Genomic DNA, 57,259 nt, shown 5'->3' on the forward strand with positions numbered 1-57,259 from the left:
TATCAATTGAATACTACGATCAAGATGCAAGCTTGCTTCGGGGTGAAAGCTAATCATGCTGGCCCCAGCTTTAGCAAAGGCCTCTATCATGCTATCTACTGGTTGCACCATCAAGTGCACATCAATGTCTGCGCTTATTCCATGGTTTCGTAATGCTTGGCAAATCATCGGGCCGAAACTGAGGTTGGGCACGTAATGGTTATCCATAACATCGAAATGTATAACGTCTGCACCAGCTAAAAGCACATTTTCAACTTCCTCGCCGAGGCGAGCAAAATCAGCGGATAGTATAGATGGCGCGATGAGTGGTGCGTGCATTGAGTGAGTTCCCTGTAAAATACGTAGTTTACCTAACTTTTCGAGTGGACAAAAGCCAAGTTACTGCCCATTAATGGTGAGCTTGCATCAAATTGGGGCAAAATTCCTCACCTTTCCTTTTTTGCCGCCGATATTATTTTTGAATACATATTATTAAATCTACTAAAGTGTAATTAAATCATGTTCTTATGAGTTTTTAGGCTGGTTTTTTTATTTCGGCATCAGTTTTGCTGTTAAATGAGTAATGGCAGCTACTTCACCTATTCATAATAAGACGATTATAAAATCGCGAAAAAATATAAAAACTTTATGGAGAACTCACATGAGAACATTTAAACGCACTGCTTTGGCAGCAACACTTTTAGCAAGCACCTTAGCGAGTCATTCTGCAATGGCGGAATGGTCGGCAAATATTGGTGTTGTGTCTGATTATCACTTCCGTGGTATTCAACAAACAGAATCAGCATCAACAAGTGCTGGTATTGATTATGCTGGTTCAACTGGTTTTTACGCTGGTGCGTGGACTGCGGAAGTTGAAGACGGTTTGGAAGTCGACCTTTATGCAGGTTACGGTGTTGAGCTTGAAAGCGGCATTACTTTAGATGCCAACTTTACCACTTATCAGTACACAGGCGACTTCGATAGCGCATACAACGAAATTGGTCTAGGAGCTGGTTTTGGTTTGTTCTCTGTTGGTTACGTTCAAGGTAAATGGGACGGTGTCGTTGGTAATGAAGACGCAACAGAAGGTGATTACTCTCTAATTACACTTGGCCTTGAAAGCGGTGGTTGGTCTGCGACTATCGGATCTTACGGTCAAGATGCTGAAGGTGAGTATGGCGAAATCGCATATGGCACTGAAATTGGTGGATTCGATGTTGGTGTTGGTCTTGTGATCAGCGGATCAGACTTAGATGACAGCGAGTCACTATACTTTTCTATCAGCAAGTCATTCGAGCTATAAGCTAAAGACTGACTTAGCTGAATAAAAGCTCTCGTGTGTTAATTTGCATACGGGAGTTTTTTTATGACAAAATTTTAATATTGTAGAGTCAAATTTTTGCGCTATACTTAGTGCAAATATTAACCGATAGCATCGGTCTATTACTCTCATCATTAACTTCAATGATGGTTTTACGCCGGTCAGCTAGGGAAGAGCATGAGTCAACCTCGTCAATTTGACAAAATAGCAAAAGTAAAAAGCATTGCTGCCGTGCTCGGTATCGTGTTTTGCTTTTATTTGTCAATGACTCACGCCCACTCAGCCAAAGTGCCATGTTTAATGCATGAATACACGGCACAAGAGCTTCCGAACGGTAATACTTCTGAAATCTCCACAAGCGCGATTACAAGTAATTTCATTGAGTGTACTACAATTGAAAAACAACTCAGTTGGGTCGCTTGGCTAATGAATCGATCGGATTCGACTCAACTTCATTACCTTGATTTACTTGAGCTGCTTTCACGCTCTTAATTTCTGCGCTACTCTTAAGACAGTCACTATGTTTTGCACACATTGCTTGGCAAACCGCTGTCGCTTGGGTTTAGGAGATGGATATTGAAAAAGATGTTTGGTGTTATTAAGAGCGTATTGGCTAGTATGTTAGGCGTACAGTCGCAACAAAATTATGAAAATGATTTTGCTGAACGTTCAGCCTTGCCCTATATCATCACAGGTATTGTGATAGTTGTTTTGTTTGTGGTCTCATTAATTGTACTAGTGAACTTTTTAACGTAAACATAATTTATGCCTACCCAATTTTAGGCCCTATCGGATTCATTCTGTAAAAAAATCACTAAGTCGTCGTGTTTAATGGGTTTAGAGATAAGATAGCCTTGAATATAGTCGCAACCCAATTTACGCAATTCTTCAAATTGTGCTTCTGTTTCAGCGCCCTCAGCAACAATCGGTACAGACAAACTATGTATCATTTGTGTTAGCGATCCTACAATCCTTTGTTGACGTTCATCGACATCTATTTTGTCTAACAAAGAGCGGTCTAACTTCACCGTGTTGTAATTAAACGCTGTAAGATAGGATAAGGATGAATAGCCTGCACCAAAATCGTCGATGGCTACTCTAAAGCCAAGGTCAGTAGCGTACTCAATCCAAAACTTTGCTTGTTGAAAATTGGTGATTAAAGTGGTCTCGGTTATTTCCAGCTCAATACGATTTGGATTGATTCGGCATCTTTCTAACTCTTCTTTCAAAAATTCAATTGCGCGGTCATTCACCAGTTGAGATGAGCTTAAATTTACAGAAATAATAATATCATCTCGTTGTATCTCATCTAAGAAAGCAACTTCTCTAATAACTGATTGCACGATCCATTCAAACAGCCTGTTCATGTTTTCGCTTTCTTCTAATACATCTATGAAGGTAGGTGGAGGAATGAATCCTAGTTCTGGGTGTTGCCATCGACAGAGAGCCTCAAGCTTCGTCACTTTGCGAGAGCTGCTATCAACTATTGGTTGATAGACTAAAAATAATTGATTTTCGGCAAGAGAGTTAGCGAAGTCATTTTTGATCGTAAAGCGTAATTGTGCTTTTTCTTCCATCGATTCATCGAAGAACTTAAAGCGATTTTTACCTTCTTCTTTTGCTTGATACATCGCGATATCACCATAGCGAAGCAACTTATCAGCATCAATTGAGCTTGCGTCTTGAGTAGCAATACCAATACTCGCGCTAATAGTGATATTGGTCTCATAAATATGAAATGGTGCGGCGAATAGTTGGACAACCGATTCAGCCATTTCAAGCAATGCATCCTTAGCATCATAATTAGTGTAGCAGATAACAAACTCATCACCCCCAATCCGGTAGACCTTAATGAATTTATTCGATACTCCTTTCAAACGATAACCAATCTTTTTCAGCATGATGTCGCCAGCTTCATGGCCTAAGTTATCATTTACTGGTTTGAAGCCATCAAGATCTAAGAAGAAAATAGCCACATTGTGAGCTGTATTTTTCTTGCCGATAACTTGTAAGTCGTCAACCAACACATTACGCGTGTATAAGCCTGTGGTGCTGTCGATAGTGGCTTGTCTAACCAAGCGTTTCTGGGACACATCTAATTCATGCTCATAGCTCTCTAGCATATCAATAGCATTGCGAAACTCATCTTCCAGATCATATAGCTCATCGTTGAAGCGGCGGTCCTTTCTTTGACCTAAACGATATCTAGCGGTGTTGTACTCTTTGCTTGCGATCAAGGAAATTGCACGTCGAAGTTTATTGATCTGAGAAATAGGAATAATAGAAAAGGTTATTAGCGTTAATAGTATCCCCAAGGTCACGGTGACAAAAATCAATATGACTTGTTGCTTTTGAGCTGTTTGTTGATTTATAAGGTCGCTAATTTCACGGATAAACATGACATTAAATGGATAGGCGATACTATCTATTTGCTCAAACCAGACAAAGTATTCGCTATTATTAACGCTTAGCCTTAAACCACTATTTTCTAATTGTTCAAACTGTGACTCGCTGAGGTCTGTATTTAACAGAGGCTCCAGCTCACCTGCGCCGGTGATTATTTCGGTAATATAACGTTTCAAAGAAGTTTCACTAGTAACTGGCGCTTCAGACGGAGCTAAGATCCCTACGTTACTACCAGTTATCAAATTGAGAAACTCGACCGATTGTGCCAAATCAGCAATTAATGTGAGTGTCCAAGTACTGTGATTAAATGTGATGGGTACTGATGTAGATAATTCACACTCAAGATGACAAATAATAGCTGATTGCGCGTTTCCTGTGCGTATCGTTTCCTTTTGCATGCTTTCAATGTATTTGCTTGGAAAACTGCCAAATTGATATCGTGTATCACCATCGCTGAGGGACAAAGAAGAAAGCGAGTAGCTCGTTTGCAGGCGACTCCAAATTTCTTGGAAATAGAGTTTACCTTCTTCAGGTGTTTTACGACTGAGCGTACTCAGACTTATCAGCTCTTCAGCATGCAGTCTGAGTTCTTCTAACTGTTGATCAAAGAGCAGGTGAGAAACTCTAAGATGTCCGTACTGCACTTCCTCAATTTGCGCTTCAAATCGCTTACTTTGTTGGGCAGTTACGAAGCCATAAGAGGCAGCTAAAGAAACGATCGCGACAATGGTTACGAGTAAAAGTGTTTTCGACAGTAGGCCGCGAATTCGTATCATGTTGGTCTTGTCTGGTGATTTTATATACTGAGTGAGCGCTAAGTGTACGGCAAAAGTGAAAAGGGTTGAAGCCGAAACTACAATTTGATGAGCTATGCCTTTTATTTGGGTGCAAATATGGCAATGAGCTCTTTTACAGGCTTTCTCGTTAGTGCATTTTGACTGATAAAGCGCTTAGCTTGAAAACTCTTAATTTTAGCGCCTTGATAGAATTCACGAGAGAGTGAGGTATCGTGGTTACTGATAACCACGGTAAGTTGTTTTTCCTGAACGTACTTCTGAGCAGTTAAGGCGAGCTCTCTTTGATCTTCCAAACTAAACCCTGCACTAGCATATTGCGTGAATGACGCCGTTTTGCTGATTGGGATATACGGCGGATCACAATAGACGACCGCATGCTTTGGCGCCTCGCTGATCACTTTGCGATAGTCATGATTAGTAAATTCTGCGTTTTCGAATCGTTTAGCGAAATGTTGTATCTCTTTAACCGGAAGTTTGGGTTTTACGTATCGTCCGAAAGGCACGTTAAAGCCACCGCTACTATTATAGCGACATAAACCATTGTATCCATGTCGATTCAAATAGACGAAGAGGATGGCGCGGCTGAACAAATCGCGCTCGAGGTTAAACTCTTTACGTTTTTGATAATAAAAGTCAGCATTATTAGTTTCAGGTGTGAAAAGGGGAGTTAGAGCAAGTAAGAAGCGCTCTGGCTCGGTTTGCACTATGCGGTAAAGATTAACCAAATCGGTGTTAATGTCGTTCAGTTGATACTTATCATAATCGGCATTAAGCGCAACTGAGCCCGCACCAAAGAATGGCTCGATGTACATCGATGAAGATGGAAGATGTGGCAGTATTTTATCAAGGAGAGTGTACTTTCCGCCGGCCCATTTTAAAAAGGCTCTATTTTTTATATTTTTCTGCACAGCGACTATTCAGCATATTTTATCTAAGCAACATTGGTCGCTACATTATCAGAATTCAAGGCTTACCGTTGAATTATTTCTAGTTTGATTTGGCTGAGGTCCTTTGCAAACGGCTCAGTATCCTGGATGTTTTGTGATAAACCCGAAACCGCGGCACGAGCGTCATTTAAGGAATCAAATCGTTGATTCAATACAACCACATGCCATGCTCCGCCATAGCGTGTTGTTTGGTAGACCCAAACTTTATTTTCCAAGTTATTGTCAGTGATAAATTCATTTAAAACACTGCGGTTTTGGATGCCCGATAATTGCAACAGAACGCCGGGTTCTTCTAACGACAATAACATTGACTCATCAAACTCGTAGTTTGGTCCTTGTTCTGGTGTATCGGTGTCGTCTATTTTGTCTTCAGCATCGAGCAAAGAGTCACCAAGTTGTTGATCGAGTTGCTCTACGCTGATGATATCAGGCACCGCAAAATCGCCTTCTTCAGCAACGGATTGATCTGGCTGCTGCGATTCAGTTGCCTTAGCTTGTTCTGCCTGTTGGCGGTTTTCTTCGTCAATTTTTTGTTTTAAATCAGCGACTTTCTCTTCACTCGCTTCTTTCGCGTCTTGCCAAGAGGTCACCAACTCAATCGGGGTTTCCGTATCAATTGGGTCCTCGGGTATTAGCGCCTCGGTTTCAACTTTCGTCTGCGGCATTGCTGGTTCGGCCTCAGTCTCATCAAGCCGAAGCTTTTGATCTAATACTTGGTTTATTTCTGCGAGTTCATCAGCGACAATTGACTCTTCTCTTGGTAGCTCTCCGGTTTTTAGGAGATGTTTGATCTGTTGTGGATATTGCCAGGCCATAATACCAATAAATACAAGCAGCAATAACGCTAAGACGGAACTGATAAACCATTTCTTTGTTACCAAGGGAACAGGGTCTTCATCATCCATAAATCGTAATGATAGTGGCCGCTTACTTTCAGCCATTAAGCCTTCCAATGCGTTTGTATCAAACGTGGTGGTATCTATAGACTCTGAACTGAGTAGCACTGGGCGAGAGCTGTTTTTCTTAGGAAGCCACTTTTTCGCTTTCTCTGCCCATGCAGTTTCGCCAAATAAAATGACGTTTACATGATGGTCTGATGATACAGCCTTACTTTCTATGACCCATTCCCATAACTCTTGTAAAAAGTCATTTGGTAGCATTTGGGATTGTTTGATACACAAAAGAAAAGGACCAGGTTGGTCGACAAGTCCTTTGAGTAACTCTTTAAGCGGACGAACAAAACTCCCTACTTTTTGGCCTAATAATTGTCTGCAAATAATACGGCGCAGGTCGGCAGATTCCATCGAAAGTTCTGCAGTAAAGTAGGAAATTTCTGTGTTTTCTTGCTGTAGGGAAAGGAAATCCTCCAGTGAACGCTGTTGCTGAGCAATAGTATCCCCGCTCACAAAAATGAGCTGCGATGAATAATTCACCAGGTGTTTCAACCTATCTTGAAGCTCAGACAACTATCTTCATCTCCTTGTTGGGTGCAAGTGCTTATCCGAGTAAGGCTTGTAGCTCTTCGCTGCTAACATCATCAACCACTAAAGCGTGACCAATCGCATTGGGTACAATAAACCGCATAGTACCAGATAACACTTTTTTGTCGTGCTTCATGTGCTTAATGTAGGTTTCGGCAGTCATTTCAAGCGGACCGCTAACGGGTAAGTCGAATCGAGAAATCAATGTACTAATACGTGTCAGATCTTCATGCGATATCCACTGACGCATTCGAGCTAATTGTGCTGCTTGAACCATACCAGCAGCGACCGCTTCACCATGTAACCAATTCCCATAGCCTTTTTCTGCTTCTATGGCGTGACCAAAAGTATGCCCTAAGTTTAGCAAAGCTCGCACGCCATGCTCTTTTTCATCTAGATTCACAACTTCAGCTTTAATTTTGCAGCAGCAGGTAATAGCGTGTCTCAAGGCATCTGCATCGCGATTTCTGAGCAAAGCGACATTCTGTTCCAACCAAACAAAAAACGCGGCATCGTACATAATGCCGTATTTGATGACTTCCGCCATACCAGCAGAAAACTCCCTCTCAGGTAAAGTAACCAAGGAGTTAGTATCGATAAACACCGCTTTAGGCTGGTAGAACGCCCCTATCATATTTTTACCAAGGGGATGGTTGACCGCTGTTTTGCCGCCTACAGATGAGTCTACCTGTGAAAGTAGTGTTGTAGGTACTTGCACGAATGGGATACCGCGTTGATAGCATGCTGCAGCAAATCCACCCATGTCGCCGATCACACCGCCACCTAATGCAATTAGGGTGGTGTCCCGTGCTGCACCATTTTCAAGTAAAGCACTGAGCACTTTTTCGAAATACGCGAGTGTTTTGTATTGCTCACCATCAGGCAGAATAATATCGATACATTTGATATCGGCATCAAGAAGCGGTTTTTTCACGGTATCAAGGTACAGCGAAGCGACGGTTTCGTTAGTGACGACAGCGCAATGCTTTCCACTGATCGCAGACAGCAAAAAACCGGGCTGCGTAAACAGTCCGGTTTCAATGTAGATAGGGTAGCTACGCTCTCCCAGATCAAGGTTTAATGTGGGCATAACGAGGCTTCCTTCCTTATTTTTAATTGCGTGAGAGGGTTTACAAACCAATTTTGCCAATTATCTGGTTGGCCACTGCGCGTGCGCTCTGATCATCGGTTTCAACAACGTAATCAGCGACTTCAGTGTAAAGCGGATTTCTTTCGTCTGCTAGATCTCTTAAAACCTGTTCTGGATCGTTGTTTTGAAGCAGTGGGCGACGCTTATCACGCTGCGTTCTGGCGACTTGTTTATCTATCGTAGTTTGTAGGTACACTACGATCCCTCGGGCAGATAAACGATTTCTGACTGTTTTTGAAACGATAGAGCCGCCACCTGTTGCAAGCACAATACCCTGCTTGTCGGTGAGGTCATTAATAATATCTTCTTCTCGTTTCCTAAAACCGTCTTCACCTTCTAAATCAAAAATCCACGCAATGTCTGCGCCGGTGCGTCGTTCAATTTCTTGGTCTGAATCGAAAAAGTCGAGGTGAAGTTCGTCTGCGAGATGTCTACCAATAGTACTCTTGCCGGCACCCATTGGGCCCACAAGAAATATGTTACGTTTTTCAGCCATGTCTGATTAATTCACATTCTTAGTATATGATTGAAGTTGGCAATGGTGAAACTGAATGTGCCAACTTGAACTACCACACTGACGAGAGTATCTATTTTTTTCGTCAATGCGAACGGATAATTTCCTCACTGGAAAATCTATAAATCGATTATCTCAATGTTACCACCTGTTATGCAAGCTTTCTTATGAATAAGAAATGTAAAATAGTGTGGATTAAAAAACGAAAAGAGCGACCACAGTATGGTCACTCTTTTCTCACAATATTTCAGCGCTTAATTTACACCTGCAAATTAGAATGATTCTTCAATAATTTTAGGTGTTACGAAGATGAGCAATTCACGCTTTTGTTCAATCGCAGTGGTCGACTTAAACAAGTTACCTACGAATGGTAAGTCACCAAGTAGAGGTACTTTTGATACGTCGTTAGTACTCACTTGTTGGAAAATACCACCTAATACAATCGTTGCACCATTTTCTACTAGCACTTGCGTACTAATTTCTTGCGTGTCGATTGCAACGGCAGGACCCGTTGATGTCGATACAGTATCACCTCGAGTATCTTGCGTCACAACTAAATTAAGAATAATTCGGTTGTCTGGAGTGATATGTGGCGTTACTTTCAAGCTAAGCACTGCTTTTTTGAAGGTTACCGACGTTGCACCACTTGATGTTGCTTGGACGAACGGAATTTCTGTACCCTGCTCGATGTAGGCTTCTTGCTGGTTAGCCACTGTTATACGTGGGCTAGCAATAATTTCACCTTTATTTTCAGATTCAAGTGCACTCAATTCTAAGTCCAAGATGTTGCCATCAATAAGGTCAGCGATCTGGAAGCCAATAGCACCCGCAGCACTTGATACCGGAAGGTTCACGTTCAAACGGTCACCGATATCAGGAACAATACCCTGGCCAGCAGTATCAGCACCAACAATTGAACCTGATGTAGACGTGTTGCTGCCACCCGCACCAGTGAATCCCCAGCGCACACCTAGCTGTTCATCAACATTGTCACGAACAGTCACCATACGAGACTCTATTAACACTTGCTTCACTGGAATATCTAGCGCTTCTATAACGCGACGGGCTTCATCTATGCTTTCTTGTGTATCACGAATCAGCAAGGTATTTGTTCTTGTATCTACAGTAACGTTGCCGCGTTGTGACAGAATACCACCGTCAGTCGACTTCAAAATAACTGCGATTTCATCCGCTTTTGCATAGTTGATTTCTACATTTGCAGACTTGAGTTCCGCCAAGTTCTGAACTTGTTGCTTTGATTGAAGCTGCTGCGTCTCTCTCGCTGTTAACTCTTCAGTTGGCGCGATTAACAAGATGTTACCTTCTAATCGTTTATCCAAACCGCGAATCTTTAAGATCATATCAAGTGCTTGGTCCCACGGAACGCCAGACAAGCTGATGGTGACATTGCCGTTGACAGTATCTGTCGTTACCAAGTTAAAGCCATTTACTTGAGCGATGATTTGTAGCACTTGACGTACTGGAACATCTTGGAAGTCTAAAGAAATCGGCTTACCTTCGTATACGGTTTCTTTAGCCTGAGCAACTTCTTCTTTGCTAAGTGGGGTGATAGCAATAACAACATCGTTGCCATCTTCCATTTTCTTCACTTTTACAACACCAGAGTACTTGATTTCAACTTTCGCTGTATCTTCTTCTTGGAAAGTTTCAATGCTACTCACTGCTGTGCCGAATTGGCTTACATCAACTTCAACATATTGGTCTTCAGCAAGCGCTGTACCTTTCATAGTCAAAGTGACTTTTCCTTTTGCTTCAACCACGTTCACTGAAGGTGAGTTGCCATCAAACCCGATAATCACATTACCTGTGGTAGCTGAACGATTGAAATCAATCTTGGATAAAGTCGCAGTGTTCGCTACCTGCGTTTCTCCGTCAGGGTCAACTAAATCGACTAATTTAGCAGGCTCTTGAGCTACAGCACCCAAGCTGACAATGGCTAAAACAAGCGCTAGAACCAATAACCAACTTGGTTTGTTGCTGTTTAGTCTCTTGTTGAAAATATATTTATCAGACATTATCATTTTCCCCAGTTATTGATGACATGGTTAATGTTGCTGTTTTCGTTTTCCAACAACCAGCACCGTCAGGTAACATTTCTTCAATAACCACTTCTTTATCCGTTATGTTAATAATTTTGCCGAAAAACAAACCAAGGTATTGGCCTTTTTTCGCCTTATGTAAACTGCCATCATTGGCTTTGATTAGAACCCACTTTTGACCGTTAATCGTAAAGACACCAGTCATTTGAAGTGCATCAATACCGTAAGCTTCTAGCTTCTGCTTAGGGCGTTGACGATTCGGCTGGGCACAGTTTGCGGTTTGCACTTCAACTGTTTGTGCCGATTCGTTTCTTTGCAGTAGGCGTTGAAAAGGGCTTCGTAAATCAACTGCGCCGTAATCAACCGGCTCCAGCTGAACAAACTCTGGGTACTCTTCAATGCTCACGTTTGTATTAGCTTTCACACTATCGGTGTAAGCCACTAAATCTTCGATTTGTGCACTACACGCAGCTAAGCTTGCAGACAATAAAAGCACGAGTGATTTTTTCATTTGTCACCCCCTTTTTTCTTGCCAGAATCGGCTTGCGAAGCTTGTGCTCGGTAAGTTCTGGCTTGCATTTTCAGACTTAATTGACCGTTTTTGGACGTAATGTCGAAGTCATGCAAAGTCACTATACGAGGTAGATTTGCAACATTCGATGTAAACATACCAAACTCATGATAGGTGCCTGCTACTTCTAACTGTATCGGCAATTCAGTGTAAAACTCTTTAGGATTTTCTTTTTGCCAATTCAGTACTTTAAAAGAAAGTCCCGCATCAGTACCTACGTAAGTAATGTCGTCAAGAAGCCCTGGTGTTTCGTTGCTAGTTGGTAAGGTTTTCAACATTGAAGAAAAGTCTTCTTGAATTCTCACTAACTGTTCTTCATATGCAGATAGATTGACCGCAATACGATATTTAGATTCGAAGGTGCCACGCAACTCTTCCTCTTTCATCTTTGCTGCATCCAACATAGGCAACTTGCTGCTGATGATTGCGTAGTAGCAAATAGCACCGACAACAATGACACAGAAGATAGCTACAACAGTCTTGATTTCTTTTGGCCAAATAGCCACTTGTTCGAAATCTAACTCGTTGATTTCCTTTAGTTTAGAAAAATCAAAAGCCATTATCGATTCCCCTTCTTCTTCGACTTCTCATCCGTTTCAACCACCTCAACCGGAGCGACCTTAGGAGTAATAGAAAATGTGAGTTTAAAATCGCTGACTGCATTTGTGGTGCTTACGTCAGCTGTGATTGAAGATAAGACACCGCTGGTGAATACTTCTGATTGTTCTAGGTTTCTCATAAATGAAGACAAACGGTTGTTTGACTCACTGATACCAATGATTTCAATGACATTGCCGTTGCGTGATAGCTTCTCAAAAGAAACGCCAGCAGGAACGATGCGCGCTAACTCGTCGAACACGATAGGTGATACATTTTTGCTCACCTGAAGTTGCTCAATAAGCGCCATGCGCTGTGCAATCTCACTTTTGGTATCTCGAATATCTTTGATGCGCTCAATTTGGCGATCTAACACTTCGATTTGTTGTGTTAAATAGTTGTTTCTTGAGTTTTGGTTTCTGATTTGTTGCTGAATTACTTCACTCAACATCCAAAAAATAGCCAATACAATGATAGAGATCACGACTAAAGAGCCAATGTATTGTTTTTTGTGGCGCTGACGTTGAGCTTCACGCCAAGGTAATAAGTTTACATGTGCCATTGCGAATAACTCCTACTTGCTAAACCCATCGCAATCGCTAACTGAGGTGCATATTTGTTGAGCCTTTCTGCATCAACACTGTCACCCATCGTTAAGTTGGAAAACGGATTAAAGGCTTCTACTTCAATACCAAGGTCTTTTGTCAATTCCTCAACTACAGAAGGCAAGACACCTGCACCCCCTGCTAATAATACTTTTTCAGGTTGTGCTTTGTGAGTAGTTGATGCATACATTTGTAATGCGCGCTGAATTTGTTGCTGAAGCGCAGATAAAAACATCGGTAAAGTGTCACGGAACCAAGACTCTGGTGCAGTTCCATCGGATATTTGGCTCTCAACTTCTTGAATATCCAAGGAATGAATCACAGCCAAATCTTGAACAAATTTATTCATGCCGAAGTTATGCTCTTTGCTATATATAACTTCGCCATCTTCCACAAAACAAACCTGCAACAAACTTGCACCAACATTAATGCAGCAAGTAGGGCGATCTTTGCGATGTGTAGCGAAGTTAACTAAAGAGTTACCAAGGGCGTAACCTTCGATATCCATCACGACTGGCTCATAAGGTGCTTCGCGAACTAAGGTGATACGACTATCGACCATGTCTTTGTGAGCAGCGCTTAGCAACACTTCTACTTTGCCGCTGTGCAACTTACTTTCACCTAACTCTTCGAAATCAAGGTATACTTCTTCCAACGGGTATGGAATTAAGCTATCTGCTTCAATTTCAATTTGACTCTCTAATTCGAAGTCAGTTTGGTTTGGATCCATAAAGACAACCTTACTTAAGACTGATGCGCCAGCAACGGCTATCGCGACATTCTTGTTTTTTGTCTTCAAATTAAGCTTGATTTTCTTAAGTGCTTTGCTTACTGCATCGAAATCCTTGATTTCTCGCTCATTAAAGGCGGACCCTACGATTGGTTCGCAAGCGAAAGCATTTACTTTAGTTACAGAACCGTTAACATCTAGGCATACCGCCTTGATATATTTTGTTCCGATGTCTAACCCGATAATACTTTGGGCTTTTTTCTTAAAAAGCGATTTCATTCAATAGTAGCTCTGTCGTAGTTCTAGTATCATAGGTACAAATAATACTGAAATTTTTAAACTGTATGGTTCTGTTAACGACACCTAGGTATAAAAATTGAGTGTTTTGGCCCAATTAATAAATGTGAAAACAATACCGTGAAGTTAATCAAGAGACTTATATTACTGACCATTATCTGCGCTTTTCTAGGTGTCATTAGCATCATAGGTATGTATTTTTATCTCAAACCGGAACTTCCTAGTGTCGAAGTTTTGCGTGAGGTAAAGCTACAAACACCTATGCGAATCTTCACAGCTGATGGCAAGTTAATCTCCCAATATGGTGTGAAAAGAAGAATACCTGTTTCCCTTGATGATGTCCCCGAGACCTTGGTACAGGCCTTGATCGCAACGGAAGATAGCCGTTTTTATGATCATATCGGCGTGGATCCAATCGGGGTTGTGAGGGCCTTTATCAACTTGGTTGTAACGGGGGAGAGAGGGCAGGGAGCGAGTACCTTAACCATGCAAATGGCTCGAGGATTCTTCTTGACACGCGAGAAAAAGTTTAGCCGAAAAATACGTGAATTATTTATTGCCTTACACATGGAACAAGAGTTAAGCAAAGAGCAAATTCTTGAATTATATCTAAATAAGGTTGAACTAGGTCATCGGGCATTTGGCTTTGGTGCAGCTGCGCAAGTCTATTATGGTAAAAACCTAAACGAGCTGAATCTTGCACAAATTGCAACTCTTGCGGGTCTGCCACAAGCGCCGTCAACCTTAAATCCTATCAGTCGTCCTGAGCGTTCGAAGGAGCGTCGTCGCATTGTGTTGTTGCGCATGCTAGATGAAGGCTATATTACACGTCAACAGTTTGATGAAGCTGCGCAAGCCCCTGTAAGTGCAAAGAAACATGGTGCTGAATTGGCTTTAGATGCACCTTATCTTGCTGATCTCATCTACAATGAAATGGTTGAAATTTACGGTAAGGAAATTGCTGAAACTAGCGGTTTTAATGTGTACGCGACAGCGCCATATGCAATTCAGAAGGCAGCGCAAGAAGCGGTAATACAAAATCTGCATGACTATGACGAAAGGCACGGTTACCGCGGTCCTTTAGCTCAGTTATGGCCTGCCTTACCGCCACTTGAAGTCGAACCGGTAAGTACTGAAACCCCACCTCTGGCGAACACAGAGAGCAGCCAAGATGCCTTGCTCGAGGACACGCCACGATTTAATCCAGACGCGTGGTCAGAAGAAAAAATCACAGCGTATCTTGATAGCGTGGAAGAAATTGCACCTCTCGTGCCAGCGGTTGTGCTAGCCGTGCAAGAACGCTCAGCAAGCGTCATTATAGCTGAGGGTGAACGTATTGAATTGACGTGGGACGGTTTAGATTGGGCTCGACCGTATATTAATGATCAAGCGCAAGGAGAAGACCCCGAACTGGCTTCAGATATCCTGCAAGAAGGTATGCTGATATATATCCGAAAGCGAGCTGAAGATGACGTGTGGCAACTCGGACAATTCCCAGATGCAAGTGGTGCCTTAGTCGCGTTGAATCCAGAAAATGGCGCTGTACAGGCCGTAGTTGGGGGTTATAGCTTCTATCACAGTCAGTTCAACCGCGCGACACAAGCGAAGCGTCAGGTGGGTTCAAACATCAAGCCTTTTGTTTACTCAGCCGCTATCGATAATGGCTACAATATTGCCAGTATTATTAACGATGCTCCTATAAATCAATGGGATGCGAGTTCGGGGGTTGCTTGGCGTCCACAAAATTCGCCAGCCATATATGATGGACCGATTCGTATGCGTGTCGCGTTAGGCATGTCTAAAAACGTTGTCTCTGTGCGTTTGTTACGAGGTGTCGGCTTAGACCAAACAGTAGACTATTTAACCCGATTTGGTTTCGACAAAGACGACATCCCTCGAGACGAAACGCTGTCACTCGGCTCGGGTTCACACACACCGCTAGAGGTTGTCACAGGCATTGCGACGCTAGCAAACGGCGGATTTGCGGTTCGTCCTTATTTTATTGATCGCATTGAAAATGATTTAGATGAAGTGATATGGCAGGCTAACCCGGTTCATGCCTGCGAACCGTGCATAAGCGATGAAAGCATACAAGAGAACGTCGAGCTCAGTGAAGAAGATATTGAAGCGCAATTGGCCGCTGAGTTTAACCAGTTTGGCGATACAAAGGGTGATCCAACGCAAGAAAAACGCTCAGCGGAGCGAGTGATTAGCGCACAAACGGCTTTTTTGGTCACCGAAATGATGCGCAGTGCGGTGCGTGCAAATGGTAACTGGAATAATAAAACCTATTGGTTGGGAACCGGTTGGCGTGCTAGAAACTTGCTACAACGAGAGGACATTGGCGGTAAAACAGGTACAACGAATGACTCGAAAGATACCTGGTTTAGTGGTTTTGCGGGTAATTTAGTAGCCACTTCCTGGGTTGGCTTTGATGATGCTTCGCGTCAATTAGGTAGAACTTCTCGCAACCAAAATCTGATCAATAAGAATCCTGAAAAATTTAACTGGATTGGTAACGCCATGATAGGGGTTGAAGACGGAGCAAAAGGCGCACAGCCTGCATGGATACGTTTTATGCAAGCAGTCTTGGAAGATAAGGACGAAGTCATTAAACAGATCCCAGATGGTATTGTGCGTGTTAGGATCGATCGCAAAACAGGCAAGCTTACCCGTCGTAATGACCATACTTCGATGTTCGAGTATTTCAGGGCGGGAACTGAGCCTACCACTTATGTGGTGGATGATGAGTTATCATTACCAATAGACGAAGAGAAGAAGAAACAACCTGAAATTGAAGAGATATTTTAAGTCATCGACGGTTGTTTTTTGACTTCGTACAACAATTACTATTAAACACACGGCAGATAAGAGAATTAACGAATGAGCGACAATCAAAGTCAGCACAATCATCTATATATCCCGCATGCGGGTCCCTCTCTATTAGAAACGCCACTTCTAAACAAAGGGAGTGCGTTTACTGAAAAAGAACGTAAAAGCTTTAATTTATTGGGTTTGCTTCCTCCACGCTACGAAACGATAGAAGAACAAGTATCACGGGCGTACAAGCAATACAAAGGCTTCGAAAACCCACTGAATAAGCACATTTACTTACGTGCTATCCAAGATAACAACGAAACCTTGTTCTATCGTCTGTTGCAGGCCCACATCGACGAAATGATGCCGATCATCTATACCCCAACGGTAGGCGATGCATGTGAAAGTTTCTCTGATATTTATCGTTCGTCGCGCGGCTTATTCATTAGTTATGAAGAGCGTCACTTAATGGACGACATTTTGCGCAATGCTACAAAGCGCAAAGTTAAAGTCATCGTCGTGACCGATGGCGAGCGCATTCTGGGCTTGGGTGACCAAGGAATTGGCGGAATGGGTATTCCTATCGGGAAGCTATCTTTGTATACCGCTTGCGGCGGTATCAGCCCAGCCTATACCTTACCTGTCATGCTAGACGTCGGAACGAACAATCAGAAACTACTGAATGACCCAATGTATATGGGGGCTAGGCACGAGCGTATCAGCCAAGAACAGTACGATGAGTTTTTAGATATGTTTATATCTGCTGTGCAAAGACGTTGGCCAGAAGTCATGATCCAGTTTGAAGATTTCGCTCAGCCTAATGCGATGCCTTTACTTCAAAAGTATCGTTCAAATGTGTGTTGTTTCAATGATGACATTCAGGGAACCGCGGCGGTGACATTGGGCACTATCCTCGCTGCGTGTCGCGTTCGAAACGCTAAGCTATCCGATATGAACGTAGTCTTTGTCGGTTCTGGCTCGGCAGGCTGTGGTATTGCAGAAATGTTGGTCCAGCAGATGGTCTTTGAGGGTCTGTCCGATGCTCAAGCGCGTAGACATGTTTTCATGATTGACCGCTTTGGTCTATTAACCGAAGGTATGGAAGGGCTGCGTGATTTCCAAGCCGCCTTGCAGCAGCCCAAAGATGCCTTAAGTGACTGGAGTTATAGTGGTGAGTACGCGTCGCTACTAGATGTTGTTCATTGCGCGAAACCCGATATTCTCATTGGTGTGTCTGGACAACCCGGTTTGTTTACTGAACAAGTTATTACAGCGATGGCGCAATCGTGTGAGAAACCGATTATCTTTCCATTGAGTAACCCATCTCGACAAGTTGAAGCACGTCCAGAGCAAGTGATTGAATGGACTGATGGGAACGTAGTCATTGCAACGGGCAGTCCATTTAAGCCGGTGGCTTATAAAGACAGAATATTCCCGATAGCACAATGTAATAATTCTTATATCTTTCCTGGTATTGGTTTGGGTGTCATTGCTTCTAAGGCGCGTATCATTAGTGATGAAATGTTAATGGCAGCGAGCAATGCACTTGCCGATGCGTCGCCGATGGTGAGCGATCCGAATGGAGAGTTGCTACCGCCATTGACTGAAATCGGAAGACTGAGTCGAAAGATAGCTTTTGCTGTTGCCAAGGTGGCTATGGCTCAAGAGTTAGCACTGACTATCCCTGATGAGCTTCTTGAACAGCGTATTGAAAATAACTTCTGGAAAGCCGAATACCGCCCTTACAAACGTGTGAGTATCTAAGCAGCGTTTTCTTGGTTTGAATAAAGAATGAAGCGACTAGGGCCTAGTCGCTTTTTTTATGCGTTGAATCTATGGTTTTTATAACGGAGGCGGGGACACCAGCAACGACCGTATTGGCCGCGACGTCCTTATTGACCACTGCACCGGCCGCAATGACCGCGTTATCGCCAATAGTCACACCGTCTAGAATCTTAGCCCCCATCCCTATCCATACCTTGTTACCAACAGTAATCGGATTGGCTGTTTCCAAACCCTTTGTTCGTTTGATGGGATCCAGTGGATGAGTCGCTGTTGAAATGAGTACGCCAGGCGCAATCATGACGTCATCGCCAAAGCTGACTTGGGCACCATCTAAGATAACTAACCCGTGATTGGCATAGAAGTTCTTACCCAATTTGATGTTATAACCGTAATCACAATAAAACGGTGGCTCTATCCATGCGCCAGCATATGTACCGACCAGTCGTTTAATTAGTGCACGGCTACCTTTTCTGTCAGTAATATCAAAGAGGTTAAATTCATGACAGAGGGCTTTTGCGCTTTCTCGGTCTGCAAATAATGCTTTGTCGCTAGGGAAATACTCCATACCCTGCAACATCTTTTCTTTTTCGCTTAAACTTGTCATTTAGTTTGGAAACAATGACAGCATGAACACTTTGCTGTTACGTGTGAAGTTGTACATTTCTTTTTTCCCAGCGGGTAAGTCTTCGATGTGTTTTTCCTCAAAGCCTTGCTCAAGGAACCAATGGCCTGTGACGGTTGTTAATACAAACACTTTTTGTAAGCCACTCAGTATGGCCTTTTTACGGATTTCGTCCAGTAGTCTTTCACCCCGATTAGCACCTCGATAATCATGATGCGTGGCAACACATGCTAATTCCCCGCAAGCATCTTCAGGATATAAATAAAGTGCAGCACATGCGATGATCATTCCGTCTCGTACGATTATCGTGAACTTATCAATTTCCTGTTCTAAGCGTTCGCGAGAGCGCTTAACTAAGGCACCGCTCTCTTCTAATGGCTTTATTAGCTTTAAAATCCCGCCAACGTCGTCGATCGTCGCCGTTCTAAGTTGCTCATAATGATTTTGTAGTACCAGTGAACCCGCGCCATCGCGAGTGAAAAGTTCCTTTAGCAGCACGCCATCGGTCTTGTAATTCACACAATGTGCCCGTTGAACACCGGCTTCAACCGAAGCCAACATCGCTGTTAGGCAGGTATCTTCTGCAACAATGTTGCCTAGGGCGACTTCCTTTTTCATTGTGTTGAGTTCAGTGGTTCTCAGAAGCTTGCCGCTTTTATTAAAAATACCGTCTGATTCAGAAAAGGTAATGATTTTGTCTGCTTTTAGGGCAATTGCAGCCTTGGTAGCAACGTCTTCGTGCGAGAGATTAAATACTTCACCGGTAGGAGAGTAACCCATGGGCGAGAGAAGCACGATAGAACCATCGTCTAAGTGATCATTCAGGCCTTGAACATCAATTCTGCGCACGACGCCAGTGTTTTCAAAATCAACGCCATCTTGCACACCGTATGGCTTGGCTACCACTAAATTGCCTGAGCAAACTCTTATTTGAGATCCGTGCATGGGTGAATTAGGTAAACCCATTGTGAGCAGAGCTTCTATTTGGCTTCGTAAGCTGCCAGCAGCATCTTTAACACATTCTAAGGTCTCTTTGTCTGTTACCCGAATTCCGTCTTTGAAGCGAGAGGCCTTATTATGAATGGCCAGACGCTTCTCAATTTGCGGACGAGCGCCATGTACGATTACCAATTTTACGCCCAAGCTATTCAACAAGGCGATATCCTGAATGATCTTCGCAAAGTTCTCAGACTCAATGGCTTCACCACCGAACATGATCACAAAGGTTTTGCCTCGATGCGCATTGATATAGGGGGCAGAGCTTCTAAATAGACGAACGCTTTCAGAATCAGATAAGGCCATACCTAGTCATCCAATTGATCGAGGCGTTCTAGTTCAACATAAAGTGCTTGAGTGACGAGCTCCTTGTTGGTGCCGCCGAGCACATTACGCTTGTTCAAGACTGACTCAAGTTCTAGCATTGGGTAGACATCTTCGTCGATTTGCTCGTGAATTTGCTTTAACTGTTCCAAACTAAGATCTTCTAGCGCTTTCTTTTCACTGAGGGCGAGTACCACGGCTTGCCCAGAAATGTCGTGCGCTGTTCTAAATGGGATCCCTTTTGCGACCAGATAGTCAGCAAGTTCAGTGGCGTTTGCGTAGCCTTGTTGCGCGGCTTGTCTGCAACGTTCTTCATTTAACGAGAGGCTATCTAATACTTCCACTGCAATACACAAACAAATATGCCATTGGTTAACGCTATCAATAGCGCCTTCTTTGTCTTCTTGCATGTCTTTGTTATATGCCAAAGGCAGCCCTTTCATGGTAACCAGCAAGGCTTGTAAATTACCAAATACACGGCCGCATTTCCCACGCATGAGCTCAAGAGCATCAGGATTCTTTTTCTGCGGCATTAAAGAAGAACCCGACGTAACTGAATCGCCAAGTTGTAAGAAGCCTGCTTCTCCACTGTTATAGAAAATAAGATCTTCTGCCATACGTGAAAGGTGCATCATGCTTGTGCTGGCATTGAACAGCAATTCCAACACGAAATCACGATCTGAGACTGCGTCTAAGCTGTTTAAACAGGGCGAATCAAATCCTAATTGTGCTGCGATTGAGTGCCGATCTACTGCGAACGTGGTGCCAGCTAGCGCGCCGGAACCCAAAGGACATTGATTAAGCCGCTTTTGCAGGTCTTCAATTCGACTCACATCACGTTTTAGCATTTCAACATAGGCTAAACACCAGTGTGCAAAATAAACGGGCTGAGCGCGTTGCAAATGTGTATAGCCAGGAATGATCGCATTTTCATGACGAGCAGCTACTTTAAGTAGAGCGCGGATTACCTGTAAACAATCTGTTTTCAACGAGCTTAAATGTGAACGACACCACAATCTAAAGTCGGTCGCTACCTGGTCATTTCGGCTACGACCAGTATGTAGTTTTCTACCGATATCGCCCAACTCAGCAGTTAGCGCGGCCTCTACAAAACTATGAATGTCTTCTTCAGGAGAGTTAGCAAAGTCTAATTCGCCATTTTCAGCTTTCTGTTTTAATGCATTAAGCGAATCTTCAAGTTGTTGTTGCTCACTATCGCTTAATACACCAGCTTCTTTGAGCGCACGAGACCAAATAATTGAACCCCAAATATCTTCCACCGCCATAACGTAATCAAACGGTAAAGAATCATTCACTTGTTTGAACATATCACTGCTTCCAGCTTGGAAGCGACCACCCCATAATGCCATTATGTTTGTCCTTTACCCTTGTTGTTTGAGTGCTTTGATTCTGCTAGAGAGGCTAAACAAACGAATGAAGCCTTCGGCATGACTTTGGTCATATACATCGTCCGCGCCGAAAGTCGCAAAGTCTTCAGAATATAAGCTGTTAGGCGACTGTCTTTGTACAACCGTTGCTTGTCCTTTGTATAGTTTAATGACGATCTCACCGGTGACGAGTTTGGCAAAGCTTTCAGCGCCCGCGAGCAATGAATCATTTAATGCAGTAAACCAGCGTCCGTCATACATCACATGCGCGAATTCCAGACCAATTTGTTCGCGGTATTTTAGTGCTGATTTATCAAGCACTAGGCTTTCAAGCGCTTTATATGCTTTCATCATCACCGTGCCGCCCGGTGTTTCATAGCAGCCACGAGATTTCATGCCTACTAGGCGATTTTCAACAATGTCAATTCGACCAACGCCATGAGGTGCAGCAAGGGTGTTCAATTCAACTAAAGCTTGATAAGGCGATAAGGCCTTGCCATTAACATGAGTCAAACGACCCTCTGAGAAGCTCAAAGAAACCCTTTCTGGTTTATTTGGTGCATCTTCCGGATCCGTGGTCATTGTCCACACTTGTTTAGTGGGTTCACACCATGGGTCCTCTAATTCGCCACCTTCGTGTGAGATATGCCAAGCATTCGCATCGCGGCTATAAATTTTGGTTGCAGATGCGGTTGTCGCAATATTTCTACTGGCGAGGTAATCGAGTAAGTCTTCACGCGATACCATGTCCCACTCACGCCATGGCGCGATAACTTGCAGGTCAGGCGCAAGTGCAGCAAAGGCCCCCTCGAAACGGACTTGATCGTTCCCCTTACCTGTACAACCGTGGCTGAGCGCGTCTGCTCCCACTTTTCTGGCAACTTCCACTTGTGCTTTGGCTATCACAGGGCGAGCCATAGATGTACCCAGCAAATATTCACCTTCATATACCGCACCCGTCATTATGGTCGGATAGATAAAGTCACGCACAAACTCTTCTTTCAAGTCGACAATATGACATTCACTTGCACCAGAGGCGATTGCTTTGTCATGAAGCCCTTCTAGCTCTTCATCGCCTTGACCAACATCAGCAGCAAATGCAACGACTTCACAATCATAGTTTTCTTTTAGCCAAGGCATAATTGCAGAAGTGTCTAAGCCACCTGAATATGCAAGTACCACTTTCTTTATTTGATTTTTGTTGTTGCTTAAAGCCATTTCTCTTCCTCAATACGAACCCTAAATAGGCTCAACTTACTTTATTCTATAATTTATGCGTTCAACATTACGCTAGGGTGACACCGCCGATCAAGCTAGCGAGTATCGCATTTTGCGCATGCATTCTGTTTTCTGCTTGTAACATAAGTAATGATTGCTCACTGTCCATCAAAGAGCCGGTAATTTCAAGATCTCGGTGGGCTGGTTGGCAGTGCATTACATAGCTTGCGCCGGCTTTTTTCATTAAACGTTCATTTACTTGGAACGGAGCAAACTTTTCTTTTATTTCTGACAAAGGTGTATCATCGCCCATTGAAAGCCACGTATCGGTATACAAAATATCGGCCTGTCCTAATTCTTCAATGGAATTGGCAATAGTTAAATCAACACCATTCTCATAGGCCAATTTAGCAGCATGTTTGGCGATTTTAGATGATATTTCGAAGCCTTTTGGAGTAATGACAGTTTGATTGACACCTAACAAAGCGCCTACAATCAATAGTGAATGAGTCACATTGTTGCCATCACCGATATACGCCATGGTTTTGCCTTTTAACTCACCGAGTTTTTCGTGCATCCCAAGATAGTCGGCAAGTGCCTGACATGGATGGTATAAATCGCACAGGGCGTTGATGACTGGTATATTTGCCCCTTTCGCCAAATCGACTAAGGTTTGATGCTCGTATACGCGAGAAACGATAGCATCTGCCCAACATGCTAAATTTGCACCGACGTCTACTGGATCTTCTCGATCTTTTAAAGGGGAGCCTTGGCTATCTACATACACTAAATGACCGCCTAATTTGTTCACGCCGATATCAAAACTCACACGCGTTCGTAACGACGGTTTTTCAAAAATCGCAACAACCGACTTACCAGCGAGTGGCTTTCCATATTTCTCAGGATATTGTTTTAAATCAAGTGCTAGTGCGAGCAGGTTTTGCATAGATTGCGGTGACCAATCGCTAAAACTCAATAAATCTTGCATGGTATTGTCCTTCATTATTCATTAACTCCCTTTGCGGGTAAGATCTGTGTACCAGTATTTAGGCCGCATTCTGCGTTTTGACCTTGGGCTTCCTTTAGGTCTGCTAGCAACTTGCTCACTTCAGACCAACTACCAATGGTGACGGGCTTATGTAAGGTATTTGCAGCTTCTTGTGCCGCTTTCACTTTTACTACCATACCGTCAGCAATGACTCCGTTAGCAGTAAGTTCGCTAATCGTTTGATGATTGAGTTGTGTGATACGATTTTTTTGTGCATCTAAAACGCCTGCTACATCGGATAGCAAAAACAAGTCGGCATAAAGTAAAGAAGCGACGCAGGTGGCAGCTTGATCCGCATTCACATTAAACAAACGTCCTTCATTATTGCTACCGATAGAGCAAATAATAGGCGTTAGATTGGCATGCATTAGTTGGTGTAAGAGTTTTGCACTTTTAGGATGTGGATAACCAACGGCACCCAGCGTGCTATCTACTTCCGTGCAATGAGCTAAATTACCGTCACACAAGGCGATACCTACACCGGACAGCCCATGCTGCATTGCCATGCAAACCAATTGCTTGTTGAGCGTGCCTGCTAAAACACCTGCTACTGCGGGCATTTGTTCGTCTGGTGAAATACGTAAGCCATTGTGTTTTTTGGATTCAAAACCTAAGGCCGTCAACTGGGTTTGCAGTTGTGAGCCTCCGCCATGCACGATAGCGATGTTGTATCCCTGTTTTTTGAGTTCAGAAACCGCCTTGAAAAAAGAGCTTTGGGCCAGGGTATCTTCAAAGAAATTACCACCGACTTTAAGTACGATGTTGGTTGAATTTATGTCCATGAGCTAATGAGTCCAGTCTGGGAAGGGAAGTCAAAGGCTAGGTTTGCACATTGCACAGCTTGAGAGGCAGCGCCTTTCAATAAGTTATCTATCGCTGAAGAGACGACTAAGTAACCACTATCTTCGTCGAACTTCCAGCAAATATCACAGAATGGTGTGTTTGCAACGTCATCTACTTTTGGCCATGAATTACGGAGCCGAATGAGTGCCTTGTCGGCATATTGCTTTTCATAAGCCTGCGCCACTTGAGTTGCAGAGATACCCTCTTTTAATGCGACCGTGACAGTGGCTAGAATACCTCGCTTAAACTGCCCTAGATGAGGCGTGAAGATAACTTGAGTTTGTGCATAATTATCTATTTCAGGTGTGTGTCTGTGGCCCAGCACGCCATAGGCCTGTAAACTCACTTCATAAAAGCTAGTCGTTGCACTCGGTTTTTTACCCGCACCACTGACACCTGAGGTCGCATTGATCACCGGACGATGTCCCGGTTTTACTAAATTTGCGTCACTGAGTGGTTTTAATGCCAAAAGAGAGGCGGTTGGATAACAACCAGGGACAGCAATGAGTTTTGCTTGTTTAATTTCGTTTTCATACCATTCAGCAAGACCGTAAACCGCCTTTTTTTGCACTTCAGGGTGTTCATGTTGGAACCCATAGTACTTGGCGAATACCGATGCGTCGGGTAAGCGAAATGCGCCAGAAAGGTCGAATATTTTGGCGCTACCTTTTAACAAGGCGGCAGCCCAGTCATGACTTGCTTCATGTGGCGTGGCTAAAAAAATAGCATCGTAGGTATTGGCGAGTTCACTTAAACGTGCGGGGGCAAGTTCCTGCATCTGCAAACGATGTTTAGACCCTAGACCTTGGCCACCCAAAACCGCATGCACCTCACCGATAAGTTTGTTGGCGTCGCTGCTGCCTTGTGAGACAAAACAAGCAGCCAAGTCAAACTCTGGATGCTGATGAATAATTTTAATAAGTTCAGCGCCGGTATAACCACTAGCACCGATAACACAGCTTGATAACATAATTGAGTCTTAAAATATGGAGAAAAAATTCCCTCACTTCCAACCCATATTTATATAGCATTGGAAGTAAGAGACGAACGTCGACGAGGGCGTCTTACATTAGCACTAATATCGTCGACCGCGTATTGCATCACAATACGAGGGAGGGTTAATTAATTTTATTGGTTTTAATAAAAATTTAATATTAATCACAGTCACTTTGTAAACTCGATTGGTAAGGATGAAACATAGTTCATCGCCAGAATAACTTAACTTTGTGTAGAGTAAATCATTATGAATAAATATTCAATAAAAATGTATAATTAATCTCTTTTGCAAGCTGGTCGAATTTTTATATCGTTGTCGTCACAATTATATTATGCTGAAAATATAAGCATGCTCGTCATTAGACCAACAAGGTAAGATCAAAAATGCCAAATAAAACAATAGCATTAGTAGCACATGACCATAAAAAGCCTGATTTAATTGCATGGGCGAAAAAGAATAAAATGCATCTTGAGAGCCTCGATCTCGTTGCTACGGGCACAACGGGTGGATTGCTGACAAAAGAAGTGGGTTTACATGTTCGGTGTTTTAAAAGTGGGCCCTTAGGTGGGGATCAACAAATTGGTGCCTTGATTGCAGAGCAGGCGCTGGACGTACTGGTGTTCTTTTGGGACCCCATGAATCCAGCGCCACATGATCCAGACGTTAAAGCTTTGCTTAGACTTTGTTCTGTATGGAATGTACCAGTAGCATGTAATTTAGCAACGGCTGATATGATAATCAGTTCACCGCTATTTCATGACCCCGATTTTAAGCCGGAGTTACCTCGATACTGAAAAAGTGGTAGAAATTTTCAATTAATATGCGATTCTGTCGATAACCTGTTACAGACCCCATAAAAAAGCGAGCTGTTGCTGACATCGCCACTTACTTGAAATTTGAGTAAACTTGATGACAGCAAGGCACAATCTTATGTATTGGAAAAGCGAATTATGAACGCAGAAAAACACTATACATGGACACTTCAGGCACACAAGATATTTAGATGGATATTGGTCGTCCAATTTGCCATTGCTGTCTTAATTGGATTTATTACTAATGATCTGCTCACACCATTTCTGATTGGTATTCCGATCATTGCGCTCCCTATATTTCTTAGCATCACACAAGCCCATTCGGCGCTGAGCAGGCACGTCATCGGAATAGCAACACAGCTTATGACTGCGCTACATATTCAGCAAGCGTATGGCATGACTGAAATGCACTTCGAAGTGTTCGTTGTCCTTGCATTTCTGATTTTCTTCCGTGATTGGAAGGTGGTTGTTTCCAGTACATTGACGGTTGCCGTTCACCATATTTTGTTTTTCATTATCCAAAGCCAAGGTGGTGGTGTCTTTATCTTCGAGGCGAACCGCGTTTTCTTTTACATTCTCGTCATCCACGCATTGTTTGCTGTTGCAGAAGGCGTGGTCATGGGGGTTATGGCACATCGCAGTCATAATGAAGCGATTGCCTCAGACATACTGCGTAAATCGGTACTTCGCATAACTACCGACTCGGGTCAGTTCAATTTACACAGCTCCAATGTAGTTGAGCATCCGATGTTAAGTGATTTTAATAGCATGATAATGGGCTTCAAAGCGCTTATTGATAAGGTAAATGCCGTCGGCGTCAAACTCAACCAAGTTGTTGAAAAAGTCAAACGTTCATCGGATGACCTCGAGAACTCTGTTGATGAGCAGAACAACCAGGTCAGTACGATATCGACGGCAATGCAAAATATCACGGCGAGCATCGGTGATGTTGCTAGCTTATCTCAAAGTGCTAATCAAATAGCAGAACAAGCAAGAGAAAATACAGGCGAAACACGTCGGTCTATTGATGAGTCTGGTAGCAATATTGCACAGTTAAAATCAACGCTACAAACAACGTCTCAAGCCATAGGCGATTTGAGTGCTAAATGCACCAACATTTCCGACGTGATGCAGTCAATTAAATCCGTAGCCGAGCAGACGAACCTGCTGGCGCTTAATGCTGCAATAGAATCGGCCCGTGCGGGTGAACATGGCAGAGGCTTCGCTGTGGTCGCAGATGAGGTACGTAACTTAGCTATCAAATCGAAAGAAAGTGCCGAAGAGATAGAATTGATTACCAGCCAGCTAACTGAAAGTGCAAATCACTCTGTTACCAATATGGACGATTGTGTGCTTATGGTGGAAAGAGCAGTTGAATCATCTACCGAGGCCTCTGGCAATATGGCGTCTGTACTTAAGGGCATTAATGAGGTGAGTGACAATGTTACGACGGTAGCAGGTGCTGCAACCGAGCAGGCCCAAACGTCTGAGTCAATTAGCTTGTCCGCTGAAGAGTTATACCAAATGTTTAGTGATGAAAAGCTGCAGGTTCAAAGTTTGAAGGATGAGGTGAATGATTTATATATACTTGCCGGCGAGTTAAGTGAGCAACTAAAACACTTTAAAGTATAGATAATGCTTCTAGCTCGTTGGGTTTATATCGTTATCGCGCTCATTTGGTTTGCTGCGGCCTTGTTTGCAGTGAATTGGGTGGGCACAAATAAGTTCACTGAATTTGACCCAAAATTGCAGTTATCTGAAGCGATCATGTCTTTATCGTTCGAGGATGAATTTACTGAACTCTTACCATTGTCAGAAATAAACCGCGCGAACATAGGCCAAATATATCATGTTTTCCAAGGGGATTGTTTTTGCGAGCGCTTGAGCGAGTCTCACCGTAATAGCCTAAATTTATGGGCACAGAGCAATGATGTAGGCTACCAGCAACTGGACATCCGAGAACATCCGAACCTTCAACAATTTATACCTTCAACACCCGCTGTCATTGTGACGAATCAACAAGGAGATTTAGTCTACTTTGGACCATACTCGAGCGGCTTTGGTTGTTTTGAAAACTCAGGACTGGTCGATGAAAAAATCGATGCATATTTTGCACAAGAGAATCCATCTGAAAAAGCGTATATTCAAAGCGAAGCAGAAGGTTGTTATTGCACTGTTGAGCAGTAAGAAAATAGCACCGCAAGTCAATTCGGTAGACTAGCGGTGCTCAAACTATGACTCTCTGTATTATGAAGCTTCAGCATTGCGAGACTTGTCTCTGCGCTTACCACCTCTTTTCTCACCTTTTTTGTGTTTTGCTTTCTTCATCATTTTAGCAAACTTTTGTTTCTGCTCATCATTCAATAAGCTCAAAATATCGAACTGTGATTTAGCTTTAAGCAAGGCTTTTTCGAGGTGAGCTTCTTTGTTTTCAGCATGGAATGCAAGCCAGGCATCTTCGTCAAATACGGGGGCTTGTATAATGCTACGAAGCGTCTCACCCTTAGCTTTCATGTCGGCTTTGTTAGCGGCACGACGTGCTTGATTTTCTGCAAATATTTCACCAATAGCGAGTTTTTGTTGCTCTGAAAGATCAAGACGCTTAGCCATTTTATCAAGTCTTTTAGCGCCTCTATCGCCATCTGACTTAGCCATCTTTGTCGCTCGTTTGGCAAGTTTCTGGGCACGCTTTTCGGCAAGCATGGTTTTTTGTTCACTTGTCATTACGTTATAGCTTTGACTCTTTGCTTTTGCGCCAATCAGCTTTAGTGGAAGCCCACCATCCACTCTTTCTTCGATTAAGGCTCTAACCGCTGTCTCATCCCATGTTTCCATCTGCATAAGCGTACGCATTTCATCTTTGTATGCCGACATCTCTGCACGGTAAATACCGCTGTCTTGACGAGCTTCTTTCTTAATTTGGCGAAGGTCAGATTTTTGCTCAGGTGTTAAATTGAGCTCAGCCATCATACGTTTAGAAAGCTCGCCTCCCTCACGTGGACCCTTTGCAAAACTCATTGCCGAAGTGGCTAATAGAGCGGTAATAGTTGCACTGATAAGTAATTTTTTCATAATGCTTTCCTCTTTAAGGTCATTTAAAACTTGTTGGTAAATTGATTAAGTGAGTAAATGATAGCGGAGTCAATGCAAAGAAACGCCAAGTTAGTGTAAAGCTTGTGTAAAGGTTACATGCTGCTTTAGGTATTTCACTTACTATAAAGCTTGTTAGCATATATATGAGAGCGTGTTGCAGTCTTAATGGGTAACGTAAATGTATAAAATCTTATTAATTGATGATGATGCAGAACTAACGCAGGTGCTTGCGGAGTATTTGCAGCAAAATAACTTCTTAGTAGAAGTTGAAAACTCGCCTGTTGTTGCAATTGAGCGATTGAGAAACGAAAAATTCGATCTAACATTGTTAGATGTCATGATGCCTGTGATGGACGGATTTGAAGTCTTGAAGTTAGTTCGCACATTCTCAACGGTTCCTGTGATTATGCTCACAGCGAAAGGTGAAGATTATGACCGTATTCTGGGTTTGGAGCTCGGCGCGGATGATTATCTGGCGAAACCCTTTAATCATCGAGAACTGATTGCGCGAATGAAAGCCATGACTCGGCGCGTTGACGATTTAAGCGCGTTTAACCAAATACATAACTTAGATTTGCATGGCATCCGAATCGAAGAAGCCAGTCAACGAGCGATGGTATCAGAGCAAGAAGTTGATTTTACCAGTACTGAATTTCAACTGTTGGTAGTCTTAATGAAGCATGCAGGCCATATTGTGAGTAAAGATAAGTTAAGCGTCGACGTGCTAGGGCGTCGTTTGAGTGCGTTTGACCGTAGTTTAGATATGCATGTTAGTAATGTACGTAAGAAGCTAAATGCGTTTGATATTGAAGGCGTGATTAAAACAGTACGTGGTGCTGGATATATATTTAAGGCGGAAAGCGAGTGAAATTTGAAAAGCTGAATCCATTTAACTCTCTTTTTGGGCGAGTATTCCTATGGTTTTGGTTCGCCTTGTTGGTCATACTCTTAAGTGCGTTCTTCATTACTAAACAGCTTAGCAACGTGGTTGAAGTGAGTGCCGCCGAAGCGGGTCAAATTGACTCCGGCAGGTTAGTAGTGGAGAAATTAGCACGGTTATTAGATAGGGGAGGACGGTTCAGTCAGTCTCTACGCCGAGCTGGCGATCGACGCGGTAATACTCAAATTGTGGCAATTGATCGTGCAGACAAAGATGTCCGATTTAATTTTCCAACTCCGCTTGCCGGAAACATTGCCGAACTCAAAGGCTTTATTGATGCTGAGTACCCTGTGCTGATTAAATTAAACAACATGCAATTCGTAGGGCCTTATCCAATAACTCATAATGATAAAAACTACCAAATTTTCGTCGGTAGATTACTGAAAAGAGAGGAACGCTCTGGAATGTCCCGCTCTCGTGCAGCAATTGCTGGTTTATCCTTAGCTATTGTTTTGAGTACCTTGTTTTGCTTTGCCCTAGTGCTGAGTATGACTAAACCTATTAGCGCACTGCGCAAAGCAAGCAAGCGTTTAGCGGATGGCGAGCTGTCATCCCGAATAGCAGGACTAGAGAGCCGACATGACGAAATTGGTCAACTGGCGGATGATTTTAATAGTATGGCATCTCAACTTCAGTCTGTGGTCGAGAACCAAAAACAATTGATGGCCAACGTATCCCATGAGCTTAGAACGCCACTTACGCGACTACAATTGGCAACAGCGCTCTTAGAAGATCAAGAAGTTGACGAAAAAAGTCGTAGTATCGAACAGGAAAATAAGGCCAAGCAACTCCATCGCATTCAGACTGACATCGATAAAATGGATAAGCTGATTGGCCAAGTCTTGACCATTGCAAAATTGAACGCGACAGAAAGAACTATTCACTTAGCAACACATTCCTTAACTCATCTATTGAGCGGTGTTTTTAATGATGGAAAGTTCGAAGCTGAAGCGAATGGTAAAGAGCTTGTTGTGAACCAAATTCCAACACTTAGCGGCCAGTTCGATGCAAACTTGATCGTAAGTGCAATTGAAAACATCATACGTAACGGTTTACGATTCGCTGAGAAAACTGTGCACTGCGAGATCCAAGTCGTTTCAGAGAAAAATACCACCTCATCGTTGAGAATTACCATTAGTGACGATGGTCAGGGTATGAAAGCAGAGCAAATTAACCAAGTATTTGACCCCTTCTTCAGAGGTGAAAACCAAGTTTCTGAGAACAATAAGGGCGCAGGACTGGGTTTGTCGATAGCGAAAGCCGCAGTTGAAGCACATCACGGAACAATCTCTGCGAAGGAATCGCCTTTCGGTGGTTTATCAGTAATAATACAAATCCCAATAGTTGAATAAGTACTGCAATTGAAATGCCTTTGACCCAAGAATCCGAGTTGCCAGAGAAGTATTACCAGACAATAAAGCCTTGGTTCGATGAAAATTGCGAAGCCCGCTTTTGGACGCTAAAGGATGGTTGTGAAATTCACTATCGCTTTGTTCAGCACCCAGAAGCAAGAGGTATTCTAGTCATATCTTCGGGGCGTGTTGAAAGTGCTTTGAAATACAGTGAACTGATCTATGACTTGTATCATGAAGGTTACAGTATTTTTATCCATGACCATCGAGGACAAGGGCAGTCGTCGCGAGAATGTCAAAATCCACACTTTGGTTATATTGACTCATTTGAGATGTATGTTGATGATTTTGAGAGCATGATCGACGATGTTCTGCTGCCAAAGTTGAGCGGCGCAGCAGCAAGCGAAGACGCAACACCCGTCGTGGGATTACCTCTGTTTTTAGTTTGCCATTCCATGGGGAGTGCAATTGGCGCTTTGCTCCTAAAAAGGCGCCCTCAGTTTTTTGCGAAGGCAGTATTATGTTCGCCAATGTTTGGGATCACGCCACCGTTGCCACCCTGGGCCGCTCACGCCTTGGTCTACATAGGTGTAAGATATAATCGTTTAGTTCGTAAAAAAGCGTCTTATTTTTTCGGTCAAACTGATTACGCTCCTAGTGCATTTTATAAGAATCGGCTAATGAGCAGTGAAGTTCGGTATCGGATTTTCCGCGAGCTATATGCAGATATGCCAAGGCTACAGCTCGGCGGGGTGACCTTTGAGTGGCTACATGCTTCTCTTCAGGGAATGGCAGAAATAAGAGCACATGCTCATAAATTAACAACGCCTTGCAAGATATTATACTCTGGCGCAGACACAGTAGTCGCGAATAAGGACATTGAGCAGGTAGTCGCTGACATGCCTAATTGCGAGTCCGTATGCATTCCAGAGGCGATGCATGAGTTATTCTTTGAGAAAGATAAGTTTCGCAAGCCAGCACTAGAAAAGCTATTAGACTATCTGGCACGTTAGTTCAGCCACAAAACTAAAAGGCGAATGTGAACTGCATACCGTAAAACAAGGTTTTGTTAGCGGTCCAGTATTCAGCATCAATCTGCCTTGCTTTCACGTAACCTTCAACTCTCAAGTTACCCGATTGAATACCCCAGCCTAGCGCAGCGTAACCATCCAAATTATCACGATCGTTGTAATGGTTGTCGAACTCATCATCATCTTTAAATGCGCTTTCAAAAACGTCAAATCCTCCCTCTATATAAAGAAAAACATCATCGTAATAACCTAATCGTACCCCAAGATCTAAGCCCAGATAGTCTTGGTAATAACCCGAGTTATCTAGCACAGTTGCGGCGTTTAACGATGTGATAATTTCAGATTTTATATTGCTGTAATGGTCGCTCAGGATACCTGAGAAGCCGAGCGCAGAAATAGTATCAGTATCGTTGATTTCTTTTTTCACGAACATAGTGACTCTGTCCTTTGCGCTGCTTTGTGAAGAAAGAGCCATCATGGAGATGCAAAGTAAGGCAGTAGTGAGTTTGATTTTCATTGGCTGATTAATCTAAAAATGAATTTGATGGAGCGTAGCATAAGCTTGCTTCACTGAACTCAATCTGAATAGCGTCGAGCAAAGCTGACAAACTTGACTTAGGTTTTGCCAAATATGGCGAAAAGGGATTCAATTCATCGTATTAAAAATAAAATAACATTTTAAAACATAGGGATAGAGTTAAATCTTATTTTGGCATAAGCATTGCAAAATGTGGTTGTAGAGACGAAAAGATGCAGTAATTGTGACTTAAATACATGATTGCTACGAATATGGAGAAAACTGATGAACGCAACAGCAGATACAAATGATACTTTTAATTGGTGGTACTTGTTTGCAAACGTGGGCGCCTTAGTTGGGCTCGCCTTGTTACCTTACTTGGTATACATCGGCGTACTTATCTTTCAACAATAAGCACTATCTTTCAATAATAGGCCAACTGTTTGTTTGTTTTTGAATAAACCGGCACTGCTGTTAATTTACATCGCAAAGCCGGTTTGTCGCCATGCTTCATAACTGACGATTGCGATTGAATTAGACAAGTTCAAGCTTCTAGCATCGGCTAGCATTGGGATGCGTATACGTTGGTCAGGGCTAAAACCATTGCGGATTTCGTCTGGAAGCCCAGAAGTTTCTGAACCGAATAGCAATACATCGCCTGCTTGATAGCTTGGTTCGTCATGAGGGCGTGAGCCTTTTGTCGTTAACGCAAATATTCGTCTCTCGCCCATTGCCTCTAAGAATACAGAGTAATTTTTATGGATCGTGACATTAGCAAGGTCGCGATAATCTAAGGATGCTCTGCGCAACTGTTTTTCCTCCATGCTAAAACCCAAAGGCTCAATTAAATGCAAATGACAGCCGTTGTTTGAACAAAGGCGAATGGCGTTGCCAGTATTTGGGGCTATTTGAGGTTCGTACAATGCAATATGAAACATAATTTCGTTTTCTCAGAAGGCTTATCTATTGATTAATGATTTGATTCGGCACTATGTGGCCTTGCGACTCGACTATTCTTGAGTTTGTTCACGACTCAATAGCGCAACAGCAGCGTCTTTTGCTGATTTACCTTGATAGAGTACTTGATATATTTGCTCACAGATGGGCATTTCAATATCGTGTTGGGCAGACAGTAAGCGAACTTCGTCGGTATTCCGATAACCTTCTACAACCTGGCCGATGCTTTCAATGGCATCTTCTACAGTCAAACCCTGTCCTAAAGCAAGGCCAAAGCGACGGTTTCGGCTTTGATTGTCAGTACAGGTTAGGACTAAATCGCCTAAGCCAGCCATGCCCATGAACGTTTCCTGTTTCGCCCCAATGGCTAAACCCAGACGTGTCATCTCGGCAAGACCTCGGGTAATTAGCGCTGTTCTGGCATTTGCTCCAAATCCCAGTCCATCTGCAAGGCCAGCACCAATAGCAATCACATTTTTAACAGCCCCGCCGAGTTGCACACCAATAAGATCATCGTTCTTGTAAACACGAAATCCCTTTGAGCAATGCAGTTTTTGGGAAAATGACTCACCAAGCTCAGCATCTGCACTAGAAAGTGTTATTGCGGTGGGTAAACCTGCCACCATCTCTTTGGCGAATGTGGGCCCAGAAACAACGGCTAACGGAATTTTATCTCCTAGCACTTCTCGGGCGACATCTTGAAGAATTCGTCCAGTGCCGGGCTCTAGGCCTTTGGTTGCCCATATCACTCGATGGTGATCATTTAAAAAGGGTTGGATAGTCTCTAACGTTTCTCTAAATGCATGGCTAGGTACGACGACCAAAATATCGAACGCGCTGCTAACCGCTTCGTATAGATCCGCTGTTAAGTCTAAGTCAGCTGGGAATACCGCTGAGGGCAGGTATTTTTCGTTGCTGCGGGATTGCTGCATTTGTGCGATATGTTTCTCACTTCGCCCCCACAGAAGGGTAGGTACAGCGTTGCGCGCTAACACAAAAGCCAGCGCAGTACCGTAGGAGCCAGCCCCAAGTACTGCAACAGATGCTTCACGTGATGCGCGCATGATGTGTTTTATGAATCGAGTTGTTGAGGGGCCGCTTGGCCGTCTTGCTCAGCACGCTTTTGCATATATGCAGCAAAAATTGCGTCGAAGTTAACTGGTGCTAAGTTAAGCGGTGGGAATGTGCCACGATTAACTAAGTTTGATACAGCTTCACGCGCGTACGGGAACAACATGTTAGGGCAGAAAGAACCCAGTGTGTGAGCTTTGTTCTGGTCTGGCATTTCGCCGATAGCAAAAATACCTGCTTGTTGTACTTCACACAAGAAAGCGGTTTCTTCGCCAATAGTTGCTGTAACAGTGACCGATAAAATCACTTCATACAAGTTGGCTTCTAGTTCGTTGGTGCGAGTGTCGATGTCTAATTTAACTTCAGGCTTCCATTCTTTCTGGAAAATCGATGGGCTGTTTGGCGTTTCAAAAGAGATATCTCTTGTGTAAATGCGTTGAACGTTAAATTGCGGTACTTGTTGCTCTGCTGCGCCAGCAGGTGTTGTATTTTCTTCAGCCATGAATGGTTCCTATCGATACTCTAATGAATGTTTTTGTAATACTTACAAATTGAATTAACAAGAAAAAGGTTGCGGATACTGCAACCTTTTTCATTTGTTGTGCATTGTACTAAGTGTGCGGCACAATTCTAGATAAATTATGCGCCTTTTAACAAGCTATCTAGTTTGCCAGCAGATTCCAATGCAAATAAATCGTCGCACCCGCCTACGTGGGTGTCACCTATAAATATTTGTGGGACCGTTGTTCGTCCGTTTGCACGTTCGATCATTTCTGGACGACGCTCTGGGTCTTTATCTATCTCTACGTCGCTAAACTCAACGCCTTTCTGGCTTAATAAAGCTTTAGCTCGCTTACAATATGGGCAATAGCCTTTTGTATATAGTTCTACTTTTTGCATGAATACTCTCTTATTTTGAGACGGGTAGGCTGGCCGCTTGCCATGCACCCATTCCGCCTTTTAATACGGTGACTTTTTCAAAGCCTGCTTTCAGCATTTGTGCTGCTGTCTTTTTCGCTGACACGCCCATTGCGCATACTACTATAATGGGCTTGTCCTTAGACTTTTCAAGCTTTGCGAAATTTCCTTCTTTGAGTTCTTCAGCTTTCAGTTGGCGAGACCCTAAGATATGGCCTGCTTTGAATTCATTAGCTGCTCTTATATCCAATACGACAGCGTCTTCTTTGTTCATCAATAACGTCGCTTCGTGAGTAGAAAGTAGCTTAATCGGAGATAAAGCACCGCCCACATATGAATAAATAATAAGCACGATAAGCGCTAGCCAAGCTGCTGATAATAACTTTATTAACGTAGAGCTGGTCGCAAATTCAATTAACTGGTCCATAAAACTGTTGTCATCCTAATGCTATTTCAAACTCGCAAAGTATATAGAAAAAAACCGTATAAACCAGCATTTCTGGGGTCTGTTACACGATTCTTTTGCATATGAATCATCTAAGTGCAGCTATAGGAACGGTTTTTAGCAAACAAAATTCTATGATATGAAAAAAGAATCCCGGCTTTGTCGCGAAAAATAACGATAAATTGTTTATTGGGTAAGCATTTACTGGTATTTTTCTAGTAAGTCGTATTCATTCATTTCGTGTTACTAAAAGGGTCATCATGCAAGAAGGTAAAAAACCGTTAGCGCTTATCATACTCGATGGTTGGGGTTACAGAGAAGAAACCACAAACAATGCCATCGCATTGGCAAATACGCCGGTACTAGACGATCTTTTCGCCACCAAGCCCAGCACACTGATCTCTGGGTCAGGCCTTGATGTTGGCTTACCAGATGGTCAAATGGGTAATTCTGAAGTAGGACATGTGAATCTTGGTGCAGGCCGAGTGGTGTATCAAGATTTTACCAAAATAACCAAAGCTATATCGGATGGTAGTTTCGCTGAGAACGAAGTGATCGTTGAAGCTATTAACGCTGCCGTTTCTGCAGATAAAGCGGTACACATCATGGGCTTGCTCTCTCCTGGTGGTGTGCATTCCCACGAGGAACATTTATTTGCGGCAATTAAGCTCGCGGCTGAAAAGGGAGCAAAACGTATTTATTTGCACGGTTTTACCGATGGACGCGATACCGCCCCACGAAGTGCGAAACCTTCCATTGAAGCAGCGCAATCATTATTTGAAGAAATCGGTGTTGGCCAAGTCGCTAGTTTAGTGGGGCGCTATTACGCCATGGATCGAGATAGTCGTTGGGATCGCGTACAACAAGCCTACGACGTGATTGTTTCTGCCAAAGCAGACAAGCACTATGAAAGTGGCGTTGAAGCACTCGAAGCTGCCTACGCTCGTGATGAAAATGACGAGTTTGTGAAAGCGTCCAAAATAGGCGACTACCCCGGTGTTGAAGATGGTGATGCGATATTATTCATGAACTTTAGAGCAGACCGTGCTCGTGCCATGTCGCATGCTATGGTTGATAAAGATTTTAGTGGTTTCGAACGCAGCAAGGTACCGCAAACGTCATTTATGATGTTAACTGAATACGAATCCAATTTAGATGTGCCTTGTGCTTACCCACCTGAAACATTAGTCAATGTGATGGGGGAGTGGCTAGCAAAGAATCAAAAAACACAGCTTCGGATTTCTGAAACCGAGAAGTTTGCCCACGTGACGTTTTTCTATTCTGGTGGTAAGGAAGACGAATATGAAGGTGAACAACGCATTCTCATTCCGTCACCTGATGTTGCTACCTATGATTTACAACCAGAAATGAACTCTGAAAAACTCACGGATGAATTAGTTGCTGCAATTAAATCGGGTAAGTTCGACGCCATTATCTGTAACTACCCTAACGGAGATATGGTGGGGCACACAGGAAAGCTGGAAGCGGCTATAAAAGCGTGTGAAGCCGTAGATCATTGTATTGGAAGAGTTGTGGAGGCCTTGAAAGAAGTGGGTGGCGAATGTTTAATCACCGCCGACCATGGTAATGCCGAGCAAATGGTGAACCCTGATACAGGTGTATCGCATACAGCACATACCAGTGAGCCCGTTCCTTTCATTTACTTCGGTCGCGATGCACAAGCTAGAAGTGGCGGAACACTTAGTGATGTTGCACCAACTATGTTACATTTAATGGGCATGGAGCAGCCGCCAGAGATGACCGGCGAAACTATTATGAAACTGAGTTCATAAGTGGTTTAGAACACTTGTGTTGGGTGCTCAGTTTCGGCTGAGCACTAGCAGACAAACTTTGTTGTCTGTAAACTTTTCAACAACAGTTTGTTATGGATTGACCAAAATATGAGATTAACTGCACAAATCGCGTTTCCGCGCAGGCTTTCAAGCTTGCTTGTGTGCTTTTTCTCACTGTTTTTGGCGTTCAACGGCCATTCGCGACAAAGCGACTTAGAGTCTATCCAGCAACAAATTAAGCAAACCCAAGCGCAACTAGAAAAAAAGCTAGAGTCATCTGAGCGTCTGCAACAAGAGTTAAAACTAGCAGAGCTAGAAATAGCGCAAACCGCAACTCAACTCAATCAAACTGATCAAACCCTTACCAAGACCCGCGCCGATAAAATAAAAACGGAAAGCGAAAAAAAGCAGGTGGAAAGTGTAATAAAAGTTCAGCAAAAACAACTTGCGGGGCAATTGAAATCAGCATTCATGGCGGGTGATTACGATTTTGCCAAAATGTTTTTCAATCAAGATGATGCCGGTCGATTCGAGCGGGTAATTACCTATTACCAATATTTAAACAGTGCAAGGCAACAGGAAATTGGTAAGTTCAAGGCCCTCGTGGTAGAGCTTGAAGCGCTCGATAAGCAGCTTGTTGAGCAAGAACAAATGCTAGAAGGATTATTGGTCACTCAACGTTCGCAAAGCTCTCAACTGCGTGAACAACAATCAGCTAGACATAAAAAGCTACAGGCACTTGATCGCCAAATAAAATCGGATACTGCTCGCGTAGCTCAACTGCAGCAGGAAGAACGCTCATTGATGAATGCAATTGAGCAAGCCGAAATTGACGCTTTGAAGCGTCGAGAGGAACAAACACAAACTCAAGAACAAAGCATTACGCTTAGTGGCCTCGCTAATTTTAAAGGTAAGTTATTGAAACCGGCTGCTGGGAAAGTAATGAAGTTGTTCGGTAAGCGGCGACAAGGACAAGTCCGCTGGAAAGGCATTGTCATTAACAGTGCAGAAGGCTCGCCGGTAAGAGCGGTGCAAGACGGCAAAGTCTTATATGCCGACTGGTTAAAAGGTTTTGGCTTAGTCACGATTGTCGATCATGGCTATGGATACATGACTGTATATGGCCGTAACCAAGCACTATTAAAACAAGCCGGGGACACGGTACTCGAAGGTGAATCGATTGGTCTTGTCGGTAGCAGCGGGGGCCAATCAACGCCAGGTTTGTATTTTGAAATCCGTTTAAAAGGTAAAGCCCTTAATCCAAGCTCTTGGCTTAAATAAGCGCGGCGAGTTTGGTCCCACCTAGTATCATAATCAACAATAAAATACCGCCTGCAAGTACATTGCTTAAGATGCTATTGGTATAGTTATGCATGACCTTTTTATTGTTCATCACATACAACAAAAAACCAACCGACACAGGGAGTAACAAAGCGTTGGAGGCTTGAGCCACAACGATGATTGCCAAGGGTTTTAAGCCTAAGCTTGCAACTACAACGCCTATCAATAAAATAATAATACAAATGCTTTTGTAAGCATTGCCGGCGAGGGATTGTTGCCATCCGAATAAACCACAAATAGCATAAGCTGCAGCTAAAGGAGCAGTAATCGCGCTAGTTAAACCTGCTGAGAATAAGCCAATAGCAAAGAACAAGTTTGCATAATCGCCTAATACAGGCTGCAATTGCGATGCAATATTATTTCCAGATAAGGTAATGGAAGTGATGTAAAAGGCGCTCACCGCACTCGACATGATTGCAAAAGTCACTAAACCACCAACGCCGATGGAGGTAAACAACTGTTTTCGATGAGAGGGAAGGTGCGTGGAAAGGGTCTCATCGCTTATAGCATCATCACTTTTTTGTTTGGCACTTAAGCCTGCATGTAAGAATAAGTTGTATGGCACGATTGTGGTACCAATAATGGCAAGCATGAGTGTGACATTTGAAAAGCCTAAGTGTTGTAAACCCTCCTTCAAAGCAGCAAAATCTATTCCCGCAATGAACATAATCGCGATAAAAACAACACTCATTAATGCGACTAAAGCGATGAGTAACTTCTCTACCAGAGCATAGCGATTGCTTATCAATGTGATTAATGCGAGCGAGCCCAGTATTAAGGACCAAAGTGTCAGACTGCCAGGCATGACATTGGATAAACCCAATGCAGCGCCGGTTAAGTTTCCACCCTCATAAGCCGCATTGCCAACACCGATAGCACATACAACCAAAACAATGCTAAACCAGCGCAAAGCCGGATTATCCATCGTTTGCACTATGGCTTCGGACAAACCCTGACCGGTTACTAAGCCTAAACGTGAAGCCATTTCTTGCAAAACGCAGGTAGCGAAAATAGAAAATAATAATGCCCATACAAGGCCGTAACCCATGTTTGCACCCGCTATCGATGCGGTAGTCACTGTCCCCGGGCCGATAAAAGCAGCAGCGATAATTAAGCCTGTCATGCCTGATTTCATGTCATTTCCCTTACAACGATTGTTTTATTTTCTTGTTATTGTTGTGTTTTATGCAAGTTTAACTCTATCATCTACTGCATTGATTTTATTAGCAAGCCCAAGCCATTTCTTGATATGAATTTACTCAGTATTTATGAAAAACCGGAAAACGCAGCATTGTTGCACTCTCGTTACTACGTTGAAGGTGTGTTGTTTGGCGCTGGTGTTGCCCCCGAAATCCCAATGCCAGATGCTTGGTTAACATGGACGATAAAGCATCATGGTCAAATGCAAGATGCGCAGCAGGCGGATGAGATCACGGATGCGTTATTTGCTTACTTTAAGTATTGTTTGGCAATGATGACGAACAACGAAGTGACAATGCCAAGTTATGCGGTTTTCGAAGAAGATGCTGAATATTCACAGCAAATTGATAATGATTCACCGCTGAGTCAATGGTTGAGTGGTTTGCTCACTGCTCATTCAAATACTGAAAAGGTGTGGCAGAATGCTTGGTCAATCATGCATAAGAAAAGTCCTGAGAATGCCCCAGCTTTAGCAAAAAAACTGAAGCATAGTTTGGGGATGTTCACTACTTTTGCGGATATCGCACTTGCTATCGAACAAGCAAAAAAGCGTGGACAAGAAGACTTCGAAAGTAAGTTGCCAAGCATCGCAAAGGCGCTGCCAAACGCCTTGAATACTTATGTCGAGGTTTCTGGGGAATTAGCGGCATTTCTACCTAACCAATTTGAGACTTTTGTACAGAAAGAGCCATAACTTGCGCTCATCATCCCCTAAAACCGCCTAAAACCGCCTAAAATGGCTTGAGGATCGCTAATATCACGATTGCTAGAAGCGCAAGAACGGGGACTTCATTCAGGAAGCGGTAGAAGCGAGGGCTATGCGTATTTTTGTCAGCGGCGAATACCTTCACTAGTCGATACAAGTACATGTGATAAGCATAGAAAAGTGCAACGATAGCTAGTTTTGCATGCAACCAAGCCGATACTTTCAACCAAGCGCTACCGTACAAATACATAATAATGACACCAAGAATCAGGGTTAGCAGCGCGAAAGGAGTGACAAAAAACCATAAGCGACGCTCCATGATTTTAAACTGATCTTTCGTTTCCTGATTCGTACTTTCGGCATGATAAACAAACAAACGTGGCAAGTAAAAGATACCCGCCATCCACGCGATCATAAAAAATACATGAAAAGCTTTCAGCCACAAGATTGTCATACTATTGCCCTTTCTAAACGATTTAGTGTTGTTGACGTAACAAGTACGTATGTAGCATGTTCCAAGTGATCACCCCGATGACCTTCGGTTTACCATGCTCATACACGTGGGCATCATAATCCAGCTCTTGATAAATATAAACTGCGCCTTGCCGTTGTTTATGCAAAGTTTCATACACTTCGGCCATGGTTGATTGATCACTCAAACCCTCCATTTCATGAATAGTTAATGGCAAGGTATCCTCTTGTAAACTGACATCGAGTGAGACGATAAAATACTGTCGATCGAGCTCAAAGACCTTTTCCTGTAAAACAATATCATGCGGGTGGGTCTGCAAGTATTGATATAAGGCCTTCTTGGGTGCATCCACAAAGTGTTTCATTTCTGTTTGCATAATCGCCATAACGCCAGTTTCCTGCAATACGTCACGGATAGAAGATGTGGTGTAAGGTAACTGTTGAAAGTCGAGTTGTTGTATGAAGATAGACCGGTTATTGCAGAGCTGTTTACTTGTGACATAAGCAACGACAATAACAATAATCGCAGGCAAGATAACTTGCGAGCTTGCTGAAAGTTCCATGACGGCCGACAATGCAGCCATTGGTGCGTGGAGCACTGCGGCGAGCATACCAGCTAGACCAAGCAAAGCGAAAGTGGGCGTAACAGTAGATTCAGTACCTAATAGCAGCAGCGGTTGCAGTAAAATAACACCAGCGAGCATGCCAATTATCATAACGGCGCCAATGATCCCGCCTGGCACACCTAGGCCAATTGCTGTTGTTGCCAAAATAAACTTCAGTACAAACAAACTGAGTAGAAAAGTGAGACTAGGTTCCGATAAAAAGAGTTTTTCGATGGCAATAAATTCAGCCCCCAAGGCTTGCGGCATGAAGTAAGCAACAGCACCGGTAATTGTCGCAGCGAGAAGCAGCCGCATGACCATATTCACTCTACGAAAGGTCGTCATTACTAGCATCAATTGCTTGTTAAACAGCGCGGCCAACAAGCCGGAACAAAACCCGAAAAACACTAAATAGAGGAGTAAGATCGGTTCTAGGTTTTGAAAGCTCAAAAAGGTGAGTTCATTTTCATTACCAAAAACGAGACGAGTTAAAATGGAACCGCACGCGGCTGACAGCATCACTGGCACAAATATATGAACACGATACTGACGAAGTACGACTTCCATGACGAAAATAACGGCCGCGAAAGGTGTGTTGAATGCCGCAGCGATTCCTGCTGCAATCCCACAACCAGTCAAAATACGTAAACTATTGAAAGGTAATCTAAAGTATTGACCGAGAAAGTGACTACCGGCTGCAGCAAGGTGTACTGTCGGTCCTTCTTTCCCGACGACAAATCCACCGGCTAGTGAGAAAACCCCGCCGAAAAACTGGTTAATCGTAGTTCTGATTGGCATATGACCATAGCGGGTTTTGATACGATGTATAACGAATGGAATACCCATTCTGTAATGCTTAAAACCAGTTAGTTTGGCTATCACAAGTACACATAAAATTGCGGCCGCTGGCAGGAACGCTAAGTAAAGTGGATCAATGTTGTCATATTCGGCAACACCGCCAAGCAGTAAAAGTTGGATGTATTCAAAACTCAGCCGAAAAACAATGATGAGACTCGCAGCGCATACCCCTGCAACGATGCCTAAAAGACAAAGCTGGATTGACGTCCTTGGATATGAGAGTTCTCGTCTCAATGCTTGCAGAAACATGTGATTTGAGGGTTTATACTAGTTGTAAATACGACTATCATAACGGTTAACGCCGTGTCTTGCTATCTTCCCTTAAGTTAAGACCTTGATAATTATCTAAATGACCTTTTGTTTTGGAGAAAAATTTGAATTTTAAAGATCTAAAGCAAGAGCTTGGTTTTATCCGGTTTTATGGCTCAATTCTGATCGTGATCGCGCTGGCATTGTATGCTGGCTATGAATACGCTGATAAGCGCAATAACTTGCTGACGGAAGAAATCAAGGTGCTAGAAAGTAGCTTGGATAATTTGCGCTTAGAAAATCAAGATTTAAGTTCGCAGCTTAATGTGAAAAAAGTAGAGTTAGAAGTAGCAAGTATTGCAAATGAGCAGGCTCAGTTGAATAGAAAAGAGAGCTTGTTGCGCGAGAAAGAACTGAAAGAACAGATCAGTTTTTATCAAAAAGTCATGGCGCCAGAGTTAACGCAAGATGGTTTTGTTGTAGAGAGTGTCGAGGTGTTACCCACACTTAGTGATAGAAACTATGCAATCAATATCATGATGCTACAGCGTGAAAATATTAAGTCAGTCATTAAAGGCACCTTAAAAATTCAACTGCGAGGCAGTTTAAACGGCCTACCCCAGACATATGATTTAGTCACATTATTGGACGATAAAGAGAGCAAACTCAACTATTCGTTTCGTTACTTTCAGGTACTTGAGGCGAGAGTGACCCTACCCGATGGTTTTCAGGCGGAAAGCCTTGAAATTAAAACCGATGTCTATAAATACAAAAAGCGTCGAGGCTCGTATTCTACTGAGGTAGTCTGGGCAGATGCGCTAAGCGTTGAAGAATAGACGAATCGCCCAATTGAATACTTGATTAAATTACTCAGGTATTAGATAATTTGCGCTAGAAAAGTGGCGTCGCAAACAAGCGATAGCCGCAAAAGATTTAGAGGAATATTATGTCAGTTGAAACGGCATTGCCGATTGAGTTTTCAGAAGCAGCAGCAAAAAAAGTGCTCACCTTGATACAGGAAGAGGAAAACCCTGAATTGAAACTGCGCGTATATGTAACGGGGGGCGGTTGTTCTGGCTTTCAGTATGGTTTTACCTTCGATGAAAAGGTAAATGACGGCGATATGACGATTGAAAAAGAAAGCGTCACCTTAGTGATCGACCCAATGAGTCTGCAGTATTTAGTGGGCGGCATAGTTGATTACACCGAAGGCTTAGAAGGTTCCCGTTTTTTCGTGAATAACCCGAACGCGACCACTACCTGTGGATGCGGCGCAAGCTTTAGTATTTAATTACACAATTTTAGGTACGATTATGAAACTTATCGGTTCAACGACATCTCCTTACGTACGTCGTTTGCTTATGTGGATGAAGGATTTCCAATATGATTTTGAAAAAGTCGATATCTTCAATAGTGCAGATCGTGCCAAATTAGTTGAAAAAAATCCAAGCTTAAAAATCCCAATGCTGGAGGATGGTGACACGATCGTCCTCGATTCAGGGGTTATCTTTCGCTATCTAAGCCAAAAAGCAAGCCTACCTTCTTTATCATGGGAGCAAGAAAACTTACTTACCCTTATTGATTCAGCAAATGACTCTTTGGTTCAGATATTTTTACTCTCGCGTTCAGACATCGACACGAGTGCTGATAAGCTCTATTTCAGACTTCAGCGCGAACGCTTCGACGTGATATTTGGGGAATTGAACAAAGCGGCAGAGCAGGGCAAGTTTGATGAGTGGAACTATGCCTCTCTGAGTTTATTCTGTTTATTAGATTGGGTTGAGTTTCGTGCTCGTTACGACTTCTCTAAATTACCCGCTTTGGTCGCATTCCATGCAGAGCATGCGACTCGAGAAGAAGCAAAAGCAAGCGACCCTCGTTTATAGAAAAGGTGCTCTGCGCCTGAACTACCTTTAATAATCTGGAAAGTGAACTTCGGCTCGCAGTGCAATGCCATAGGAGGTTCGAAAGTCTTCCTCTCTAAGCCACAAGATAAAGGGTTCAAGTTCAACAAATAGCCAAGGTCTTAGTACATTCCTTTTGTATCTTAAGCTGACTAGCATTTGCTCTTTGCGATAGCTTGGTTTATTCAGACCGTCGATCATGGCGGTGAAAAGGTAGCTTGTTTTACCGTCCCTAAGATACAGATACTTGAATTGATGACGCCAAAATAAATCTTCAGATTTGTCGCGGTAGCGGAAAGTGTTTTCAAATTCGATTGCGTGTTTGTTATCGATATTTCGACTCAATGCACCTTCAAATTCAACACCAAATTGGTCATCTGAATAGTAGTTAACTTCTGCGAAATAGGAGAACTTACTATTTATATTTACCGAAAATTCATCTTTATACCGTGCTCTAGTATATACCTGAGAACCGCGACCGAGACCAAGCCGGTAACTCACTTTTGAATCAGGTTTATCTTTAAATTGTAAGGCTAAGGTGGCTCTGTCATTGCTTCCTAGTTGTTCACTTCTGGCCGCTTTTACTGCTTGTTGGTTAACATCATCTTCATCATCAGAGAGTAAGAGTTCAACTCTGTCTTCAAGGGCTGGCAGTTTGACACGAATTTTAAAGCGGAAATCAAGCTGCGATAAGTCACCACTTCTGGGCTCAATACCAAATCGTAGCTTACCAGATGCTCTTGTGGGAGCTTGCGTGGTAGTGTTTTCATGTACGAACCACGAATTCACTTCCACTACGGAACTTTCGATACCGTAGTTAAAATGACAATACCAATCATCAAACCAAATCTGTCCTCCACAGTAGTTGGGGTTCGAGTCTGATGGGTTGGCCTTCTCTTGCGCGACAAGGTGAAGCGAGAGGATTATCGAAAGCAAGAAGATAGTGACGCGAATGTAAGTCATGTAGGGCTCTTATTTGTAGAGCAACTTGCGTCTGCCATAGAGATTTCCTAAACTGCCCGTTTTAGTCCAGCCAAGCTGTCATTTTACATCGAAACAAACTTGCCGATCACAACTTAGGTACATTCCTTTGTACATACGTTTACAAGTGCTTTCAGTCCTTTTTTGAATCACTTCTGTATTGAACAAGAGCGCTTCTATTATCCTAAGTTTTGCCTAGGTATAAAAACTAGTTCGTGAAAGCCAGTGATCTTTATCAAAACCAACGTATAATGCAATAATCAAACTTGTTTTGTTATTGATACAACTGGCTTTTTTAAAGCTCCTTTACGGTAGCAAAAAAAACAAATATTTAACAATGGAGATTTACAAATGGGTTTTAATATCTGGAATGTACTCATCGTACTATTGATAGTTATCCTATTGTTCGGAACAAAGAAACTACGTAATGTTGGCGGCGATTTAGGATCTGCGTTGAAGGGCTTTAAAAAAGCATTGAGCGATGATGAGGCCGCTGAAAAAGACAAAAAAGAGGGTGATGCTGACTTTGAAACCGTAGAAGATAAATCTGATTCAGATAAGCGCGTAGAGCCTTCAGAAACAAAAAGCACAACAAAAGAGTAGGCCATGTTCGACATCAGCTTTTGGGAATTGTGCATTATCGGCGTGGTAGCCTTGGTGATATTAGGGCCAGAGCGCTTACCTGGCGCGATACGCTCTACGGTGAAAACAATACGCAGCATGAAAAGCATGGCTTCTGGTTTCAAAACGGAAGTCGAGGAGCAGTTGCGTGTTCATGAACTACATGAGAATTTGAAAAAAGCTGAAAAGATGGGCATTGATAATGTCAGCCCTGAAGTGAAACAAAGCGTTGAAGAGTTAAAGCAAGCAGCCTTATCGGTGCAAGAACCTTACAAGAAAAAGAAAACAGATGACCCAGCCGAGTAGTCTCATTTCGCATCTCATTGAGTTGAGAAGCCGAGTTTTAAAAGCCTTAATGTCGGTACTAGTGATATTCATGGGCTTGGCCTATTGGGCGCAAGACCTCTATACAATTCTAGCTGCACCCTTAGTCGCTACGATTCCTGATGGTGCATCAATGATTGCGACGAGTGTTGCTTCACCGTTTTTTGCCCCTTTCAAGTTAACTATGGTGTTGTCGTTCTTTATCGCCATCCCCTACATCCTTTATCAAATATGGGGTTTTGTTGCGCCGGGCCTATATCGCAATGAGAAAAAGCTGGTTGCGCCTTTGTTGTTTTCAAGCACCTTACTATTCTACAGTGGAATGGCCTTTGCCTATTTTGTCGTCTTTCCGCTCGCGTTCGCATTTTTTAATGCAGTAGCACCAGAAGATGTGCTTATTTCTCCAGACATATCTGAATATTTAAGTTTTGTATTAAAGATTTTCTTCGCCTTTGGTGTGGCTTTTGAAATCCCTGTCGCCATCATATTGATGTGTTGGACCGGTATGACGACACCTGACAATCTCAGAAAGAAAAGAGCCCATGTGATTGTGGCAGCATTTGTTGTTGGCATGTTACTAACGCCTCCAGATGTCATTTCACAAGTACTCTTAGCCATTCCGATGTGGTTTTTGTTTGAAGTAGGCGTGGTTGTCGGAAGTTGGTATACTCGCCACAAAGCACCGGATGCAGAAGACGAAATGGAAGACAAACAATCATGAAAAACCCCTACCTCCTTTTAGCCATACTTAGTCTCACTTCTGGTTTCACAACCTTCGCTTACGCTGATGACAGTCAGGCTGCTTATGTCAATGCCATGGCAGCTTCTCAATGCACCAAAATATCGGACGATAAAAAACGACTATCTTGTTTTGATAAGGCCTTCGCAAAAGCCGACAAAAACAATGGCGAACATGTGCCCTCACCCCTCGAAAAGTCGGCAGTGGATGAGTTTGGAGCAAGGCATTTAAAAGAACAAAATGAAGACAAAGTCGATGAAATACGTCTAATAGTTGAGAAAGTTGAGCTTAACGCACGAAAACGGCAGATCTTTTATTTTACTAATGGGCAGGTTTGGGAAAATAAAAAATCAACCAAACTCAGAATTAAAGCTGGGGATACTGCGGTTGTTACTGAGGGTTCTTTTAGTGCCTACTACCTGGCTAAAGAAAACTTCAGAGGTCGGGTTAGAGTTAAGAGAATAAAGTAATGGAATGGTTCGATATCGGTGTCAATTTACTAGACAAACGATTTGAACCAATCGAAGTGCTGCAACGCGCTGCAGACAAAGCAGTGAATAAAGTCTGCGTTATCAGTAGTGATCTTAAAGAGTCTAGCAAAGCACAAAGCTTTGTTGAAAATACGGTTAGCCCTTGTTCAGTGTATTACACGGCAGGCGTTCATCCCCACCAAGCCGACCATGCCAGCGAGCAAGATTTACTCAAACTCAAACAATTCTGCGCCGATAAATCTATGGTGGCGATTGGCGAGTGCGGATTGGATTTTAATCGTAACTTTTCGACCCCAGAAAACCAATTAGCCGTTTTTGAAGCGCAATTGAAAATTGCTGCTGAAAACCATCAAACTGTTTATTTGCATGAACGTGATGCGTTTGAACCTCAAATCGCCTTGTTGAAACGTTACTTGCCTGATATACCCAGTGCTATTGTGCACTGCTTTACAGGTACGCGAGCACAACTCGACGCCTATCTTGAGTTGGGTTGTTATATCGGCATAACAGGCTGGGTTTGCGATGATAAACGTGGCGCAGACTTGCAGGACGCTGTTAAAGCAATTCCGCTACAGCGCTTATTATTGGAGACTGATGCACCGTATTTATTTCCAAAAAATGTCCGTCCAAGAATGAAAAATAATGAGCCATGTTGCCTTCCTCATGTTGGTGAAAAAGTGGCAGAGTTGACCCAGAAATCGCTTGAAACTATTGCAAGACAGAGCTATCAAAACGCCTTAAGCGCTTTTCGAATAAAGTGCTAATCGATTATGACAAACAGTGGAAAGGCGATAACAAATTCAGCTCAGTCATCAAACGTAATATGGCTTGCGGCGCTGATCGTGGTGTTCACGGGTTTGATGCTATATATGGTTGTCAGCCTTGGAAAAGATATTGATAGTCACTCAATCGATAGCACTATTTATCACTTCGAGGATCAGAGCCGTACCTTACAACTTCATGATATCGCTAGTCTAGATGCCGACGAATGGACTGATATTACCGAGCTGAACTTTGGTTTAACCAATGCACATCAATGGATGAAGGTAGATTTACCGCGTGCATCGCATGGCAGCTATTTGGAAATAGACTATGCCATGCTTGATTCTATTATCATTTGGGTGAACGCTATTGAAGACGATCACCTTACTTTGATTGAGAAATACAATCTTGGTGATACGCTTCCATTTTTACAACGCCCCGTTATTCATGACAGATTCTTGGTGCCGATTCCAAAGCTGGACGAGAATTTGCAACTGATGTTAAGAGTACGTTCCAATGGACCTGTAAAGTCACCATTAAAAATTTGGACTGCACAAGAATATGTGGCGTATACCTCTTCGCACCGACTGTTCATGGGCCTATTTTTTGGATATATGTTTGCAATGGGCCTGATCAATCTGTTTGTTTTTGTGACTACTCGCAATCAGGTGTACCTTGCTTATGCTGGCTATGTATTTGCTTTCGCTTTGTTAATAGCATCCGTTCACGGTTTAGGCTTCCGCTTTCTCTGGCCAAATAGCCCTTGGTTACAAGAACGATCTACGATCATATTCGCTTATATGACGATGAGTTTTATACTGGTGTTTTCCTCTAAAATTCTCAATTTGAAAGAAAACGGCGGGACATACGCGCGGATTTTTCAATTTCTTACTGTATTTTACATAGGAGCTACGATAGCTTCGTTTGTTGTACCCTATAGCTTTATGATTAAGTTATTACTCTTACTTTTCTTATTTGCGATCCCGATTATTTTGTTAGTGAGTATGAGTTTAGCGTTTCGTGGAAGTGTTATTGCGCGCTATTTCAGCGCGGCATGGGGAGTATTACTACTTTCAGGCATCCTTGCTAGCGCGGATAATTTTCACTGGGTGGTATTGCCTATCGATTCAAGCTACTTACTTATGATTGGGGCAACCACTGAAACCTTATTGCTAGCATTGGCCTTAGCGATGAATTATAGCGCACAGCGTGTGGACGCAAGAAGGGCGCACATGGAAGCTGCAGAAAATGAAAAGCGCACAATGGAGGTACAAGACGAAGCGTATCGTTTGGAACAGAGAGCAAAAGAAGAACTTGAAAAAGAGGTACAAGCTCGAACACAAGAGTTTGAAGATGCCTTAGAGCAGTTATCGACAATCAATACTGAACTTAAAGGCTTGAGTGAGACAGACGCCTTGACGGGCCTAACTAATCGTTACTTCTTTGAGCAAACACTGAAATCTGAAACAGCACGGAGTAGAAGAGAGCGACAAGTGATATCTTTGGCTGTGCTAGATATAGACCACTTTAAACAGGTCAATGATACATATGGGCACCAAGTTGGAGACGATTGTTTAGTCGCTTTTGCGCAAGTCCTGCAAGAACAATTGAAACGCCCGGGTGATCTTGTCGCTCGTATTGGCGGCGAAGAATTTGTAGTGTTATTGCCCAATACTAACTTAGACGGCGCTAAAGACTTTTTAGAGCAATGTCGTGTAGCGGTCGAAAACCTAAAAGTCAGTAGCCAAGGACATACTGTTAATTTCACTGTAAGTATTGGCTTGTGTTCGAAAGTCATTGGTTCACAAGACGATAGTAATAAAATATTGGCTTATGCAGACAAACTGCTCTATCAAGCAAAAGAGAGTGGTCGAAACTGTATTAAGGCGGGCAATTTCTGATGATCGATCAACAGCCAGGCAACCAAGACGAAGATGAACAGCTAGAAAAGGCGACAGTTGATCATGATAATGACGATCGTCAAACGTCTAAATATGGTGGTGCCTGGGTTGCTGGCTTGATAGCCCTTTTGGGTGTGGGTATTTTTTGGTTTGTGCTGTCGACTTCTGGACAGGGCGAACAAGCGCTTTTGAATTCGCAGAGCCAAGTGCATGTGGTCACGAATGACAATGATAATATTGCTTCGATTATCGATTTACCAAGTCAGTCTTGGACAAACATCGATTCCTCAAACTTCTCTCTTTCGAGCAAACCGCATTGGTTTAAAGTCGCCTTGCCAGAAACGGCTAACGACCAGCACTTAATAGAGATTTCATTTGCCAACCTAGATTATGTCGATTTGTATTTCTTGCCCGACACTTGCACCAAAGAAGAGTGTGCTGCCGCTGTATATCGTTCCGGAGATAAGCTCTCATTTGCAGAACGTGAAGTGCTACACGATCAGCTCGTTTTTCCAATACCAAAATCGAAGACGCCACTGCGCTTATTCATACGAGTCCAAACCCAAGGTTCATTGAAGGTACCGATTAAACTATGGAGCAATGAAGAATATATACAATATATTGGCTCACATCGGGTATTTATCGGTGTGTTTTATGGTTTCATGGTTGCGATAACACTGATTAACTTATTTTTGTTCATCACGTCTCGTAATCCTATTACCTTGTTATACACTGGTTATATTGTGAGTCTTTCCTTGATGCTAGCTACCAGCCAAGGATTGAGTTATCGCTTTATTTGGCCAAATGCTGAAGGATGGCAACAGCAAGCAATTTTATTCTTCTCTGCGACCATGATTTTCTTTAGCACGTCTTTTACAGCCAAAGTCTTGCGCTTGAAGCACGAACATCCCAATATTCATCGCTTTTTCAATGCCGTGCGCATCGTAATCGTTATCTATCTGGTATTCACCTTTTTACTGCCATATTCCTTGATAGCTGAAACCATCACACTCTTAATTTTGATGGCGATGTGTTTAGTTCTTTTTTCTAATATCTATGTGGCTATTAAAGGCAACCCCGTTGCATTGTATTTGAGTGCGGCTTGGTGCTCTCTCATATTTAGTGCATTGCTTGGTATAGCAGACTCACTCAATTGGATAAGCCTCAACTTGGATCCTAGCTATTTGCTGATGTCGAGCGCGGTTATTGAAACCTTGTTTATGGCTTTGGGTTTGGCAATGCTATTTAGTCAACAGAGAAAAGAAGCTAGGGCTGCACATCGAGTTGCTCAACAGCAAAAACAAAAAGCGATAGAGGCCAAAAAGGGCTTACTCCGTTTGCAGTTAGAAAGTAAAGAGAAGCTGGAATATGCGATTGATGAAAGAACCTATGAGTTAGAAATTGCTATTCGCGAGCTTAATGAGGCAAACCATGAACTTGAGCGCAAGAACTCTATCGACTCGCTAACCAACGTCGCGAATCGTCGTATGTATGACAAACGAATCGCGGCAGAGGCGCGACGAAGTCGCCGAGAAAAAACACCACTGGCGATTGTCATGCTCGACCTTGATCATTTCAAATTGGTCAATGACACCTTTGGTCACCAATGTGGTGACGAGGCCTTGGTGCATTTTGCTGAGATCTTGAAGCGCTGTGTGAAGCGTCCTAGTGATTTAATCTGCCGTTACGGTGGTGAAGAATTTGTGCTGATTTTACCGAATACTGATATTAAAGGTGCTAGCGTTTTAGCCGAAAATATTCGCTCGACAACCGAAAACTCACCGTTACAATGTGAGCAGAAGCAAATAAAGCTGACAGTAAGCGCTGGCGTAACTTGTAGAGTCATTGCATCAGATGAAGAATATGAGCTCTTGCATGCCTTTGCCGATAAGCTCTTGTATCAAGCTAAAGAATCAGGGCGTAATCAAATTGTCGCCCAAGATTATTAATCCTAACCAATAGGGAACTTCATGTCACAATTTCCACTTTCTCGCCCACGTCGATTACGTTATACCTCATCTATTCGGAAGCTGGTAAGCGAAAGCCGCTTATCAGTTGATGATTTGATCTATCCAATGTTTGTGCTTGAGGGGGAAGGCCAGGTTGAGCCTGTGGAGTCCATGCCAGACGTTTATCGCTATAGTATTGATAAGCTAGTGCAAGAAGTGGCAGAACTAGTCAAGCTGGGCTTGCATGTATTCGCCCTCTTCCCTGTGACACCCGCAGAGAAAAAAACAGAATGTGCGAGCGAAGCTTTTAATCCCTTTGGCCTAGCGCAACGCGCTGTCAAAGCCTTAAAAGCAGAATTTGACGATATTACCCTGATTACTGATGTTGCTCTCGACCCCTTCACGATTCACGGACAAGATGGCTTGCTAGACGAGAACGCTTATGTGATGAATGACGAAACGACTGATGTATTGGTAAAGCAAGCTTTATCACATGCAGAGGCGGGTGCTGATATTGTCGCACCTTCAGATATGATGGATGGTCGTATATGGGCAATTCGCGAGGCATTGGAGCTACAAGGCTTTAAAAATACCGCAATCATGGCTTACTCGGCAAAATATGCATCTAGCTATTATGGGCCGTTTAGAGACGCTGTTGGCAGTGCTGGTAATATCAAAGGTGGAAACAAAAAGAATTACCAAATGGACCCTGCAAATTCTGATGAAGCCTTAAGAGAAATTGAATTAGATATCAATGAAGGTGCTGATATGGTGATGGTTAAACCGGGTATGCCGTATTTAGATATCGTTTTGCGCTGCAAGGAAGAGTTTGGTGTACCAACATTTGCATATCAAGTTAGCGGTGAATACGCTATGCACCAAGCCGCTTTTGCAAATGGCTGGTTAAAAAAGGACGACGTTATTATGGAGTCCTTGCTCGCATTTAAACGAGCTGGCGCAGATGGTATTTTGACCTACTTTGCAAAAGAAGCTGCGAAGCTATTAAAACAACAAGGCTAAGCTCGTCGCGCTTAGCCAGCGTCGTTTTAGATACTTACCTGGATATTGTCGATAATGCGGGTTTTACCCAAAAAGCCCGCTCCTAGAATGACTAATTCAGTGTCTTCATGGCTAGGCTGTAATAGGCTCGATGCTGAACGCACATCAATATAATCGGGTTTAAACCCAAGTGTTGCCAGCTTGAGTTTGTTTTCAGATATCATGACAGAAAAGTCACGTCGTCCCTCTTTTATTTGTTGCGCCATGCTTGAAATCAGCTGATATAAGCCAGGCGCTATTTCGCGCTGCTCAGTATTCAAGTAGTTGTTACGTGAGCTCATTGCTAGACCATCAGGCTCTCGTTCGGTGGGCACACCATGGATGGTTAAGTTCATCGATAGGTCAGTGACCATCGCTTTGATGACCTGCAATTGCTGAAAATCTTTCTGCCCAAAAAAGGCCATGTTCGGTTGAACCATGTTAAATAGTTTACACACGATAGTGGCGACCCCCCTGAAATGGCCAGGACGACTTGCACCACAAATCATATAGGACAAACCAGGCACTTCGACAAAGGTTTGCTGCTCTAAACCTCGACTGTATATATCGTCTACTTTCGGCATAAATAAGATATCAACACCTAAGGCTTGTAAAGAGGCTTTATCCTGCTCCATTGTGCGTGGATAAGCGTCTAAGTCTTCATCTGGGCCAAACTGTAAAGGGTTGACGAAGATCGAAACGACGACTTTTGAAGCGTGTTTTTTGGCTTCTTTGACTAGCTTTAGGTGACCATCGTGGAGGTTACCCATGGTAGGGACAAAGGCAATCAGCTCTTTTCCTGATTGCCATTCTCTACGAAGCTCACGAAGTTGTTTTATATCACTGACTATTTGCATGTTAATTACTCGAAGGAATGCTCAGGACCCGGAAAGCGGCCTGCTTTCACATCTTCAATATAGGCGCTGACAGCGCTTCGCATGTCCGCAGTATCTTCTAAATAATTTTTACTGAATTTCGGCATGTAGTTCGCGCTGATACCAAACATATCGTGCATCACTAGAATTTGCCCATCAGTGCCAGAACCGGCACCGATACCGATCACTGGAATGCTGAGTGCTTCTGTAATAAGCTTAGCAACAGAAGTGGGTACACACTCTAGCACTAAGAGTTGGATGCCTGCTTTTTCTAATTCCATAGCGTCGTTAAGTATTTTCTGCGCTTGTTCATTCTCACGCCCTTGTACCTTAAATCCACCAAAAACATGCACAGACTGAGGTGTTAAACCAAGGTGACCACAAACAGGAATGCCACGTTCGACTAAGCCTTGGATAGCGGGTAACAACCACATACCACCTTCCATTTTAACCATGCTTGCACCCGCAGCCATTAACTTGGCTGCATTGTCATAGGTATTCTCAACCGTCGAATAACTCATGAACGGCATATCGGCAACGACAAATGACCTTATTGTGCCTTTGCGCACGCACCTTGTATGATAAGCAATATCATCTATGCTGACTGACAAGGTATCGTCGTCTCCTTTAAGGACCATACCCAATGAATCGCCAATCAAGAGAACATCAACAAACTGTTCATCAAACATCTTCGCGAAACTGGCATCATAAGCCGTAAGTGCAGCAATTTTTTCATTCTTTTGCTTCATTGTTAGCAAGGTAGAAGTGGTGACTCTTTTCATCCAGTTTACTCTCGGTTTTTCTCAGATTTTTCTTCAATTCTATATAGACCATCTAAAGAACACTTGCCAACCCATGAGGCAAGTGATTTTCCATCTTGCATGATCAAATCGGGCGCAATCTCAAACAATGGTACAAGGACAAACTCTCTATCTTTCATACCGTAATGCGGCACAGTCAGTTGTTTAGTCTCGAGTGCTAGGTCATTGTACAACAATATATCGAGATCTAATGTGCGCGGACCCCAACGATCCCCTTCACGCAAACGACCTTGCCGATTCTCAATTTCTTGCAGAGATGCCAATAATTCTTGTGGTTGAAGCGATGTTTTAACTCTACAAACGGCGTTGACATAGTCAGGTTGATCCTGCGGTCCCATTGGTGAGCTAGCATAAAAATGTGAACTGGCATTTAAGACCATGTGTGCATGCGATTCAATACTGACTAATGCGCGTTTTAACTGTTCGACTGGGTCGCCTAGATTGCTGCCTAACCCAATATATGCAATATCTGAGAGCATGCCTAATCGCTCTTCTTCTTGCGAGGGAAACGGCGCTTCTTACTTGGCCCAGATTCTTTGCGCAATTTATTCAACATGACTTTTCTGCCTTCAGGTTCAAGCTCTTGAAATTCTGTCCACCATTCACCTAGCTCCATTAAGTCGCCACCTTCAATTTCACCTCGTATAAGTAAGAAATCATAAGCGGCACGAAAGCGAGGATGACTCAATGTCTGGAAAGCGCGTCGCCCAAAACGTTTCGGTAGTCGTGTTTGCAACTGCCAGATTTCGCGAATAGCGATACTGAAGCGTTTAGGGATCATGATGCGCTGAATTTGGCGATGAAGCACTTCACCCACCGCAATATTGAAAGCGTCATGATAGCTTATACCTGCCTCATTCATAACAATTTGTGCGCGCTCTTCAACGGGGTACCACAAAAATGCGGCATACAAAAATGCCGGCGTGACACGTTGTTCGTTGTTGATGCGTTCGTCAGTGTTCTTCAGTACACGCATAACGAGTTGCATCTCTCGACAGGTG

The 57,259-nt window shown here is 43.1% G+C and carries 59 protein-coding genes (2 of these 59 running past the window's edge); 26 read left to right on the forward strand and 33 right to left on the reverse strand.

Going from position 1 to position 57,259, the window contains the following annotated elements; genetic code table 11:
• Nucleotides 1-318, reverse strand: partial view of a ribulose-phosphate 3-epimerase gene (gene rpe / locus RM544_RS07235; RefSeq protein WP_311361092.1) — the 5' portion only. The gene continues 360 nt to the left of window position 1, outside the view; 318 of the gene's 678 nt are visible here — the first part of the coding sequence; the start codon lies at nt 316-318; the stop codon falls past the left edge of the window.
• A 322-nt stretch (nt 319-640) separates the two neighbouring features.
• Here rpe and RM544_RS07240 point away from each other — a divergent pair, with 322 nt between their 5' ends.
• From RM544_RS07240 to RM544_RS07250, 3 genes are all read left to right on the forward strand, one after another.
• Nucleotides 641-1,282 (forward strand): TorF family putative porin, encoded by a 642-nt coding sequence (locus RM544_RS07240; RefSeq protein ID WP_311361093.1) that lies wholly within the window; start codon nt 641-643, stop codon nt 1,280-1,282.
• A 195-nt stretch (nt 1,283-1,477) separates the two neighbouring features.
• Nucleotides 1,478-1,792, forward strand: a complete 315-nt coding sequence (locus tag RM544_RS07245) for a hypothetical protein (protein ID WP_311361094.1) — start codon at nt 1,478-1,480, stop codon at nt 1,790-1,792.
• A gap of 93 nt (nt 1,793-1,885) precedes the next feature.
• Entirely contained in the window at nt 1,886-2,056 is a 171-nt protein-coding gene (locus RM544_RS07250; protein WP_311361355.1) for a DUF2970 domain-containing protein, read from the forward strand.
• Nucleotides 2,057-2,079: 23 nt separating this feature from the next.
• On the opposite strand, the gene RM544_RS07255 is transcribed toward RM544_RS07250, so the two are convergent.
• The 10 genes from RM544_RS07255 to pilM all read right to left on the reverse strand — a co-directional run bounded on the left by RM544_RS07255 (nt 2,080) and on the right by pilM (nt 13,437).
• The gene (locus RM544_RS07255; protein ID WP_311361095.1) at nt 2,080-4,482 is read right to left on the reverse strand and encodes a putative bifunctional diguanylate cyclase/phosphodiesterase; all 2,403 of its coding nucleotides are present in this window, start codon (nt 4,480-4,482) and stop codon (nt 2,080-2,082) included.
• Nucleotides 4,483-4,583: 101 nt separating this feature from the next.
• Nucleotides 4,584-5,411 carry a Dam family site-specific DNA-(adenine-N6)-methyltransferase gene (locus RM544_RS07260; RefSeq protein WP_311361096.1) on the reverse strand — a complete coding sequence of 276 codons (828 nt, stop codon included), beginning with the start codon at nt 5,409-5,411 and terminating at the stop codon, nt 4,584-4,586.
• Nucleotides 5,412-5,473: 62 nt separating this feature from the next.
• The gene (locus RM544_RS07265; protein WP_311361097.1) at nt 5,474-6,916 is read right to left on the reverse strand and encodes an SPOR domain-containing protein; all 1,443 of its coding nucleotides are present in this window, start codon (nt 6,914-6,916) and stop codon (nt 5,474-5,476) included.
• Nucleotides 6,917-6,947: 31 nt separating this feature from the next.
• The gene (aroB, locus tag RM544_RS07270) at nt 6,948-8,021 is read right to left on the reverse strand and encodes a 3-dehydroquinate synthase (RefSeq protein WP_311361098.1); all 1,074 of its coding nucleotides are present in this window, start codon (nt 8,019-8,021) and stop codon (nt 6,948-6,950) included.
• A 40-nt stretch (nt 8,022-8,061) separates the two neighbouring features.
• Complete coding sequence (gene aroK, locus RM544_RS07275) at nt 8,062-8,577, reverse strand: shikimate kinase AroK (protein WP_311361099.1); 516 nt, start codon at nt 8,575-8,577, stop codon at nt 8,062-8,064.
• A gap of 290 nt (nt 8,578-8,867) precedes the next feature.
• Nucleotides 8,868-10,631 carry a type IV pilus secretin PilQ gene (locus RM544_RS07280; protein ID WP_311361100.1) on the reverse strand — a complete coding sequence of 588 codons (1,764 nt, stop codon included), beginning with the start codon at nt 10,629-10,631 and terminating at the stop codon, nt 8,868-8,870.
• Nucleotides 10,624-11,166, reverse strand: coding sequence for a pilus assembly protein PilP (locus RM544_RS07285; RefSeq protein ID WP_311361101.1), 543 nt, complete (start codon nt 11,164-11,166; stop codon nt 10,624-10,626). Before RM544_RS07285 ends, RM544_RS07280 begins: the two co-directional genes overlap by 8 nt.
• Nucleotides 11,163-11,786 (reverse strand): type IV pilus inner membrane component PilO, encoded by a 624-nt coding sequence (locus RM544_RS07290; RefSeq protein ID WP_311361102.1) that lies wholly within the window; start codon nt 11,784-11,786, stop codon nt 11,163-11,165. Before RM544_RS07290 ends, RM544_RS07285 begins: the two co-directional genes overlap by 4 nt.
• Nucleotides 11,786-12,385 carry a PilN domain-containing protein gene (locus RM544_RS07295; RefSeq protein WP_311361103.1) on the reverse strand — a complete coding sequence of 200 codons (600 nt, stop codon included), beginning with the start codon at nt 12,383-12,385 and terminating at the stop codon, nt 11,786-11,788. The genes RM544_RS07290 and RM544_RS07295 overlap by 1 nt, the downstream gene beginning before the upstream one ends.
• Entirely contained in the window at nt 12,373-13,437 is a 1,065-nt protein-coding gene (pilM, locus tag RM544_RS07300; RefSeq protein WP_311361104.1) for a type IV pilus biogenesis protein PilM, read from the reverse strand. Before pilM ends, RM544_RS07295 begins: the two co-directional genes overlap by 13 nt.
• Before the next feature lie 138 nt (nt 13,438-13,575).
• Between pilM and RM544_RS07305 the strand changes: the two genes are divergently transcribed.
• Both RM544_RS07305 and RM544_RS07310 read left to right on the forward strand, forming a co-directional pair.
• Nucleotides 13,576-16,266, forward strand: a complete 2,691-nt coding sequence (locus RM544_RS07305) for a penicillin-binding protein 1A (protein WP_311361105.1) — start codon at nt 13,576-13,578, stop codon at nt 16,264-16,266.
• Between the two features lie 72 nt (nt 16,267-16,338).
• Nucleotides 16,339-18,036 (forward strand): NAD-dependent malic enzyme, encoded by a 1,698-nt coding sequence (locus tag RM544_RS07310; protein WP_311361106.1) that lies wholly within the window; start codon nt 16,339-16,341, stop codon nt 18,034-18,036.
• 43 nt (nt 18,037-18,079) lie between these two features.
• Here RM544_RS07310 and RM544_RS07315 read toward each other — a convergent pair whose 3' ends face one another.
• The 7 genes from RM544_RS07315 to argC form a co-directional block, all read right to left on the reverse strand.
• Entirely contained in the window at nt 18,080-18,661 is a 582-nt protein-coding gene (locus RM544_RS07315) for a sugar O-acetyltransferase (protein ID WP_311361107.1), read from the reverse strand.
• Nucleotides 18,662-19,981, reverse strand: a complete 1,320-nt coding sequence (gene argA / locus RM544_RS07320; protein ID WP_311361108.1) for an amino-acid N-acetyltransferase — start codon at nt 19,979-19,981, stop codon at nt 18,662-18,664.
• 2 nt (nt 19,982-19,983) lie between these two features.
• A complete protein-coding gene (argH, locus tag RM544_RS07325) occupies nt 19,984-21,369 on the reverse strand; it encodes an argininosuccinate lyase (RefSeq protein WP_311361109.1) in 1,386 nt (461 codons plus the stop codon).
• Nucleotides 21,370-21,381: 12 nt separating this feature from the next.
• A complete protein-coding gene (locus RM544_RS07330) occupies nt 21,382-22,605 on the reverse strand; it encodes an argininosuccinate synthase (protein ID WP_311361110.1) in 1,224 nt (407 codons plus the stop codon).
• Between the two features lie 67 nt (nt 22,606-22,672).
• Nucleotides 22,673-23,608 (reverse strand): ornithine carbamoyltransferase, encoded by a 936-nt coding sequence (locus tag RM544_RS07335; protein ID WP_311361111.1) that lies wholly within the window; start codon nt 23,606-23,608, stop codon nt 22,673-22,675.
• Complete coding sequence (argB, locus tag RM544_RS07340) at nt 23,608-24,435, reverse strand: acetylglutamate kinase (protein WP_311361112.1); 828 nt, start codon at nt 24,433-24,435, stop codon at nt 23,608-23,610. The genes RM544_RS07335 and argB overlap by 1 nt, the downstream gene beginning before the upstream one ends.
• Complete coding sequence (gene argC, locus RM544_RS07345; RefSeq protein ID WP_311361113.1) at nt 24,426-25,466, reverse strand: N-acetyl-gamma-glutamyl-phosphate reductase; 1,041 nt, start codon at nt 25,464-25,466, stop codon at nt 24,426-24,428. The genes argB and argC overlap by 10 nt, the downstream gene beginning before the upstream one ends.
• 410 nt (nt 25,467-25,876) lie before the next feature.
• On the opposite strand from argC, the gene RM544_RS07350 reads away from it, so the two are divergent.
• The 3 genes from RM544_RS07350 (at nt 25,877) to RM544_RS07360 (ending at nt 28,492) form a co-directional block, all read left to right on the forward strand.
• Nucleotides 25,877-26,287, forward strand: a complete 411-nt coding sequence (locus tag RM544_RS07350; RefSeq protein WP_311361114.1) for a methylglyoxal synthase — start codon at nt 25,877-25,879, stop codon at nt 26,285-26,287.
• Nucleotides 26,288-26,443: 156 nt separating this feature from the next.
• Nucleotides 26,444-27,937, forward strand: a complete 1,494-nt coding sequence (locus tag RM544_RS07355) for a methyl-accepting chemotaxis protein (RefSeq protein ID WP_311361115.1) — start codon at nt 26,444-26,446, stop codon at nt 27,935-27,937.
• Between the two features lie 3 nt (nt 27,938-27,940).
• Nucleotides 27,941-28,492, forward strand: a complete 552-nt coding sequence (locus RM544_RS07360; RefSeq protein ID WP_311361116.1) for a DUF6436 domain-containing protein — start codon at nt 27,941-27,943, stop codon at nt 28,490-28,492.
• A gap of 60 nt (nt 28,493-28,552) precedes the next feature.
• Here the strand turns inward: RM544_RS07360 and RM544_RS07365 are convergent, their stop codons facing one another.
• Complete coding sequence (locus tag RM544_RS07365) at nt 28,553-29,377, reverse strand: Spy/CpxP family protein refolding chaperone (protein ID WP_311361117.1); 825 nt, start codon at nt 29,375-29,377, stop codon at nt 28,553-28,555.
• A gap of 199 nt (nt 29,378-29,576) precedes the next feature.
• On the opposite strand from RM544_RS07365, the gene RM544_RS07370 reads away from it, so the two are divergent.
• From RM544_RS07370 to RM544_RS07380, 3 genes are read left to right on the forward strand one after another with little or no spacing between them, the layout of a single operon-like run.
• On the forward strand, nt 29,577-30,266 hold the full coding sequence (locus RM544_RS07370) for a response regulator (RefSeq protein ID WP_311361118.1): 690 nt from the start codon (nt 29,577-29,579) through the stop codon (nt 30,264-30,266).
• A complete protein-coding gene (locus RM544_RS07375) occupies nt 30,263-31,690 on the forward strand; it encodes an ATP-binding protein (RefSeq protein WP_311361119.1) in 1,428 nt (475 codons plus the stop codon). Before RM544_RS07370 ends, RM544_RS07375 begins: the two co-directional genes overlap by 4 nt.
• Nucleotides 31,691-31,704: 14 nt before the next feature.
• A complete protein-coding gene (locus RM544_RS07380) occupies nt 31,705-32,703 on the forward strand; it encodes an alpha/beta fold hydrolase (RefSeq protein WP_311361120.1) in 999 nt (332 codons plus the stop codon).
• 13 nt (nt 32,704-32,716) lie between these two features.
• Here the strand turns inward: RM544_RS07380 and RM544_RS07385 are convergent, their stop codons facing one another.
• Complete coding sequence (locus RM544_RS07385; protein WP_311361121.1) at nt 32,717-33,238, reverse strand: hypothetical protein; 522 nt, start codon at nt 33,236-33,238, stop codon at nt 32,717-32,719.
• A 285-nt stretch (nt 33,239-33,523) separates the two neighbouring features.
• On the opposite strand from RM544_RS07385, the gene RM544_RS07390 reads away from it, so the two are divergent.
• A complete protein-coding gene (locus tag RM544_RS07390) occupies nt 33,524-33,652 on the forward strand; it encodes a hypothetical protein (RefSeq protein ID WP_311361122.1) in 129 nt (42 codons plus the stop codon).
• Nucleotides 33,653-33,717: 65 nt separating this feature from the next.
• Here the strand turns inward: RM544_RS07390 and RM544_RS07395 are convergent, their stop codons facing one another.
• The 5 genes from RM544_RS07395 to RM544_RS07415 all read right to left on the reverse strand — a co-directional run bounded on the left by RM544_RS07395 (nt 33,718) and on the right by RM544_RS07415 (nt 36,611).
• On the reverse strand, nt 33,718-34,176 hold the full coding sequence (locus RM544_RS07395) for a tRNA (cytidine(34)-2'-O)-methyltransferase (protein WP_311361123.1): 459 nt from the start codon (nt 34,174-34,176) through the stop codon (nt 33,718-33,720).
• A 72-nt stretch (nt 34,177-34,248) separates the two neighbouring features.
• On the reverse strand, nt 34,249-35,259 hold the full coding sequence (gene gpsA / locus RM544_RS07400; RefSeq protein WP_311361124.1) for an NAD(P)H-dependent glycerol-3-phosphate dehydrogenase: 1,011 nt from the start codon (nt 35,257-35,259) through the stop codon (nt 34,249-34,251).
• Nucleotides 35,260-35,267: 8 nt separating this feature from the next.
• Nucleotides 35,268-35,768, reverse strand: coding sequence for a protein-export chaperone SecB (gene secB, locus RM544_RS07405; RefSeq protein ID WP_311361125.1), 501 nt, complete (start codon nt 35,766-35,768; stop codon nt 35,268-35,270).
• 137 nt (nt 35,769-35,905) lie between these two features.
• The gene (gene grxC, locus RM544_RS07410; protein ID WP_311361126.1) at nt 35,906-36,166 is read right to left on the reverse strand and encodes a glutaredoxin 3; all 261 of its coding nucleotides are present in this window, start codon (nt 36,164-36,166) and stop codon (nt 35,906-35,908) included.
• Nucleotides 36,167-36,176: 10 nt separating this feature from the next.
• Entirely contained in the window at nt 36,177-36,611 is a 435-nt protein-coding gene (locus tag RM544_RS07415) for a rhodanese-like domain-containing protein (protein ID WP_311361127.1), read from the reverse strand.
• A 278-nt stretch (nt 36,612-36,889) separates the two neighbouring features.
• Between RM544_RS07415 and gpmI the strand changes: the two genes are divergently transcribed.
• Nucleotides 36,890-38,422, forward strand: coding sequence for a 2,3-bisphosphoglycerate-independent phosphoglycerate mutase (gene gpmI / locus RM544_RS07420; protein WP_311361128.1), 1,533 nt, complete (start codon nt 36,890-36,892; stop codon nt 38,420-38,422).
• Between the two features lie 108 nt (nt 38,423-38,530).
• A complete protein-coding gene (locus RM544_RS07425) occupies nt 38,531-39,703 on the forward strand; it encodes a murein hydrolase activator EnvC family protein (RefSeq protein WP_311361129.1) in 1,173 nt (390 codons plus the stop codon).
• Here the strand turns inward: RM544_RS07425 and RM544_RS07430 are convergent.
• A complete protein-coding gene (locus RM544_RS07430) occupies nt 39,696-40,898 on the reverse strand; it encodes an Nramp family divalent metal transporter (protein WP_311361130.1) in 1,203 nt (400 codons plus the stop codon). The genes RM544_RS07425 and RM544_RS07430 overlap by 8 nt on opposite strands.
• A gap of 114 nt (nt 40,899-41,012) precedes the next feature.
• Here RM544_RS07430 and RM544_RS07435 point away from each other — a divergent pair, with 114 nt between their 5' ends.
• Nucleotides 41,013-41,657 carry a UPF0149 family protein gene (locus RM544_RS07435; RefSeq protein WP_311361131.1) on the forward strand — a complete coding sequence of 215 codons (645 nt, stop codon included), beginning with the start codon at nt 41,013-41,015 and terminating at the stop codon, nt 41,655-41,657.
• 37 nt (nt 41,658-41,694) lie between these two features.
• Here RM544_RS07435 and hemJ read toward each other — a convergent pair whose 3' ends face one another.
• Both hemJ and RM544_RS07445 read right to left on the reverse strand, forming a co-directional pair.
• On the reverse strand, nt 41,695-42,123 hold the full coding sequence (gene hemJ / locus RM544_RS07440; RefSeq protein WP_311361132.1) for a protoporphyrinogen oxidase HemJ: 429 nt from the start codon (nt 42,121-42,123) through the stop codon (nt 41,695-41,697).
• Nucleotides 42,124-42,145: 22 nt separating this feature from the next.
• Entirely contained in the window at nt 42,146-43,852 is a 1,707-nt protein-coding gene (locus tag RM544_RS07445) for a chloride channel protein (RefSeq protein WP_311361133.1), read from the reverse strand.
• Between the two features lie 125 nt (nt 43,853-43,977).
• Here RM544_RS07445 and RM544_RS07450 point away from each other — a divergent pair, with 125 nt between their 5' ends.
• The 3 genes from RM544_RS07450 (at nt 43,978) to RM544_RS07460 (ending at nt 45,738) form a co-directional block, all read left to right on the forward strand.
• The gene (locus RM544_RS07450) at nt 43,978-44,688 is read left to right on the forward strand and encodes a DUF6776 family protein (protein ID WP_311361134.1); all 711 of its coding nucleotides are present in this window, start codon (nt 43,978-43,980) and stop codon (nt 44,686-44,688) included.
• Between the two features lie 110 nt (nt 44,689-44,798).
• The gene (erpA, locus tag RM544_RS07455; protein WP_311361135.1) at nt 44,799-45,143 is read left to right on the forward strand and encodes an iron-sulfur cluster insertion protein ErpA; all 345 of its coding nucleotides are present in this window, start codon (nt 44,799-44,801) and stop codon (nt 45,141-45,143) included.
• A 22-nt stretch (nt 45,144-45,165) separates the two neighbouring features.
• Complete coding sequence (locus RM544_RS07460; protein WP_311361136.1) at nt 45,166-45,738, forward strand: glutathione S-transferase family protein; 573 nt, start codon at nt 45,166-45,168, stop codon at nt 45,736-45,738.
• A gap of 27 nt (nt 45,739-45,765) precedes the next feature.
• Here RM544_RS07460 and RM544_RS07465 read toward each other — a convergent pair whose 3' ends face one another.
• Nucleotides 45,766-46,719, reverse strand: a complete 954-nt coding sequence (locus RM544_RS07465) for a hypothetical protein (protein WP_311361137.1) — start codon at nt 46,717-46,719, stop codon at nt 45,766-45,768.
• A gap of 369 nt (nt 46,720-47,088) precedes the next feature.
• On the opposite strand from RM544_RS07465, the gene tatA reads away from it, so the two are divergent.
• From tatA to hemB, 8 genes are read left to right on the forward strand one after another with little or no spacing between them, the layout of a single operon-like run.
• Nucleotides 47,089-47,340 carry a twin-arginine translocase TatA/TatE family subunit gene (gene tatA, locus RM544_RS07470; RefSeq protein ID WP_311361138.1) on the forward strand — a complete coding sequence of 84 codons (252 nt, stop codon included), beginning with the start codon at nt 47,089-47,091 and terminating at the stop codon, nt 47,338-47,340.
• Nucleotides 47,341-47,343: 3 nt separating this feature from the next.
• A complete protein-coding gene (tatB, locus tag RM544_RS07475; RefSeq protein ID WP_311361139.1) occupies nt 47,344-47,664 on the forward strand; it encodes a Sec-independent protein translocase protein TatB in 321 nt (106 codons plus the stop codon).
• A complete protein-coding gene (gene tatC, locus RM544_RS07480; protein ID WP_311361140.1) occupies nt 47,648-48,403 on the forward strand; it encodes a twin-arginine translocase subunit TatC in 756 nt (251 codons plus the stop codon). Before tatB ends, tatC begins: the two co-directional genes overlap by 17 nt.
• Nucleotides 48,400-48,891 (forward strand): hypothetical protein, encoded by a 492-nt coding sequence (locus RM544_RS07485; protein ID WP_311361141.1) that lies wholly within the window; start codon nt 48,400-48,402, stop codon nt 48,889-48,891. Before tatC ends, RM544_RS07485 begins: the two co-directional genes overlap by 4 nt.
• A complete protein-coding gene (locus RM544_RS07490) occupies nt 48,891-49,676 on the forward strand; it encodes a TatD family hydrolase (RefSeq protein ID WP_311361142.1) in 786 nt (261 codons plus the stop codon). Before RM544_RS07485 ends, RM544_RS07490 begins: the two co-directional genes overlap by 1 nt.
• 6 nt (nt 49,677-49,682) lie before the next feature.
• On the forward strand, nt 49,683-51,575 hold the full coding sequence (locus RM544_RS07495; RefSeq protein ID WP_311361143.1) for a sensor domain-containing diguanylate cyclase: 1,893 nt from the start codon (nt 49,683-49,685) through the stop codon (nt 51,573-51,575).
• Complete coding sequence (locus RM544_RS07500) at nt 51,575-53,524, forward strand: sensor domain-containing diguanylate cyclase (RefSeq protein ID WP_311361144.1); 1,950 nt, start codon at nt 51,575-51,577, stop codon at nt 53,522-53,524. Before RM544_RS07495 ends, RM544_RS07500 begins: the two co-directional genes overlap by 1 nt.
• Before the next feature lie 21 nt (nt 53,525-53,545).
• Complete coding sequence (hemB, locus tag RM544_RS07505) at nt 53,546-54,544, forward strand: porphobilinogen synthase (RefSeq protein ID WP_311361145.1); 999 nt, start codon at nt 53,546-53,548, stop codon at nt 54,542-54,544.
• A gap of 26 nt (nt 54,545-54,570) precedes the next feature.
• On the opposite strand, the gene panC is transcribed toward hemB, so the two are convergent.
• The 4 genes in view from panC to pcnB are tightly spaced (at most 5 nt apart) and all read right to left on the reverse strand, a layout consistent with a single transcriptional unit that may run on beyond the window.
• Nucleotides 54,571-55,419 (reverse strand): pantoate--beta-alanine ligase, encoded by an 849-nt coding sequence (gene panC, locus RM544_RS07510; RefSeq protein ID WP_311361146.1) that lies wholly within the window; start codon nt 55,417-55,419, stop codon nt 54,571-54,573.
• 5 nt (nt 55,420-55,424) lie between these two features.
• Nucleotides 55,425-56,219 (reverse strand): 3-methyl-2-oxobutanoate hydroxymethyltransferase, encoded by a 795-nt coding sequence (gene panB / locus RM544_RS07515; RefSeq protein ID WP_311361147.1) that lies wholly within the window; start codon nt 56,217-56,219, stop codon nt 55,425-55,427.
• 5 nt (nt 56,220-56,224) lie between these two features.
• Nucleotides 56,225-56,737, reverse strand: coding sequence for a 2-amino-4-hydroxy-6-hydroxymethyldihydropteridine diphosphokinase (folK, locus tag RM544_RS07520; RefSeq protein ID WP_311361148.1), 513 nt, complete (start codon nt 56,735-56,737; stop codon nt 56,225-56,227).
• A gap of 2 nt (nt 56,738-56,739) precedes the next feature.
• Nucleotides 56,740-57,259, reverse strand: partial view of a polynucleotide adenylyltransferase PcnB gene (gene pcnB, locus RM544_RS07525; protein ID WP_409220076.1) — the 3' portion only. 875 nt of this gene lie beyond the right edge of the window; 520 of the gene's 1,395 nt are visible here — the last part of the coding sequence; its start codon lies beyond the right edge, outside the window; the stop codon is at nt 56,740-56,742.

This window comes from Brumicola blandensis, from assembly GCF_031846165.1.
GTDB lineage: Bacteria > Pseudomonadota > Gammaproteobacteria > Enterobacterales > Alteromonadaceae > Glaciecola > Glaciecola blandensis.

What these genes read in the sequence shown, in the direction of transcription:
- RM544_RS07240 (WP_311361093.1), top strand. Translation starts at nt 641, where the DNA reads ATGAGAACATTTAAACGCACTGCTTTGGCAGCAACACTTTTAGCAAGC.
- RM544_RS07245 (WP_311361094.1), top strand. Translation starts at nt 1,478, where the DNA reads ATGAGTCAACCTCGTCAATTTGACAAAATAGCAAAAGTAAAAAGCATT.
- RM544_RS07250 (WP_311361355.1), top strand. Translation starts at nt 1,886, where the DNA reads ATGTTTGGTGTTATTAAGAGCGTATTGGCTAGTATGTTAGGCGTACAG.
- RM544_RS07255 (WP_311361095.1), bottom strand. Translation starts at nt 4,482, where the DNA reads ATGATACGAATTCGCGGCCTACTGTCGAAAACACTTTTACTCGTAACC.
- aroB (WP_311361098.1), bottom strand. Translation starts at nt 8,021, where the DNA reads ATGCCCACATTAAACCTTGATCTGGGAGAGCGTAGCTACCCTATCTAC.
- aroK (WP_311361099.1), bottom strand. Translation starts at nt 8,577, where the DNA reads ATGGCTGAAAAACGTAACATATTTCTTGTGGGCCCAATGGGTGCCGGC.
- RM544_RS07280 (WP_311361100.1), bottom strand. Translation starts at nt 10,631, where the DNA reads ATGTCTGATAAATATATTTTCAACAAGAGACTAAACAGCAACAAACCA.
- RM544_RS07285 (WP_311361101.1), bottom strand. Translation starts at nt 11,166, where the DNA reads ATGAAAAAATCACTCGTGCTTTTATTGTCTGCAAGCTTAGCTGCGTGT.
- RM544_RS07290 (WP_311361102.1), bottom strand. Translation starts at nt 11,786, where the DNA reads ATGGCTTTTGATTTTTCTAAACTAAAGGAAATCAACGAGTTAGATTTC.
- RM544_RS07295 (WP_311361103.1), bottom strand. Translation starts at nt 12,385, where the DNA reads ATGGCACATGTAAACTTATTACCTTGGCGTGAAGCTCAACGTCAGCGC.
- pilM (WP_311361104.1), bottom strand. Translation starts at nt 13,437, where the DNA reads ATGAAATCGCTTTTTAAGAAAAAAGCCCAAAGTATTATCGGGTTAGAC.
- RM544_RS07310 (WP_311361106.1), top strand. Translation starts at nt 16,339, where the DNA reads ATGAGCGACAATCAAAGTCAGCACAATCATCTATATATCCCGCATGCG.
- RM544_RS07315 (WP_311361107.1), bottom strand. Translation starts at nt 18,661, where the DNA reads ATGACAAGTTTAAGCGAAAAAGAAAAGATGTTGCAGGGTATGGAGTAT.
- argA (WP_311361108.1), bottom strand. Translation starts at nt 19,981, where the DNA reads ATGGCCTTATCTGATTCTGAAAGCGTTCGTCTATTTAGAAGCTCTGCC.
- argH (WP_311361109.1), bottom strand. Translation starts at nt 21,369, where the DNA reads ATGGCATTATGGGGTGGTCGCTTCCAAGCTGGAAGCAGTGATATGTTC.
- RM544_RS07330 (WP_311361110.1), bottom strand. Translation starts at nt 22,605, where the DNA reads ATGGCTTTAAGCAACAACAAAAATCAAATAAAGAAAGTGGTACTTGCA.
- RM544_RS07335 (WP_311361111.1), bottom strand. Translation starts at nt 23,608, where the DNA reads ATGAAGGACAATACCATGCAAGATTTATTGAGTTTTAGCGATTGGTCA.
- argB (WP_311361112.1), bottom strand. Translation starts at nt 24,435, where the DNA reads ATGGACATAAATTCAACCAACATCGTACTTAAAGTCGGTGGTAATTTC.
- argC (WP_311361113.1), bottom strand. Translation starts at nt 25,466, where the DNA reads ATGTTATCAAGCTGTGTTATCGGTGCTAGTGGTTATACCGGCGCTGAA.
- RM544_RS07350 (WP_311361114.1), top strand. Translation starts at nt 25,877, where the DNA reads ATGCCAAATAAAACAATAGCATTAGTAGCACATGACCATAAAAAGCCT.
- RM544_RS07355 (WP_311361115.1), top strand. Translation starts at nt 26,444, where the DNA reads ATGAACGCAGAAAAACACTATACATGGACACTTCAGGCACACAAGATA.
- RM544_RS07360 (WP_311361116.1), top strand. Translation starts at nt 27,941, where the DNA reads ATGCTTCTAGCTCGTTGGGTTTATATCGTTATCGCGCTCATTTGGTTT.
- RM544_RS07365 (WP_311361117.1), bottom strand. Translation starts at nt 29,377, where the DNA reads ATGAAAAAATTACTTATCAGTGCAACTATTACCGCTCTATTAGCCACT.
- RM544_RS07370 (WP_311361118.1), top strand. Translation starts at nt 29,577, where the DNA reads ATGTATAAAATCTTATTAATTGATGATGATGCAGAACTAACGCAGGTG.
- RM544_RS07380 (WP_311361120.1), top strand. Translation starts at nt 31,705, where the DNA reads ATGCCTTTGACCCAAGAATCCGAGTTGCCAGAGAAGTATTACCAGACA.
- RM544_RS07385 (WP_311361121.1), bottom strand. Translation starts at nt 33,238, where the DNA reads ATGAAAATCAAACTCACTACTGCCTTACTTTGCATCTCCATGATGGCT.
- RM544_RS07390 (WP_311361122.1), top strand. Translation starts at nt 33,524, where the DNA reads ATGAACGCAACAGCAGATACAAATGATACTTTTAATTGGTGGTACTTG.
- RM544_RS07395 (WP_311361123.1), bottom strand. Translation starts at nt 34,176, where the DNA reads ATGTTTCATATTGCATTGTACGAACCTCAAATAGCCCCAAATACTGGC.
- gpsA (WP_311361124.1), bottom strand. Translation starts at nt 35,259, where the DNA reads ATGCGCGCATCACGTGAAGCATCTGTTGCAGTACTTGGGGCTGGCTCC.
- secB (WP_311361125.1), bottom strand. Translation starts at nt 35,768, where the DNA reads ATGGCTGAAGAAAATACAACACCTGCTGGCGCAGCAGAGCAACAAGTA.
- grxC (WP_311361126.1), bottom strand. Translation starts at nt 36,166, where the DNA reads ATGCAAAAAGTAGAACTATATACAAAAGGCTATTGCCCATATTGTAAG.
- RM544_RS07415 (WP_311361127.1), bottom strand. Translation starts at nt 36,611, where the DNA reads ATGGACCAGTTAATTGAATTTGCGACCAGCTCTACGTTAATAAAGTTA.
- gpmI (WP_311361128.1), top strand. Translation starts at nt 36,890, where the DNA reads ATGCAAGAAGGTAAAAAACCGTTAGCGCTTATCATACTCGATGGTTGG.
- RM544_RS07425 (WP_311361129.1), top strand. Translation starts at nt 38,531, where the DNA reads ATGAGATTAACTGCACAAATCGCGTTTCCGCGCAGGCTTTCAAGCTTG.
- RM544_RS07430 (WP_311361130.1), bottom strand. Translation starts at nt 40,898, where the DNA reads ATGAAATCAGGCATGACAGGCTTAATTATCGCTGCTGCTTTTATCGGC.
- RM544_RS07435 (WP_311361131.1), top strand. Translation starts at nt 41,013, where the DNA reads ATGAATTTACTCAGTATTTATGAAAAACCGGAAAACGCAGCATTGTTG.
- hemJ (WP_311361132.1), bottom strand. Translation starts at nt 42,123, where the DNA reads ATGACAATCTTGTGGCTGAAAGCTTTTCATGTATTTTTTATGATCGCG.
- RM544_RS07445 (WP_311361133.1), bottom strand. Translation starts at nt 43,852, where the DNA reads ATGTTTCTGCAAGCATTGAGACGAGAACTCTCATATCCAAGGACGTCA.
- erpA (WP_311361135.1), top strand. Translation starts at nt 44,799, where the DNA reads ATGTCAGTTGAAACGGCATTGCCGATTGAGTTTTCAGAAGCAGCAGCA.
- RM544_RS07460 (WP_311361136.1), top strand. Translation starts at nt 45,166, where the DNA reads ATGAAACTTATCGGTTCAACGACATCTCCTTACGTACGTCGTTTGCTT.
- RM544_RS07465 (WP_311361137.1), bottom strand. Translation starts at nt 46,719, where the DNA reads ATGACTTACATTCGCGTCACTATCTTCTTGCTTTCGATAATCCTCTCG.
- tatA (WP_311361138.1), top strand. Translation starts at nt 47,089, where the DNA reads ATGGGTTTTAATATCTGGAATGTACTCATCGTACTATTGATAGTTATC.
- tatB (WP_311361139.1), top strand. Translation starts at nt 47,344, where the DNA reads ATGTTCGACATCAGCTTTTGGGAATTGTGCATTATCGGCGTGGTAGCC.
- tatC (WP_311361140.1), top strand. Translation starts at nt 47,648, where the DNA reads ATGACCCAGCCGAGTAGTCTCATTTCGCATCTCATTGAGTTGAGAAGC.
- RM544_RS07485 (WP_311361141.1), top strand. Translation starts at nt 48,400, where the DNA reads ATGAAAAACCCCTACCTCCTTTTAGCCATACTTAGTCTCACTTCTGGT.
- RM544_RS07490 (WP_311361142.1), top strand. Translation starts at nt 48,891, where the DNA reads ATGGAATGGTTCGATATCGGTGTCAATTTACTAGACAAACGATTTGAA.
- RM544_RS07495 (WP_311361143.1), top strand. Translation starts at nt 49,683, where the DNA reads ATGACAAACAGTGGAAAGGCGATAACAAATTCAGCTCAGTCATCAAAC.
- RM544_RS07500 (WP_311361144.1), top strand. Translation starts at nt 51,575, where the DNA reads ATGATCGATCAACAGCCAGGCAACCAAGACGAAGATGAACAGCTAGAA.
- hemB (WP_311361145.1), top strand. Translation starts at nt 53,546, where the DNA reads ATGTCACAATTTCCACTTTCTCGCCCACGTCGATTACGTTATACCTCA.
- panC (WP_311361146.1), bottom strand. Translation starts at nt 55,419, where the DNA reads ATGCAAATAGTCAGTGATATAAAACAACTTCGTGAGCTTCGTAGAGAA.
- panB (WP_311361147.1), bottom strand. Translation starts at nt 56,219, where the DNA reads ATGAAAAGAGTCACCACTTCTACCTTGCTAACAATGAAGCAAAAGAAT.
- folK (WP_311361148.1), bottom strand. Translation starts at nt 56,737, where the DNA reads ATGCTCTCAGATATTGCATATATTGGGTTAGGCAGCAATCTAGGCGAC.